Source organism: Arthrobacter sp. ISL-5 (assembly GCF_018613835.1).
In the GTDB taxonomy this organism is placed as follows: Bacteria; Actinomycetota; Actinomycetes; order Actinomycetales; family Micrococcaceae; genus Arthrobacter.
In genome coordinates, this window is the sequence record NZ_JAGGPM010000033.1 from 1 (window position 1) to 56,875 (window position 56,875).

Here is a 56,875-nt window from a genome sequence, read left to right on the forward strand (position 1 = left end):
AGTTTTCGACCGTCACCGACAGTTGACTCGGGGTCTTAGGCCGCTGTGAGCGCGGTCCGGTTGATTGTTTCATATTCGATGGGCGTGAGTTTCCCCAGCCGTCTTTGCCGTCGCCGGCGATGGTAGGTCCTTTCGATCCAGGTTGTGATGGCCAGTCTGAGGTCCTGCCGTGTTGACCACCGCTGGCGGTCGAGGACGTTTTTCTGCAGCAGTGAGAAGAACGATTCCATCGCAGCGTTGTCTGCGCACGCACCGACCCTGCCCATTGATCCGGTGAGGCCGTGGTGACGGAGTGATTCGACGAATCGGCGGGACCGGAACTGGCCGTATTCAACCGGTCGAAGCAACAGCTCCTTGTTGCAGTGATTTTAGCCGGTCTGCGAAGGCCTCCGCTGGAGTACGCCATTTCAGGATGCGGCGCGGCCGGTTGTTGATGGTGTCGGCGACGGCTTGGATTTCGGGCAGGCTCCAGCGTGAGATGTCAGTGCCTTTCGGAAAGTACTGCCGGAGCAGCCCGTTTAGGTGTTCGTTGCTTCCGCGCTGCCAAGGGCTTTTCGCATCGGCAAAGTAAACCGGCAATCCGATTTCCTGCGTTAGAAGCGCGTGCGCTGACATCTCCTTCCCTCGATCCCAGGTCAGCGAGCGGCGTAGGTCCACCGGGAGCGCATCGAAGATCCGGACGAGGGCGTCCTTCATCGTGACCGCCCCATAGCCAGCTAATGCAGGCCCATTCTTTACCGGCTTGATCAGCCCGTATCCCGTCTGCCGAGGCAGATGCACGAGCATGGCGAAACGCGTCGTACGGTCGACCAAAGTCGCGATCGCTGACCGGTTGAGACCAATAATCAGATCCCCCTCCCAATGGCCTGCGATTTTACGGTCGTCGGCCTCCGGTGGTCGCTTCCTTAGGGTTGTAGCGTCGGTGACGTGCGCCCAGGCCTGCTGGCGTGTTCTCGCTCGTGGCGTGCGTTTGGTGTGCCCTCGGCGCAGGTGCCATGCCTGCTGCCGGGTCAGTCCGCCCCTAGCCGGAACATAAAGGGCCTGGTAGATCGCTTCGTGCGAGATCCGCATCGTTGGATCATCCGGGAACTCAATGGGTAAGCGGTGGGCAATCTGCTCAGGGCTCCAAGCCGTCACCCATTCGCGGTCCCCTCGATGAGGCTTGTTTTTCCCGTCCCATACGGGCCCGATCGGGCCCAGCTGATCTCCATCGGCCGATCTGACGTATCCGCTGAGCTTGTCGTGGACATAATCACGCAGGCACTGGTTTGTGATCAGTTTCGCAGTCTTGGGACGGCGGGCGCGTCGTTCGGCGTGCCACTGCGCCGTTGACGCCTTGTAGTCCAACCGATACGTTCTCGTCGACGCGTTTCGGCGCAGCTCCCGCGAGATCGTAGACGGGCTTCGGCCCAGCCGACGAGCTATTTCCCGCACACCGCAGCCCTGCGCCCGCCACAACGCAATGTCCTCCCGGTTGCTCGAGGAAAGGTACCGCCCGGACAGTTTCGGGGTCAGCTGAGGATTCACTCCGCCAGCGTGCAGGAACCAGCGATGTGCGACGGGCTCTGACACGCCCGCCGCAACGCCGGCATCCCGAGTCTTCACACCCGAGGCGATGGCCACCCAGAACCGCATCCGGTCCTCACGCCACGCCACCGAGGGCCGACCCGGCGAAGGTATCTGTCCTCGATATGCCCGGACCTGCTTCTGACGATTTTTCGACCGCATCCAACACCTCCATGATCAGGTGTTGCTTCGACCGGTTGAATACGGCCTGGGACCCTCGATCCGAGTGCACCACTGTCCCCGCCGGGCGGCGTGAGCGCACCGCGTTCTCCAGTGCGGCGACGGCCAGCGAGGACTTCATCCGCGAATCCATCGAGTATCCAACGATCCTTCCGGAGTAGACGTCCTTCACCGCGCAGAGGTAGAGCTTGCCCTCTGCGGTGGGGTGTTCGGTGATGTCGGTCAGCCACAGCTCGTTGGGAGCCGTGGCGGTGAAATCCCGCTCCACCAGATCATCGTGAACCGGAGGCCCCGGCTTCCGGTTCAGGCCACGCTTCTTCGAAAACACCGACCAAATGCCGTGGTCCCTGCATAGGCGCTGGACTCTGTTCTCGCCGGCACTGATGCCTTTCTCGGGGAGTTCGTCGGCGATAAACCGGTACCCGAATGCCGGGTCGTCGGTGTGAATGTCCAAGGCGGCGTTGACCAGGTGCGCATCGATCCAGTCCCGTTCCGTCACTGGGCTGGATCTCCACCGGTAGTAGCCTTGCTTGCTAAATCCCAACACCCTGCAGGTCACCACCACGGGAACACCGTCGGCGGCAAGATCCGTGACCAGCGGGTAGGTCTGTAATGGTCAGTGGCCGGCCAGAGGCTGGCTGGCAGGCTGGTCCCGGAGGACAGTGTGTGACTCAGGGTATATCCGACCCGCTCGTGCGGTGTCTTGAAAATGACTTGTCCGCATCGTTCCCCGGGCACTGGTCTGCCCGCACGGATGACCTGATCAGAAGACTGTCCGCCCTTGGTGTGACCCGTTACAGATGCGTCTCCGAGCGACCCAGACAGGCCGTGCGACCTGTTCAGTTCAATAGAAGGAGAACGCACATGGCGATCATTGCCGAAGAATTCGAGTTCGTCGTCGGCGTGGATACCCACGCCCGCACCCACACCTTCACCGCGGTTCACGCCTCAACCGGTGCCGTGGTCGACGCCGCCGCATTCCCAGCCACCTCCTCGGGGATGGACCGTGCGATCACCTGGATCCGGCGACGTACAGGCGGGGAAAGGGTTTTCGCGGCCGTCGAGGGTACGTCCTCTTACGGTGCCCGGCTCACCCAGGTCTTGCTTACCGCTGGCATAGAGGTGGGCGAGGTCAGACCGCCGACACGCTCGTCGCGGTCACTCACCGGCAAATCTGATCCGATCGATGCCGAAGCCGCTGCCCGGTCCGTCCTCGGACGCCAGCGCGATCAGGTGATGGAGCCGCGCGCTGCAGGAACAAGGGCCGCGATCAGGATTCTGCTTGCCTCTCGGTCCCTGCTGGATCACCAACGCACGGCGAACCGCAACGCCCTCACGGCCCTGCTCCGCGGCACAGATCTCGGGATCGACGCCCGGGCATCCCTGCGGGATGCACAGATCACCGCCATCGCAGCCTGGCGGAGCTCAAACAGCGCCGACCCTGTGGTGCGTATCGCCCGCGCCGAGGCCAAGCGCCTGGCACTGGCCGTCAAAGACTTCACCGGCCAGCTCGCCGAAAACCACAAGGCCTTGGCCCAACTCACCGAAGAACTGGCTCCCGGACTGCAAACCACTCCCGGAGTCGGCCCGGTGACAGCGGCCATCATCATCTGCGCCTACTCCCACCACGGCCGGATCCGGTCAGAGGCAGCCTTCGCCGCCCTCGGTGGCGTTGCACCACGCCCTGCATCTTCCGGCAACACCACCAGACATCGGCTCAACCGAACCGGCGACCGCCAGCTCAACCGCGCCTTCGACGTCATCGTCCGCACCCGCATGAGCTTTGATACCGCGACAAAGGAGTACGTGACGCGCAGCCGGGCAACAGGGAAATCAAACCGCGAGATCCGCCGCAACCTCAAACGCTATGTCTGCCGCGCCATCTTCCGCCAACTCCAGACCATCATGGCTTGACACAACCCATAGAAGAGTCATTTTGGGTTGATGTCCCTGGACAAGTAGGCAGCTGCGCGGCGCAGGATCTCGTTCTCCTGCTCCAGCAGGCGGTTCCGTTTCTTCAACTCCCGGCCTCAGCCGAATCACCGCTTGCCGGGCCGGTTCCGGATTCCTTACGTTCGGCAATGGCGATCCAACGCTTGAGCGTCGTGACCGACAGCCCGAAATCCTTTGCGATCTGTGCCAGCGGCGCTTCGCTCTTGCGGGCCACATCAATAACATCCTGGCGGAACTCCGCCCCATAAGCCGTCGGCATGGTCAACATCCTTCCACGAGCACGAGCTCGCTAGGTCAAGGAGTCAACAAAACCGGGGGCAGTCCCAACATTTAAACAGAGGTGTGTAGTAGAAATGGTTCTGGCCTGCGGAAATGTGCGAAATCTGCCGGTTTCGGACCCATATCAAATTTCAGATCTTCTCGCCGCCGACGGCGGTTAGGTGGGTCCTTCGGGGCCTCCAGGCCGCGTTCAGTGCTTGACACTTCTGGTCGAAAACGGCTTGCCGTTACTCACACCACGACCGGGCCGCACACGATGATCGGCCCCCGGATCTACAATCCAGGAGCCGCTCACCTCTGCCTTTTGACAACCGTGATTCCAAATCACAGCCGTGGAGTAATCGCGTCAGCAGCCAAAGAAGCCGCGCCTTGGTGACGAACGCTGGAGACTAAGAAAAATAGCCAACTAGCCCTCCAGCAAGAACCAAGTAGATCTAGGGTTCCGAGTGGGGGAAACGGGTTGCTTTGCTAATCAACCCGCTTAGGCAATACCCCCGTCCGTCATTGGACGGCCCCGCAACTCTCAGAAATTCATTTCATTCCCCGCCGTGACCCCGAAAGGGGGCACCACCACGGGACTCTTCGAACTGACGTTGTAGGCCGGCGTAGCAGCCTCTGCCGCGACGGGCGCTTCGAGGTCCGCACGCACTTCAGCATCCGGCGCTGCAGCCGCGTGCGACATGCGCTGGTAGACCGCGGTGCCGAACCGAAGATCCGGGCCAATGGTGTCGGCAACGATGCGTCGGGCTTCGCGGCGTTCACCGTCCTTCTCGTACGAGCGGAATTCCAGGTCCCCCGCCACAGTAACCGGGTCACCTTTTCGCAGTGAATTCGCTGAATTCTCGGCCAGAGCACGGAACGCCGAGACGTTGTGGAAGACGGGTTCTCCGTCCTGCCAACTGCCGTCCGCGCCCTGGATTCGCTGGTTGACGGCGACACGTAGCTTGGCGTGAGCCACTCCGCTTTCGCCGATGCTCAGTTCCGGATCGGCAACGAGGTTGCCGGCGATGCTGATCGGGATTTTTGTACCCATGGTTCTTGTCCTTTCCAAAGCCGGCGGGACTCTCCCGCCGGACAAATAGTTGCCAGCCGGGCTTACGGCCCGGCCATTACAGGTCCATCAACGGGCCGCATAGGGTGCTCCAAACCCACGAAGGACGTCGCCGCGTTCACGCGAGGGTCCGCGTCGGCGCTGGCGATCTTGCCGCCGAATCCCGGCGGGTGCGTTATCTCGAGAATGCCCTTGCTGGCAGCAGTTACGCGCCCTAAAACAGACTTCGCAATGTCGGTACGGGACGCGGGAAGCTTGCTGCCGCCGTCGTGCGCCCTAACATCCTTTTCGGCGTCGATGACCGCATCAGCCCATCCGGCCAGGTAGCTCGCGGATTGCGGGCCGCGGTCGATCCCGTGCGCCTTCAGCACCGTGTAGCCCACGGATTCGGCCTCCACCTCAGCCAGGCCGCGATGGTCTGCGCTGCTGCCATACAGCCGGCCAAGCGCATCGTCAGGACCGTGAAGCAGCACATGCCCAAGTTCGTGTGCAAGGACGGCCGCACGCTCTTCTGGACTGAGCCAGGCACCGACCTGGACCCGATGTTGGGTGAAATCCGTAAATCCGCTCGTCAGCCCGTACTGGGCTTCGGTCACGTCGACGCTAAAGCCATGGCTGCCCGCCACGTCCGCAAGAGGTCCCCATAGCTCAGCCGCGTCCACAACAGACCCCGCACCGCCCCGAGGCACCAGCAGCGGAGTCCCCTGCGTCTGTGAGACATCGAAGACTGCCTGGCCGCGCCAGCCCGTGATGACGGTCTTCTTTCCGTCGTCTACGGCGCCAAGCGGCACACGCTCGCCCGCAGGAACGCGCTGCCGCGTACCGTCAGGAAGCGTCACCTGCTGCAGGCGGGCCGTGCGCGGCGCGATCACCCAGAGGGCATGCTCACCCTTCGACACGGTACGTCCGTGGCGGGCCCATTCCTTGTACCCGGCCACCAGAGTGGGTTCGTCGGTACCGCGCTGGGCCATCTGCATCATGAGCAGGGCGACATTGCCGCCCGAGTACCGCCACAACGTTGCCGACGCGTCGAGCAGGACCTGCCAGTGCGACGGGGACTCAACTGCCTCTTCCAGGATCCGATGCAGGCCATCGGTCAGCGCAGCAATACGCTCTTCAGGAGTCATGCGGACATGGCCCGGTTCGCTCCGGCTCGCCGCATCTGCCGCCACAGCACTCGCTACTTCTTCAGTTTCAGGGGCCACGACAGCCGCCCTCCATGCTTCTTGGGGTCCCGCCGGGAGCACCCTGCGGATACTTGTTCATGTCCTGGGAGCGAGGAACAGCATGACTTCAGAATTCATCCCCGACTTGGTGGGAAGCCGCCTGCCATTCGACGAAGTCCGGCGTGTCAGGCCGCAGGGTTCTCACTGCGGCTTCCTTGTGCGCCTGCAGACCGACACAACCGGCTGTCCGGGTATGGATCCGCAGGCGCTCGACGGCGTGCGGCAACCGTTCGTGAAACGCCAGAGGTCCGAAGCCGGAATCGTCGCTGGCGTAGGACGCCAGTTCCGCGCGCTGCAGGGCATAGAGCTCGGCGACAATCTCGGAGTGGCGCCACCAGCAATCCGGAACGACCGACGTGGTCAGCTGGTACGTGGCAACAAGCCAACGGACCCACACGGCCAAGGAACGCCACACAATTCCGGCCTGCTCAGCCGTTAGCTCCCGCCAACGGTAAGTCACACCGGATGAGCGCCCCGGTGGCCGGAACGCAGAGCGGAAGAGCTCCGCCGTCAGCTCGTCGTCGTCCGCTCCGGCGGTCGGAATCTCAAAGCGTTCGACGTCGTCACGGCTCGCCATCGCCGGGCTCCCCCGCTGGCTGTTGTCGCAGACGGTGCCCATCTGCCAACGCCCGTTCGAGCTCCAGCTTTGACCGACCCAGCTCGGCAGCATCCTTCCGTTTGTGCCATTCGCGCAGGTCCAGAAGGATGGGCCTGGTTCGACGTCCCAGCATGAGGGCTGTGCCGGCAGGCAAGCGCCGGATCTCATGGAGCGGGAGGACCGGACTCTCCCTGATCTGTTCGCCGTCCTGCCGGCCTTGTGCAGACCAGGACCGGGTGTTCAGGGTCAGGCTCCGCTCCCCCAGCAGCCCGGCCAGCGAGCGCAGGTCGCGTTCATCGGAGCCGCCGCCGAAGATCACTTTGATGATGGCCGAATCCCAGATCGTGGCCGCCTCCTCGATGGACCAGCCGGTCCGGGCCTGGGACAGGGATTGGAGAACTACCAGGGTTGAGATGCCGATGCCGCCCCCATCAGAGAGGGCGATGGGCAAACCCGGCCACGGTGCCAGATTGGCAATCTCATCCAGGACGAGCGACAACGGCGGATCCAGCCTTCCTCCCGGAGAGACAAACGCCATTTCGCGCGCGGCGTTGTCGATGTCGTCGATCAGCGCCGACAGATACGGCCCAGCTGCAGCCGCACCCGCACGGGTGCCGATCAGATACAGGGTCCCGCAGTCCCGGATAAACCTCTTCGGGTCGAACTCCTCAGATTCGTCCCGGGGATCCAGCGCCGCGAGCACCCTAGGCGACGACAGCGGCGCGACGGCAGCCGAGACACCGATCCAGGAGTTGGACGTGTTCCGGGGGTCATCCTCAAGAATGCCCATCAGATCCGCCTGCCATCCCAGCGCGGCCGCGGGTTGGCTCAGGACCTCCAGCGCCTCACGAGCCAGGACCGGGCTCGAAGACCAGCGACGGAACGCGCGGACGCCCTCTCCGGACAAGGCCGCGGCGTGGAGGAGGCACTGCAGGATGATCAGCGAGCGCTTTTGCCACGCAGCGTTCTCCCCCTTCATCTCCGTATCAGCAGTGATCACGAGAGCACGGCGCGTGGCGATATCCGGATCCTCACAGCCGCGGACAGGAGACCAACGCAGTGTTGATGGCAATCCGGACATGCCCTGCGGATCGAACACCGTGACTGGCCTGCCACGTGTTGCGCGGGCTTTCATGGTGACCACCAGGTTGTCGGCTCGGGTGGACGTCGTGACAACCGCGCCCGGCGCATCGAGGATGGCATTGATGACCACGTAGAGGCCCTTGCCTGACCGCGGAGCGCCCTGGATGACCATCGACTCCTCCGTGGAGACATGAACCGTGACACCGCGGGAGCGGCCCAATGTCCACGCCACGTCCTGGATCCGTGGTTTCGCCAGGCCCGGCCGTGTGAACTTGCCGCGCTTCAGGACGGCCCTCGCTCCGAAATCCTGGAGGATTTCGGTGCGGCGCGCGATGCCCTCGCGGGTCAGGATGTCCTGGCGCAGCCAGGCGCCGGATTGCTTCCACCTCCTCCAGGCAAAGACAGACCCGACGGCGAGCGCAGCCGCCAGAAAGAGGACCGGTCCGACGATCCACCAGATACTGCCGGCGCCGACGGCGCATCCCTCTGGTTTGCGCACGATCCAGTCCATCCGGCCAATCAAAAGTCCGACGGCGGCAGCCGGGTTGAACGGCGACGACGGACCGCCGCCGCAGCGCCAAGTCACCACGACGTTCGCTGCGCCCTGGACCAGGAAGCACAGGCAAACGTAACCGGCGACGGCAATAAGCCCCGCCGTGACCAAAGGGCTGTCGGTGCCTCGCCGCGAACTCATCGGTCCCATTCAGATCATCCGGTCGTCGGTGCCGAAGACTTCAAGTTCATCAGTCGTGACCCGGTTCGCAACGATAAAGGAACGGTTCCCGACTTTCCATAGACCAACGCCTTTGGGGAGATTCTCCACGTGCTCGCATTCGGCCTCCGACAGCCCCAAGGCTTCCTTGGTCAGGCGCATGGCGTCATGCTTCTGCCGGTAGATAATCCTGGTGTCCGCCTCTGTAAGCAGGCCGAGTGCCTTCTGCCGATGCCCGCTGGTGCTGTCTCCGATCTCGTTGAGGTCTGCGACTTTGTGCATGATGAGCAGATTCGCGATGCCGTAGGTGCGGGCCAGCCGCCACTGCTCGCTCATTTTGGCGAGCATGTACGGGTCGGCCAGCATGCGCCAGCCTTCGTCGTAAACCACCAGCCGTTTGCCGCCGTCGGGATTGGTAACGGCCGCCTCCAGCCAGGTCGCACCACACGCGGCCGCCAGGGACAGTGCCTGCTCCGACGCGCCGATCAGTGCTGACGTGTCCATCACCATCATCGGTGCATCGGCGTCGAAGGCCACCGTCGAGGGAGCATCAAACATGCCTTCCAAGTCACCCGAGACCGTCCGACGCAGGGAGTGGCTGACGGCCAGTCCCCCATCCTTGCCCACCAGCCCGATTGTCTCCTTCGACGGATTCAAGAGATGGTCCAGGACCATCGGCAGCGTCGGATTCGAGTTCTCGGCCACTGTCTCCATGAGAGCCATGTCTAAGGCAGTGTGCTCCACAGGACGGAGGGGCATGCCCTGGCGCATCAGCGATACCAGCGCCACCAGAAGGTAGCGACGGCGCTGCCGCACCACAGCCTGCCACTGCGCCTCACTCAGCGCGCTGGACCGCGGCCCGGCATCGAGCGGATTGACCCGGGCAGCACGGCCGGGGCCCACCGAGATGACCTTGCCGCCAACCGCATTCGCCACGGCAACCCACTCGCCCTTGGGGTCGGAGGCAACGGCGGCCTTCCGCCCCAGCGTGATGGACCTGGCCACCAAAGACTTCCCGCACATTGATTTTCCTGTACCCACGGTGCCGATGACAACGATCGAGGGTCCGCTGATGACGCCCTTATCGTAGAGAATCCACGGGTCATAGGAAAACGCTCCCGATCCGAACACGTCCGTGCCGATATACGTTCCCTCGTGGCCGAGCCCTGATTCTGTGAGGAACGGATACGCCGCGGCGAAGGTCAAAGTGGACGCGCGGTGTGGCGCAGGGCGCAAGCGGTGCGGACCGCGCAGCGAGGCAGGATCCTTGCTTCCCCAGTCGCCTCCCAGCTCGGCAGTGTCCAACCGGTTGCCGAGCACCCCGCGGACGCTGCGCAATGCAGCAGACCACGGTTGGCTGCCCGCGGCAGCCGTGCGCCGCCGTCGTTCTTTCCGCTCCTGGCGGCTCCCGCCCGACGCCACGTACTCAACCGACTGCATTGCCCGCGTCATCGCAGACCCCGTCCGAACGGGAGTGCTCCGGCGGCGAACGCAGCCCATTGCTGTCCGGCCAGCAGGCGCAGTTCGACGAAAGCTCCCGCGGCCGCCGATTCCAGTTCCTGCCGGTGCCGGGCCAGGTCCTCCAGCGTCGCCGCAGTAATGGTGACGTAGGCAGCGGGCCTCACGTCTCCGTGTCCTGCGACGATCTCCTCCTCGCGCTGGGCGACCTCTTCTTCCTCAGCCCGTTGCTCGCGGGTCAGCGGCCTGTCGAAGCGGGTGTTGATCCGCCGCCTGGTTTCATGGGCTTCCTGGGCGGAACGGATGTCCCGCAGCGCCTCGGTTGTGGGCACCGCCCGGATCACCTCCGTCACCGTATGACGGAAATCCCCCACGTAGATCAGCGGATGCAGGAAGCCCGGAAAGACCTTCTGCCGCGGCCATTCGGCGATCCAGAACGTCTGATGGAAACCGGAATCAGTTCGTACGTAGGTCCAGTGCTCATCCACGGCCATGGGGCCCGCGGGCAGGCTAGGCGCCGTGGAGTCTTTCGGTTGTGACGGCTCCTTCGTCGGCTTCTCGACCCGGCTGGCGACGGCGGCGGGATCAAAGGCGCCCCGGACGACGTCCAGGATCCCGCCCTCCGGCAACCACTCCTCCACCCTGACACTGTGCGTCCCCAGTGCGGTCGTCATGGCCTCGACCTCCAGACGAAGCACCCGCTCGACGCCGAGCAGTCCCCCGCCGGACTCTTTGATCCGGCGTCGGGCCTTGGCCGTGTCCACGACAACAGCGATCAGGAGATCGTGGCTCATCGTGGAACCTGCCGCAGAAATCAGGTCCTCGTACGCGCGCTGCCCCCAAGTGAGTCCGCTGCCATCGGCAACTGGCCGAGGCGCAGCCTGTTCGTAGAAGTCCCGCAGCGCGGTGGACGGATACGGAACCGTGTAGTCCTGCACGGCAATTCTCGCAAGGCCCGTTCGCTGGGCCATGCCCGCCTGTACGCGGGACCAGGCCTGAACGGCCCACGCTTTGTCGTCACTGTCCAAGAGCGCGAATGACCGGGTGCTGCAACGAAGTACGGCAATCGCCTCCCTGCCGCGTGCGTCCACGATGAAACACTCGCCCCGTGACGTCCGACGTAACTCCAAGTTCCCCAGCCCTCCCGGAAGCGCCAGCCGTCCGGCCAGGACTGCTCGTTCGGGCCTGGTGAGGAACCGTGTTTGCCCGGCTATCGACCGGTAGAAGAACAGGACGGCATGGCTGGCCCATACCGGGTACGGAATCCTTGAGTACTGCAGCAGGCCGAGGAGCATCAGGACCAGCCACAAGGGTCCCGACGCGAACAAACCGATCGGTCCTTGAGCTGCCGATGCCAGGCTTGCCACCACGACACCGGCCGCCAGCATCAACAGCTGGTACCACTTCAGTCCCATGAACAGCCCGCGGCGCTCGTAACGGGGGAATTTGACTGCCTCGAGGGCACGTGAAGTTTCAGACATGGAAATCACCGTCGGTTGGGGGCCGGACGACTGCTGGCCGGTGGATGGGAGGCTGGGCCGTCGGGGCGAGCGGTGGCTCGTCTTTAGGAAGCGGCGACGACGGCGGCCGTGGAGGCTCGCTGGAGGCTTTGCCCCCGCTTCTGCCTGCCGGCGCGTCTGGCGTCGGCCGCGGCTGTGCAGCATTCGCCCAAGGCGAGGCTGGGCTGGAGGGCGAGGTGCCGGCGTCGAGCATCAACGCACTGGCGTTCCCGGCGGGCGCCGATGACGGCGTCGTACCCGTCGGCTTTCCTGGAAGAGGGGCTCCGGCCGGCAGCGCGCGGGTGGGAAATTGGTGACGGCTCGACTGGATCGGGCGGGTCATCGACGAGCGGCCAGCCATCCCGGCCAGGGTGAAACGACCGCCGGTCTGGCGGCTGATCTGCCGGGCCGTAAAGCTGGAGGTTCGGGAGAGGACGTGGCCACCACCGGCCGTTTGTGCGGCTGCAGCCAGCTCACCGCCGGCGAAACTCACCAGCCGCAGGGCCATCAGCGGCGCACCGCAGGCCAGTGACATGCCCACGACGCCGGCGGCCAGCCCGGCGAATGACTTCGACTCGGCAAAGAGCTTGATGGCCACGGCCAGCACTGTTGCGGCAAGCGGTTTGGCGAGAAGCAAGGCAACGACGATCTCGCACCACCGTCTGGCCCAGGTCTTCGTCTTCTCCCACGGCATCAGCATGAGGGCGACTGGAGCGACGGCGGCGAGCACGATGAGCGCGAAGGACCGAAAGATCATCGAACACATCAGGATGAACGCCAAGATCCAGACGACAATCACGGCCATCACCGTCACGACGACCGCCCCCGCCGCGCCGCCGCCCGTGCCTGGGGCCAACGCCACGACGTTCCATTCCCGGCCGGAGTCCGCCGGGGCCCGCTCGAAGCCGAATAGCCGCATGAACACCAGATAGGGATCCGTCCCCATGGAATCGAGCAGTGCGGTAGCTGCCGAGTCGCCCACCTTGGTGAGCTGGCGGACGAGGAAGACAGCGCCGGCCACCAGGGGAATGGCGGCGGCGCCGCCAACCAGGGCCCGCACCAGGCGGCGGGGCTGTTGGCTGATCAGACCGGACAACAACTGGAGGATCATGGCCACCACGAGCGGCGTCATCATGACGACCGCCCACCAACTCGTCAAACCTTCGACGGCCGTCCACTGAGAATCATCGACATCGGAGACACTAAACGCGCCAGTGATGAAGGACCAGATCCAGGACGCGGTGCCCTGCAGGATGTTCGCGAAGAATGACGTGATGGAACCTTGGACGCCGTCGTTCGCTTGAGAGACGAGACCGCAACCGGGCGGCCACCATCCGTTCAGATCGCATTCGACCGGCATATCTGCCTAAAATCCGAGGTTGAACGCCGACTGGGACCAGAGGATGTAGCCATTGATCCCGCCGAGTATTGCGGCCACCGGTCCTGTCCAGAGCAGGATCATGCCGCCGCCCGAGGCGAGCCGCGATGACTGGCTGAGCTTGCCGGCCAGGAGCATCGCGGCTCCGACGATCGCCACTATTGCGATGACAATGAAGGCCCCGACAAGGATCCCTCCACCGATCTGCTTGAGTGATTCGAGAAAGGGAAAGTTTGTGTTCGGGGTGATGCCAGGGTCCACCGCTGCCAGAAACATCGCGCGCTCCATCTGTCGTTTTCCATGGGGAATGAGGGGTTTGGGCTCACGACTTCATGGAGGAGGTGGGGCGGGACGACATGACTTGTTGACTGCTTTGATAATGACACTCGCGCAACGTGTAACCGGATTCGCTTGCTGAAACAGCTAGAGCCGCGCCGAACAGGTCACGCAGTTTCGACTGAGCCGGGAATGAAAATGACAGTCGTAATCCTCCGGTCTCACAAAGTTGTTCTAAAACCGGCGACGCAGTGACCTCGTGCTGAACTGATGGGTTCCGCACGCGACCGGAAGCCTATCCCCCGGCCCCCGAGTATTGTCAGATCATGTCTTAGTCGCTGTCTTCTTCATCATCTTCCGCTTCGCGTGCGTTTATCCGTTCAAACACCTCTCCGAGCTCCTCCTCGACAACGTCGTCGTCGGAAATTCTGGCGATGTGATACTTGAAGAAGTCGGCAGACGTGTGGATGAAGGTTGGAGAGACGACCTGGCCGAGGATTGGGAGATCCTTACCCGTGTAGTAGGTGGCCACATTAAGGATTGTCGACACCCACCGGACCTTCCGGAACATGCTCAGCACCACACCGACGGACGGTTCGTACATCGGAAGCTCCAGGTCTTCCATCACCGTCCGCGCGGTCGATTCAAGCCCGTCGTCGGCCAGCTCCGAACCGATCGCGTGCGCCATCGCACTCTTGAGTGAGATGAGCCGGCGGACTTCCTCGGAGACCGAAGCCCTCGCAGCAAGAGCAGACCACTCCTTATAGGTATTAACCTCCGCGTCGTCATTCCATAAGATGTCCAGGTGCTCGTACCGTCCAGCTCCGCTGGCGAACCGTTCGACTGTACCCATAAGGTCGGGGTCGAGACCTTCCACCGGTCGGACGAGGTACTTCGCCTCACGCTCAGAAGGGCCAGGGCCCGTCGTGGGCGTGGTTAGCGCTTCAACGGCGTCAAGCAGGGCTCCAATCCTGTGCGAGTAGGCACGAAGCTTGGGAAACTCTCCAGTGGTCGCGTACTCATTGCAAGCGATAGCCAGCTTGCATAGGCGTTCCAAGCCCGACGAATAGGAGTACATCCCAACGTAAAGTGCGTAGTTAAGGTCTCGGCTGCCCCATTTGACCAGTTCTGGGTCGGTAGGGACGGCGCACAGCCTCCGAAGCCCGCTCAGTGTCAGCTCGGTGGCAAACTGGGTCTCGACGACAGGCTCTCCCAGATGACTTGGGGCATGTTCCCATTCATGCTGCACCGACCCGGCTGTCGGGGTACATTCCGGTCGCAAAGGAGCCTTTGGCCCAGCCCTGGAGTTCATCCGCGTGTCTCATGAGATGTTTTTGATTCTTACCTGTTGCGCTTTGAAGTGCTGATTTCTGTTCCATTGTTCCGTGATTGCCGTCGCCGGAAGCGAAGGAGTCCGATACAACAGCACGAACGCAACAGCTGAGGGCGAGTCACGCTGCTCCAGCTAGTGCCCTGTGTCGCGTTCCGGTGCAATCGCGAGAACAACGTAGGGTGAACTCATGGCTCCTCGTCCAAAGTGGTGGCACACCTTACAGGCTTCCAAAGGGGAGGTGCGTCTGGCCGTCGACCTCTACAACCGATCCGGTAATGAGCGGCAGCTTGAGGCGTTCATCGTTCATATGAACCTCGGTTGGACGAAACTGCTGCAGGCCCGGACGGAGTCCGATGGCGGCGAGCTGTACGAGCGTGATGCACGGGGGTGGCGCAGGAAGCACCCAGAGGGCGGGTACCTTTATAAACCCCTCCGGACGCTACTCGGCGAGCAGTTCACGGTCACGGACCCGCGCCTCAGTAACATCACTTTCTTCCAAGGACTCCGCAACCAAATTGAGCATCGCCACGAGGCAAAAGTTGCCGCACTCGTCGCCGGTCGAACACAAGCGCTTCTGATCAATTACGAGCAGACCTTGGTTGAGTGGTTTGGGCAGGAAGAGGCTCTCGGCTCCGAGCTGCGCTTCCCGTTGTTTGTATCGACCATCACTGAGGGCGCAGCCGCAGCGGTGAAGGCGCTGCGTGCCCAAATTCCGCGAGGGGTTCTCGACTGGGTACAGGATTTTGATGCTTCCCTTGAGCCTGGGCTCACCGCGGACCAACGCTTCGACTTCCGGATCTACCTTGTACCGCATAAGGGCCCGAAAACGCAAGCAGACGCATCAATGACCTTTGTGCGTGAAGAAGAGCTCACGGCAGATCAGCGTGCCGTGCTCAATCAGGTGCAAACCATCATCCGCGAAAAACATGTGCCCGTCGAAGACCTTAACGGATTGAAAGCCGGCGAAGTGGTCGAGCAAGTCGCCGCGCGACTAGACGCGACATTCAATATGCATATGCACACCCAAGCTTGGAAGTTCTATGGGGTACGGCCACCGTCCGATTCGACGGACCGGACCGCGACGAAGCCGCAGTTCTGCTACTACAACGGGACATTTGAGCAGTACATCTATACGCCAGCATGGGTTGAATACCTGGTGCGGCACTTGGCGAGCGCAGAGGAGTATGCGGCAGTGCGTCGGTGGCGTGCACCAACCGAGACGGCCTCCGCAGCCAGCTCCTGAAAATTTCAGATTCAATGAGCCCGCCGCACACCATCGGGCGGAGGCAACGGCAGGCGCATCGGGCGTCCGACAGTGGTCGACGCCGATAAGCTCGAACACGCCGCCCTGCTCCGGGACAAGGACTTCTCCATACAGTAAATCATCGTCAGGGCCGGACTGAAACGCGCCGCCTTGTACCGGCAGCTGCCGCCCCCGTCCCCCGCGGCCGACGTCAGCTGAGCCCTTTCGCAGACACACGGAGTGTCGCCGCCCGTGCGAGGGCCTGTGCCGTGCCCGCGTGCGCAGCAGGCCAAATAGTCGGTGATGCCCACTGCACCAGCGCCTGATCCTGTCGGCGCTTCCTGTCGCCTTAGGGTGCTGGCAAGGGAAGTATTCGAATATATGTTCTATACTTTTTGGGTGATCAAGCGTGGTACTCCCGACGACTCCGAGCGCATGTTTGCCCGGATTCAAGCCGAAGAGAGCCGACCGATGGATGACCCAGCTCCAATCCGAGACTTCCCGAAGTATGGCAGGCCTCTGGTCTACGTGAGCGGGATCTACGGCAAAGCTGTGGGATGGACGCACACCTATGGCCTGATTGAATGGCTGGACTCTTCAGGTAAGTATCACCTGGGCTGGGCACACTCATCGAGCATCAAGCGGGTGACACCGGAAGAGTGGAAGGGTGAGAGCGGGCTTTAGCAGTCCTTAGGGATCGCTCAGGCCGGTCGGGTGCCGCAAGCGGCGCTTGGACCACTTGTCAGGTGAGTAGATCAAAGTAGGCCGTATCCGAATTCCAAGCGATCGGGTGGAGCAGCGTGCCTACTGAGGGATTGAGCGCGCTGTACATCATGCCCTCGCCAGCGTAGATGCCAACGTGGCCCCAGTTGTTCGGGCCCTGTGCGTTCTGCACCACCAAGTCTCCTGGCTGCGGATTGTCCGTCCGCTTACCAACCCTCCATTGCTCGACCCGCGGGAGGTAGATTCCAACCTGCCGGTAGATCCACTGCACAAAGCCCGAGCAGTCCCACGCTTTGAAGGCCGTCCCGCCCCACACATAGGACCCACCGACGCCGGCTTGGGTAGACCGAAGGATATCCTTTCGGATCTGGCTCAAATCTGCCGACGCGATTGTCGGCAATGAGACGGACGGCGTATCGACGCAAGCGGCAGGTGCCGTCCCGCCGTCGAGCGCTTCCACGATCGCCGCTGCTTCCGACTCCCACCGCGTATACAGCTCGGGAAACGCCGAAACTTGGACTGCCTGCGCTGCCTGCCCCTTGCTCGTGGATTGCCACCCCGGGATGTCCAGCAGACCGCGCGGGCTGCCATGGTTGGGGCCAGCCGGTCCACCGTAAAACGCCCGGACGTTGTAGACGGGATCCATCAGCTCTGAAACACTCCCCCAACCAGCAGCCGGCCGTTGCTGGGCGGTGCCAAGCGAATCGTGATCGCTGCCGACGCCGTCATGCTGATAGCCAAGCGACTCCGGCAAATTCACGTTGGCCAGAACTCTCAGGCTGGATTCCTGCAAAGCCATCATGATTGCGATGATCTGGCCATCTCGCGGCACGCCCAACTGCTTGCCAACTGACACATAGCCCTCGGCAACTGCCATTTGCCGCGCGGTCAGGTTGACTTGCGCCTGGCTGCGAGCGCGAATGTCCACGGGGACAGCCTCGTCGACGTCTGGCCGTCCACTCGAGTGGGCTGGCGAGCAGACGGACGCCGAACTCACCGCGTTGGCGCCGAGCACTGCAACCGCCGCACAGAGCACAAAGGTCCCGGTCAGGACCACCGTTATGGCCGCGGCCACCAAGGCACGCAGGATCGTGCGGCGCCGTGCCAGTGCGGTAAGCGTCGCCGGAGCCGGCATTAGTAGACAACCCTGTTCGGCGCGGCGTAGAAGCCGACCATAACGCAACGATCTGCCGGCGCGGTGGCAGCAGGCGGACAGTTCAACATGATGCTGACCGGGGCCGTGTACGTGTTGCGGGCAGAATTCGACTGATCCAGGACGCGAAGAGAGACAGTACAAACGTGCAGTCCCACCCAGGGCGCCGGCCGCTCTCGCACCTTGGCCAGCTCACCGTCGCACATCATCGATCCCACCGTGGCCGAACGGTACGCCTGCTGCCCGGCCAGATACGGATAAGTTCCGGCGTTGATCCCGGTCGCTTCGAACTCCTGCACAAACACCGCCAGAGGATTGGAACCGTCAGGCAGTACATGCCACCAACTGCGGAGCCCGGAGTAAACCTCGGAGTACGACGCCGTTCGCGTGTCCCATGTGTAAATTTCCGTCGCCGCCGCTGAGGCGAGCCTGCGGAAGTCCGTAGTGCGAGGCGCCCTGTCCCTATCAGGACCCTCAACGGCGGGAGCCGCCGTCGACGCCTGTGTCTGGGGCACGACGGGAGCCTGCGCCGAACTTTGAGGCATCGGCTCAGCTGGCAGCGGCGGACCTGGCTCAGATGCCGGCCCCTGGACAGGGCGTATCAGAGCAAATACCACCATGGCTACGCTCAAGAGCAGGATTACTGCGAACAACCATCGGCGCCGGCTACTCGAGCCAGGCAATTCGATTCTCCGGGTCAACGTCATTTCCAGCCTCCTCATCTGTTCATTGCAAAATGATTGGCTGAGTACATGACTCAGCGGGCGGGTCGCCTTCCAGCTTGGAGAATCCGCCAAGAGGTTTGGTAGAGCCGCCGGGCGAAGCCGATCTGCACGGCCACATAGCGTTCCGTGACGCCGAGCTCAGCGGCGAGCGCCGCGAGAGCTCTGGTACGCTCGGGCCCTTGCACGCCAGGGCGAACGATGGTCGCCGCAGTTCGACGGAGCACCGGCGTCGGCAGGCAATCTGCCGCACGCTGACATACGTCCCCGATATTGCGGATGCCTGTCTGCTCAACGTCCAGTGCGCTCTGAACAGTCTTCGCCGTCTGGCGCACCACCGTCACTGCATGCCATCGGCGGCGGTCCTGCGGCGAAGGCGGACCGTACTGGCGAGGCGCGGTGAGGCTGTCCACGGCAAGTTCCCAAACTCCCTCTGGCACACTTTCCCGGGTCAGTTCGATAATCGTTCGCGCCCATTCCTGGTCGATGATTTTCTCAGCACTTCGATCCACCCCGCCGATCCCCAGCATCGCCAGAGTGTCGAGCGACGCCGATCCGTCCCCATCCCTTGGTTGCATGAATAGCGGGAACGTCTGGTGGCTTAGCTCCCGCCGGATGTGCGCTGCACACACGTTCGCGCAGACACCCTGCACCCACGCGCCGAAAGGGACGCCTGGAAGTTGGCGATAAAGGCCCCGGGTCACTCCATCCCAGACCGCAACCCGGATGTCCTGCATAACGTCGTCCACGTCGCTCGCCCGGCCAATTCGCGAGAGGTGCGAAACGACATATCGGCGCACACTGTCAACGGCGACCATGATCTGATCCACCGGGACCGCCGCCAACGCAGGCTCTGGTGCCCTGCGCAAGGAAACATCAACGGTAACTGCATTTGCTGCGTCATGTTGGGCCTGATTCGCTCTGGATTCGACTCGCATGGTCCTCACCGCTTCGACTAAACGATTCCAATAAGTCCGGTGACGGCTTGTCCGGCACCTCAAGAGTGGCCACTTCAACAAGGGCCGACCACGAATGCACTAAGGTTATGCAAACTATTCTCAAGGATAATTAAAGTATCGTCAAGACGACGAGTCTTACTTTTCTTCGAACGATGAATAAGAATGGATCCATGCCAAGGATTACCCAGCCTCACGACGACGCATGGTCAGCCAACGTCGAAGCCGCCGTCGCGACCTTTGGCAACCGTTCACGGAATGAGATCCTCCGCTATCTTTCGGCGCACGGCCCTGCGACCCGTGGTGACATCGCGGACTCAGTAAGCGCCGGCGAACCTAGCGTGGCCAAACATCTGCTGGCATTGGAGGAGTCCGGCGCCATCGTGGTCGATGTGGAACCAGGCCGGCGGCATGGCCGCTCACCGCGCTATTCAGCCAACCCGGTACGGATCAAGGAACTGCTGGCGGCTCATCTTGAGTATCTTCTGGAGGGGTAGCCGCTGCCTGCTCCCCCGCCGGGTGCCGCCCAATATCCTTGTTGAGATATTCAGAGATGGCCTGCAAAGTCTCCGGTGATACATCCCCCAGGGTTCGGGCCGCGAACGACTTCACTCTGGCCGCGCGGAGGGACTTGACGAATTTAAGCTGCGAATCGATTCGTTCCGGCAAGGTAGCGTCATCGCCAACCAAATAGGAGTGGTCAACCTTGAAGATGTCGCACAGGCCAGCCAGCAACACCGGATCGCTTACAAGGCGGCCAGTCCCCTCTTTCATGTAGAACCAGCGCGCGCGGGACAACTTGATGCCCCTGTCGGCCAGGTCCGCTTGAACTTCCCTGAACGTTACAGGTTTACCGCGCTCGGCCACGACCACGTCGAGCAGCAGGTTCAGGCGACGCGCGAGCTGGGCCTGAGGCGACAACCCTTCGCCATGCCCTGCCTCGTCACCACTCCGCATAACCGCCCCTTGATCAGCCACCTCAACGCCGGCAGCCCAGCAAGATACTTCGGCCGCCCTACCGCCCAGTATTCCGCGAGTCCTACGGCTCGGCAATCGGGGTCCCGATATTAGAAGATTCATTGACAGAAACATACTCTTCCATCATGACCGCAGCAGGCGTAACCTGCTCCTGTAGACCCGTCTACAGCCGATCCATTCATTCCTTAGGTTCCGGTCTCCATGTCGAACATCCTGATGAACCGAACGCGAAGCCAGATCATCCGCTTCTTACTCAAGAACGGGCCGTCAACGTGCGGCCAAATCGGGGTCGAACTACAGACATCGCCGTCGAGTATCCGCCGGCAACTCAACGTTCTCCGCGAAACGGGCCTGGTGCGGCGCACCTCAACTCAGTTTGTGGCTTCCCCCGAGCAAGTTCAGCGCCAGATCGACGCTCTCGCTGCGAGCTTCGACGGCGCGGGTCATGCCGTCGGGTCGCGCGAATCCCATGAGCTAAAGCCGGACTCAGATGTCCTCCGCGCCACCACGCAACGACGAAAGGATCGAAGAAAGGCATGAAACTCGAATTCTTCGAACCGGGCGAGGCTGCCTCGGTACTCAAGTGCTCAGAGGCATGGCTCCGCGAAGGGGCTGCCAAGGGCGATTTTCCGCATTCCGTCTGGGGCAAGGGCAAGATCGTCTTCACGTCAGTGCACCTGAAAGAGATTGCCCAACTGCGCGAAGTCCGGTCCGCGGGCCCGGGACCCACATCCGTCCGCATGATCGGCACACGGGCCCAGGCACGGCAGCAATACTCCTAACGGCGGCCCCGCCGGCTAACCACGCCAGACCACAGCGGAACGCTCAACGGCGTCGGCGGCGTCCTGCAGGGCCTGAGGCATCAAGTGGCCGTACACCTGCTCCGTTGTGCGGGTGGACGCATGCCCCAGGCGCCTCGAGATGGTGAACAACGAGACGCCGTCCTGGATCAGCCAGGACGCGTGGGTATGGCGAAGATCGTGAATTCGGGGTGACTTGGTCATCCCGCGGGCCTGCGCCGCTTTCACTGCGGGAACCCAATAGTGATGCCAGTACAGCTTGTGAATGATCCGTTCACCCTTGGGCGTCGTAAACAAGAGGTCCGAGCCGGGACGGCTGGCCACCAGTGGAATGAGAACCTCCACCAGGTGCGGGTTCAGGGAAACGGTCCTCTTGCCGGCACCCGTTTTGGTTGCCCCGATGTAGTACTCGGAATCCTCGCCGCGCTTCCACGCCTTGTTGATCCGCATGGTTGCCGGCTTGGACATCAGGTCCACGTCCGCCACGGTCACGGCGGTCGCCTCACCAAAGCGCGTGCCGGTCATGACAAGGAACTCGGTGAAAGTTTTGTACCGCTCCCCCATGCCCTGAAGGATCAGCCCAAACTCGGCATGCGTCAGGAAGCGGGCCTCGTCCTCTGCCTTTTCCCCAGACGGGAGCTGAACGTGCCGGCAGGGATTGTCACTCCGGTAGCGCAGCATAACGGCGGTCTCCATGGCCGCGAAGATCAGGCCATGGTTGTTCTTGATGGTCTTCGGTGACCTGCCCTTCTTCTGCATCGTCTTGATCCAGTAAGTCAGGTGCCGGTAGTCGAGCTTGTCGACGGGAATGTGGCCGATGACATCCGCAATGTGTAGCTTCAGCATCGTCTGGTACGTGTGGAGCGTGCCGACGGAAGGGCGGACCAGAAGGTCGATGTGTTCCTGAATCACTGCCGCAACGGTGGGTGCCTTGGTCTGGTTCTTGAGCATCACGTGCTGGGCGATTTCGAAGGACTGCTTGTTGGCATCAAGGAGTCGCTTGAGGGTGACGGCCTCTGCCTCGGTGGCGAAGGTAATGCCCTGTTCCCTGCCGACGGCCGGGTCCCGCCAGCAGACCATAAAGGAGGCCGTGCCGTCCTTTTTTGTGCGCTTTCTAACGCTGGCCATAGGAAAATGCTACGCCGCTGTCCACACATTTGGGGATTTTGTCCACAGTCAGAACCCCAAATGGGCTCTGACCTGCGGAAACACTGTGCCCGAGGTGGGACTCGAACCCACACACCTTTCGATACCGCATTTTGAGTGCGGCGCGTCTGCCAATTCCGCCACTCGGGCGCGGAGTACACGGAGTAACAATCGTAGGCCCACAACGTGATTGTGAGCAACGCAGCCACTTCCAGTGCGCGGATTTACTCTACATGCAGATAGGCTAAATTCCAGAATCGCGCCAGTGACGCCGCAACAAGCCATGCAGATCCAAGTACAGCCGCGGGCGCACCTAAGATAGTGATGTTCCCGCCGTACCTTTTCAAGGAGATCCCGTGTCAGAACCGACGGAGTCAAACACCACGTCCCAGCCGGCGCGCCGCGTCATTGTGGCCGAAGACGAAACCCTCATCCGCCTCGACATCATCGAAATCCTGCGCGGCGAGGGCTATGACGTCATCGGCGAGGCGGACAACGGCGAGAAGGCCGTGCAGCTGGCCGAGGAGCTCAAGCCGGACCTCGTCCTCATGGACGTCAAGATGCCCGTCATGGACGGCATCACGGCCGCCGAGAAGATCGTCAAGGCCCGCATCGCCCCCGTGGTGCTGCTGACCGCCTTCAGCCAGAAGGAACTCGTGGAGCGCGCCCGCGACGCTGGCGCCATGGCGTACGTTGTCAAGCCCTTCACCCCCGCGGACCTGATCCCCGCTTTGGAGATCGCCCTGTCCCGCCACGAGGAGATCAAGGCCCTCGAAAACGAGGTTACGGACCTCCAGGAGCAGTTCGCCACCCGCAAGCTCGTTGAGCGCGCCAAGAGCCTCCTCACCACCAAGATGGGCCTGACGGAGCCGGAAGCCTTCCGCTGGATCCAGAAGACCTCGATGGACCGCCGCCTGAGCATGCGCGAAGTGGCCGAGACCATCATCAACCAGGTCAACTAGCGCCAAAACGACAAAGGAGGATCCCCGCCGCGCGGCGGGGATCCTCCTCTTTGTTCCTGCCAAAAAGTTCTCAGCAAAAAGCGAGGATCCCCGCCAATACGGCGGGGATCCTCCCTTCGTGACTCAGCTACTCAGCACAAGGCTGAAGCCTAGTTCTTCTTCTTCTTTTCCGGCCACGGGCCAAGCTTTTCCCTGGTCGTACCCTCACCCAGGCGTGAGGTGTCGGCGAGGTCGCCCACCTTGTGCACCTTCAGCGAGTTGGTGGAGCCGGCCTTTCCGGGAGGGGAACCGGCAGCGATGACCACCAGGTCACCGTCTTCCACGAGCCCCATGTCCAGCAGGCTGCGGTCAACCTGCGCGGTCATTTCGTCCGTGTGGCCCACCATGGGCACGAGCACCGGCTGGATGCCCCAGGTCAACGCCAGCTGGTTCCACACGTGCTCCACCGGAGTGAACGCGAAGACCGGCTTGATCGGGCGGAGGCGGGACAGGCGGCGTGCCGAGTCACCGGACTGCGTGAACGTACAGATGTACTTGGCCTCCAGCTGGTCCGCGATCTCGACGGCGGCACGGGTGATGGCGCCACCGCGGGTCTTGGGCTTGGTGCCCAGCGGAGGGACGCGCTCCAGGCCGTGCTCCTCGGTGGACTCGATGATCCGGGCCATGACCTTGACCGTCTCGATCGGGTACTTGCCCACGCTGGTCTCGCCGGACAGCATGACTGCATCGGCGCCGTCGAGCACTGCGTTGGCGCAGTCGGAGGCTTCGGCGCGGGTGGGGCGCGGGTTGTCGATCATGGACTCGAGGACCTGCGTGGCCACGATGACCGGCTTGGCCCAGCGGCGTGCCAGTTCAATGGCGCGCTTCTGCACGATCGGCACTTCCTCCAGCGGAAGCTCAACGCCGAGGTCGCCACGGGCCACCATGATCGCGTCGAACGCGTCGATGATCTCGTGGAGCTGCTCCACGGCCTGCGGCTTCTCGATCTTGGCGATCACCGGAACGCGGCGGCCTTCTTCGTCCATGATCTCGTGGACGCGCTTGATGTCGCTGGCGTCGCGGACGAAGGACAGCGCAACGAGGTCCACGCCGCGGCGGATCGCCCAGCGGAGGTCGTCCTCATCCTTCTCGCTCAGGGCCGGCACGTTCACTGCCACGCCCGGGAGGTTGATGCCCTTGTTGTTGGACACCATGCCGCCCACGGTCACCTGGGCGACGACCTTGACGTCGTCCACCTCGATGGCGCGCAGGGCGACCTTGCCGTCGTCGATCAGCAGGGCGTCGCCCACGTTGACGTCGTCGGTGAGGCTCTTGAGCGTCGTGGAGCAGATCTCCTTGGTGCCGGGCACGTCCTCGGTGGTGATCGTGAAGATGTCACCGACCGCCAGCTCGTGCGGGCCGTCCACGAAGCGGCCGAGACGGATCTTCGGTCCCTGCAGGTCGGCCATGATCGCGACGGCCTTGCCGAGATCCGTGGCGGCCTTGCGGACGTTCTCATAGGTGTTGTCGTGCACGGAGTAATCGCCGTGGCTCATGTTCATCCGGGCAACGTCAACGCCTGCTTCCAACACCGCGAGGGTGTTTTCATAGCTGGCAATCGCCGGTCCGAAGGTGGCCACAATTTTTGCGCGTCTCATATACCTACCCTATTGGTCTCTTGCATTGGTTAAGTTGTCGCGGAGGTGAACTTCACCCCCAGGCTGCGCTACAGGACGGCGATGGCCCGGTCGGTCGGGGCCACAGGAGCGGGAAGAATCGTGCTTCCCATCAGGAACTTGTCCACCGCGGCTGCGGCGGCCCGCCCTTCGGCAATGGCCCACACAATGAGCGACTGGCCGCGTCCGGCGTCACCGGCCACGAACACGCCTTCAGTGTTGGTCATGTAGTAGCCGTCGCGGGCCACGTTTCCGCGCCCGTCGAACTCCGCGCTGACCTGCTCGACGATTCCCGCCGGTTCGGCTCCGGTGAAGCCCAGGGACAGGAACACCAGGTCGGCGGGAATGATCCGCTCGGTGCCGGCCTTCGGGAGGCGCTTGCCGTCAACGAATTCGGTCTCGGCAACCTTGACGCCAGTGAGCTTGCCGTTTTCGCCGACAAACTCAACGGTTGAGGCGAGGTAGGTGCGTTCACCGCCCTCTTCGTGGGCGCTGGCCATTTCAAAGAGCGTCGGGAACGTCGGCCACGGCTGGTGGCCCGCGCGCTCCACGGGAGGCTGCTTACCGATGGCCAGGGTGGTCACGGATGCCGCACCGTGGCGGTGCGCGGTGCCGAGGCAGTCGGCGCCGGTGTCGCCGCCGCCGAGGATCACCACGTGCTTGCCTTTGGCATGGATCTGGTTCTCGACCGTCTCCCCCGCCACGACGCGGTTCGCCGGTACGAGGTAGTCCATCGCGAAGTGCACGCCCTCGAGCTCGCGGCCCGGGATCGGCAGATCACGCGGAACGGTGGCGCCGGTGGCGATCACGACGGCGTCGTAACGCCGGCGCAGCTGCTCCCATGTCACGTCCGTGCCGACGGCGACGCCCGTGCGGAAGCGGGTGCCTTCAGCCTTCATCTGCTCGAGCCGGCGGTCCACCTGCTCTTTTTCCATCTTGAAGTCGGGGATGCCGTAGCGCAGCAGGCCGCCGATCTTGTCGTCGCGCTCGTACACGGCCACGGTGTGACCCACGCGGGTCAGCTGCTGTGCGACAGCCAAGCCTGCGGGGCCGGAACCCACGACGGCGACCGTCTTGCCGGTCAGGCGAGCCGGCGGCAGCGGGTTGACCCAGCCGTTGTCGAAGGCCTCATCGATGATGGACACCTCAACCTGCTTGATGGTCACAGCGGGCTGGTTGATGCCCAGCACGCAGGACGCCTCGCAGGGTGCCGGGCACAGGCGGCCGGTCCATTCGGGGAAGTTGTTGGTGGCATGCAGCCGCTCAATCGCTTCCTCGCCCTTGTCCCGCCACATGAGGTCGTTCCACTCGGGGATCAGGTTCCCCAGCGGGCAGCCCTGGTGGCAGAACGGCACGCCGCAGTCCATGCAGCGGCCGGCCTGGCTCTTGAGGACACCCTTTTCCTGGGCCTCGTAGACTTCCTTCCAGTCCATGATGCGGACGGGAACGGGGCGGCGTGGCTGGGTTTCACGCTGACGTACTTTCAGAAATCCGCGTGGATCAGCCACCGGTCACCTCCAGGATTCGAGACCAAACTTCTTCGCCGTCGGGGTCCAGGCCCTCTTCGATGGCGCTCAGACGGGTTTGCAGGACGGCCGCGTAATCGCGCGGCAGCACCTTGGTTATGCGGGCAGCGGTGTCATCGAAGTTCTCGAGCAGCCGCTCGGCCAGCTGGGATTCAGTTTCCTCGACATGCTTGACCAGCAGGCCGTGGACGATGTCGCGGTCCTCAGCATCCAGCTCCTGGAGCTGGAGTTCACCGGATTCCAGCGCCTGCTTGTTCACGCGGGTGATCCGCAGGTCGAGCACGTAGGCCGTTCCGCCGGACATGCCCGCACCGAAGTTCCGTCCGGTCCGGCCGATGATGAGGGTCTGGCCGCCGGTCATGTACTCGCAGCCGTGGTCGCCGATGCCCTCGACAACCGCCGTGGCGCCGGAGTTGCGCACCAGGAAGCGTTCGCCCACCTGGCCGCGCAGGAACATCTCGCCGCTGGTGGCACCGTAACCGATCACGTTGCCGGCGATCACGTTGCTCTCGGCCTGGAACACGTTGGTGCGGTCCGGGCGGACGATGATGCGGCCGCCGGACAATCCCTTGCCCACATAATCGTTGGAGTCGCCGTACATGCGCAGGGTGATGCCGGCGGGCAGGAAGGCGCCCAGCGACTGGCCTGCGGTGCCGGTCAGCGTGATGTCGATCGTGTCCGTCGCCAGCACGTCGGTGCTGAACGTCTTGGTCACGACGTGGCCCAGCATGGTGCCGACGGAGCGGTCCGTGTTGATGACGTCGACGGCGATCTTCACCGGGCTGCGGTCGGTCAGCGCCTCGGCGGCCATGGTGATGAGCCGCTGGTCGAAGTGCTTGTCCAGCTCGTGGTTCTGGCCGGTGAGGTTGCGCAGCGGCGCGTCGTCGTCGAACTCCAGCCCGTGCAGGATGGGGTCGAGGTCCAGGCCTTCGGCCTTCCAGTGGTTGATCGCTTCGCGGGTGTCCAGCATTTCCGCGTGGCCGATCGCTTCCTCGATGCTCCGGAAGCCAAGTTCTGCGAGGATTTCGCGGACTTCCTCGGCCAGGAATTCGAAGAAGTTGACCACGAACTCGGGCTTGCCCGTGAAGCGGGCCCGCAGTTCGGGGTTCTGCGTGGCGACGCCGACGGGGCAGGTGTCCAGGTGGCAGACGCGCATCATGATGCAGCCCTCCACCACCAGCGGTGCCGTGGCAAACCCGAATTCCTCGCCGCCGAGCAGCGCGGCAATGACAACGTCGCGGCCGGTCTTGAGCTGGCCGTCCACCTGCACCACCACACGGTCGCGCAGGCCGTTGAGCATCAGGGTCTGCTGGGTCTCTGCGAGCCCCAGCTCCCACGGGACACCGGCGTGCTTGAGCGAGTTCAGCGGCGAGGCGCCGGTTCCGCCGTCGTGCCCGGAAACGAGCACGACGTCGGCCTTCGCCTTGGTCACACCGGCGGCAACGGTGCCGATGCCCACCTCGGAAACGAGCTTGACGTGCACCCGGGCCGAAGGATTGGCGCGCTTGGCATCGTAGATGAGCTGCGCGAGGTCCTCGATGGAGTAGATGTCGTGGTGCGGGGGCGGGGAGATCAGTCCGACGCCGGGCGTTGAGTGGCGAGTGCGGGCAACCCAGGGGTAGACCTTCTGGGCCATCAGCTGGCCGCCCTCGCCGGGCTTGGCGCCCTGGGCCATCTTGATCTGGATGTCGTCAGCGTTGGTCAGGTAGAGGCTGGTGACACCGAACCGGCCGGAGGCGATCTGCTTGACGGCAGAGCGGCGCTCCGGATCCAGGAGGCGGTCCACGTCCTCGCCGCCCTCACCGGTGTTGGACTTGCCGCCCAGCCGGTTCATGGCGATCGCGAGCGTCTCGTGGGCTTCCTTGGAGATGGAGCCGTAGCTCATGGCGCCCGTGGAGAACCGCTTGACGATGCTGGAGACCGGCTCCACTTCCTCGAGCGGCACGGCGGGACGCTGGCCGTCCTTGAACTTGAGGAGCCCGCGCAGGGTCATCAGGTTCTCGGACTGGTCGTCCACGCCCTTGGTGTAGGCCTTGAAAATGTCGTAACGGCGCTCACGCGTGGCATGCTGCAGACGGAAGACAGTCTCCGGGTTGAAGAGGTGCGGCTCGCCGTCACGGCGCCACTGGTACTCGCCGCCGCCCAGGAGCGGGCGGTGCGGCTGTTCGATGCCGCCCTCGGGGTAGGCCATCTGGTGCCGGGCAGAAACCTCGGCCGCGATGACGTCCAGCCCCACGCCGCCCAGCTGGGAGTGCGTGCCGGCGAAGAATTCATCCACGAGCTCCTGGCCGAGGCCGAGCGCTTCGAAGGTCTGCGCTCCGGTGTACGACGCCACGGTGGAGATGCCCATCTTGGACATGATCTTCAGGACGCCCTTGCCGAGGCCCTTGATGAGGTTGTAGACGCCGTCCTGCGGGGTGACGCCGACGACGTCGCCGGCGGCGATGAGCTGCTCCACGGATTCCATGGCCAGGTACGGGTTGACGGCGGAAGCGCCGTAGCCGATCAGGACGGCCACGTGGTGCGTCTCGCGGACGTCGCCGGCCTCGACCACGAGGGCGGTCTTGGTGCGGTTGGCGCTGCGCAGCAGGTGGTGGTGCACGGCGCTGACCAGCAGGAGCGACGGGATCGGCGCCCACTGGGCGTTCGAGTCGCGGTCGGACAGCACCACGTACTGCACACCGCGGTTGATGGCGCCGGAGACCTGCTCGCAGATTTCGGTCAGCCGGGCGCGGAGGGCGTTCTCGCCGCCTTCGGGGCGGTACAGGCCACGGACCTTCATGGCGATCCTGTCGCCGTCCGGGCTTTCGATGTTGGCGATCTTGGCGAGCTGGTCGTTGTTGATCACCGGGAACGGCAGCGAAACCTGCGGCTGCCGGACCTGCTTGGTGTCCAGCAGGTTGCCGTTCGGGCCGATGGCACACATCAGGGACGTGACCAGCTCTTCGCGGATGGCGTCCAGCGGCGGGTTGGTGACCTGCGCGAAGGACTGCACGAAGTAGTCAAAGAGCAACCGGGGGCGCTTGGACAGCACGGCCACAGGCGTGTCGGAGCCCATGGCGCCGAGGGGCTCGGCACCGGTGCGGGCCATGGGGCCCAGCAGGATCTTGAGCTCTTCGGTGGTGTAGCCGAAGGTCCGCTGGCGGATGTTCACGGACGCGGCCGTGTGAACGACGTGCTCGCGCTCCGGGAGTTCGTTGAGGTCGATCAGGTTGTCCTTGAGCCACTCTGCCCACGGGTTCGCCGCGGCGACCTCTGCCTTGACCTCTTCGTCGTCGATGATCCGGCCGGCCTCGGTGTCCACGAGGAACATCTTGCCGGGCGAAACGCGGCCCTTCTTGACCACCTTGGAGGGTTCGACGTCGATGACGCCCACCTCGGAGGCGAAGACGACGAGGCCGTCTTCGGTGATCCAGTAGCGGCCCGGGCGCAGGCCGTTGCGGTCCAGGGTGGCTCCGACCAGGTTGCCGTCGGTGAACGACACGGCGGCCGGTCCGTCCCACGGTTCCATCAGCAGGGAGTGGTATTCGTAGAACGCGCGGCGTGCCGGATCCATGGTGGCGTGGTTTTCCCACGCCTCGGGGATCATCATCATGATCGAGTGCGTGATGGGGCGCCCGGAGAGCCAGAGCAGCTCGGCCACTTCGTCGAAGGACGCCGAGTCCGATGCACCGGGGGTGCAGATCGGGAACAGCTCTTCCGGGGATCCGCCCAGCAGCGGGTTCGCGAGCTGGGACTGGCGTGCGCGCATCCAGTTCCGGTTGCCCTTGACCGTGTTGATTTCACCGTTGTGGGCAATGGTGCGGAACGGCTGCGCCAGGGGCCAGGACGGGAAGGTATTGGTGGAGAACCGCGAGTGGACGATCGCCAGCTTGGTCTTGAAGCGCTTGTCCGAGAGGTCCGGGTAGAACGGCTCCAGCTGGGCCGTGGTCAGCATGCCCTTGTAGACGATGGTCCGTGAGGACAGCGACGGGAAGTAGACGCCGAACTTGTTCTGCGCGCGCTTCCGGATCCGCCAGGCCCGGGAGTCGAGCTCGTTGCGCTCCAGCTCCTCTCCGGTGGACGAGGCGAAGAACGGCTGCGAGAAGTAGGGCATGCAGGCGCGGGCCATGGCGCCGACGAGGTCGGCCACGATGGGGACCTCGCGCCAGCCGAGGACGGTGAGGCCCTCATCGGCGGCCAGGCCTTCGATCCCTGCCTTCGCGGCGTCGGCTTCACGCTGCTCGGCGGGGAGGAAGGCGGTGCCCACAACGTACTGCCCGGGTGCCGGGAGTTCGAATTCGGTCACGGCACGGAAGAACTCGTCCGGCACCTGCATCAGCAGGCCGGCGCCGTCGCCCGTTCCCTCGTCGGCGCCCACGGCACCGCGGTGCTCAAGGTTGCGCAGGGCGGTGAGGGCGGCGTCGACAATGTCGTAGCCGGGCTCACCGCGCAGGGTGGCGATGATCGCAAGACCGCAGGCGTCCTTCTCCTGCTCCGGGTTGTAGAGCCCGGCTGCCTCGGGGAGCGCCGCGAACCGCTTGAACGGTGACATGGCGGCGTCCGGCTGGTTCGATTCGGACCAGCTGGGGCTGTGAAGAGTTTGGGTCATGGGAGACGTCCTTCCTCCTGATCGTGCGTATGGAAGGGACAACGTTGGCCCCACTCAGAGCGCCGCTGTGATGGGCACAACAAAGTGTTACTTAGTGGAAATTGTAGGGCAGGGAGGGCTGCTGAACTAACAGTTACGCAGGCTCCCGGCCCGGGCTTGACCGGACAGCAGCTCTATGCTGCCCGGTGTTGGCCCTGATGCCACGACGCTGTGGTGTTGGGCGCTCCGAGCGGTGGCTCTTGCTGCCCTGGTTGCCGGTGCTGAGCTAGCGTGAGCCGTCAGCTTCCGACGCGGTTCCGGTGGCTTTGGTACCGGATTTTCCGGTGTCCGTTTCCATGGCGGACGCGGTGCCGCCGGTGGATGCCGGTACTGCTTCCGTTGGGGCAGAAGAGCGCCTGGAACCGCTTTGGTTATCAGGCAGATTATCACGCGATTCACTATCTGAGACAACAGGGTCCGCATCACGGACGGGCTGGCCGGCAGGAGCGGCGGCCGGGTCACTAGCGGCCCGGGCCGCACGCCGTCCGGCCGGCACGTGCCCCTCGCCGTCGTCAGCGACGGCGGCGGGTGCCTTGTCGCCGTCGTCGGCCGTTTTGTCCTTGTCGACGGCGGGAGCGGCGGTTTTGTCGTCGTCGACGGCGGGAGCGGCGGTTTTGTCGTCGCCGACGGCGGCAGTCTTTGAGTCACTTTCGACGGCGGCAGCGGGCTCCGCCTCGGCGGCAGGCGCGCGGCCCGGGAGGTAGGGGTCCTCCGGGTCGCCGCCCTTGCGGCGGGCCAGCACGATGAACACCGCCAGAGCCGCGATGAACACGAAGATGCTGGTCCAGACGTTCAGGCGAGTGGTGATGCCGAAGAGGCTGATCTGCTCAGCGTCGTCGATGCGCATGGCCTCGATCCACACCCGGCCCAGCGTGTAGTACATGGCATAGATGCAGAAGAGCATGCCGCGGCGGAAATGGAACCTGCGGTCCAGGGCCAGCAGGATGAGAACGCCCACGAGGTTCCACAGGGATTCGTACAGGAACGTGGGGTGGAACAGCGTCTCGGCCGGGAAGCCTTGGGGGAAGTTCGCGTTATCGGCGTCCACCTGAAGCCCCCAGGGCAGGGTGGTGGGGCCGCCGAACAGCTCCTGGTTGAAGTAGTTCCCCCAGCGGCCCACTGCCTGCGCGAGCAGCAGTCCGGGCGCCGCGGCGTCCAGGAACGCCGTGAGTTTGACGCCCGCGCGCCGGCAGCCGATCCAGGCGCCGAAGGCACCGAGCACCACGGCACCCCAGATTCCAAGGCCGCCGCGCTGGATCTGCGGAATCAGGGACAGGTCGCCGGTGCCGTCGAATCCCGGACCAAAGTACGCATCCGGGGAGGAAAACACATGGTAGAGCCGGCCGCCGATGATTCCGAACGGAATGGCCCAGATGACGATGTCCCAGACGCTGCCCTCGGGCGTTCCGCGCTTGGCCCAGCGGGCCAACGTCAGCCACAGGCCGACGACGATCCCGGCAAGAATGCACAGGGCATACGCGTGGATGCGCAGCGAACCCCACGGCAGCGGAATGTCGAAGCCGGACCAGTCCGGGCTCGGAATGCTCGCGGGGACCATGGCGGCCGCGGTGAGGAACGTCTGCATGTTGGAGGTTACTTCCTGGTCAGTCCGGCGCTGAGGTCTTTGGTGAGGCTGGCCACGGCGTCCACTCCGCCGTCCCGTATGGCGGACACGAGGGCTGTTCCCACGATCACGCCGTCGGCGTAGGCGGCGATTTCAGCCACCTGGTCGGCATTCGAGACTCCAAGGCCCACACACACACGCTCCGCGCCGGCCTCCTTGGCGGCAGCCACCACGCCCTTGGCGGCCGCGCTCACCGAGGACCGGGCGCCGGTGACGCCCATGATGGAGACGGCGTACACAAAGCCGCGGCTGGCCTCGACGGTCCGCCGCATGCGCTCGGGCGATGATGACGGCGCCACGAGGAACACCCGGTCCAGCCCGTACTTGTCGGAGGCTTCCATCCACTCGGCGGCCTCATCGGGAATCAGGTCGGGAGTGATCAGGCCCGCTCCCCCGGCTTCGGCCAGGCGCCGTGAGAACTCGTCGACGCCCATCCGGAGGACGGGGTTCCAGTAGGTCATGACCAGGACGGCGGCATCGGTCTCAGCCGTAATGCCGGCGACAACATCGAACACCTGGCGGACGGAGAAGCCCTTTGCCAGCGCCTCGGTGGTGGCGGCCTGGATGACCGGGCCGTCCATGACCGGGTCAGAGTAGGGAATGCCGACTTCGATCAGGTCCGCACCGTTGCGCGCGAGGGCGATGCCGGCGGCGATGGTGTCCTCAACGCTGGGGTACCCGGCGGGCAGGTAGCCGATCAGGGCCGCCCGCCCCTCTGACCGGGCCTTGTCAATGGCAATCGCCGATTTGCTGGTCATCTGCGCCGTGCTCACAGCTGTTCCCCTTCCTTGCCGATGGCTGCCTCTGCGGAATCCTTGTCCAGGAGGTCGAACCACTCGGCGGCTGTTGCCACGTCCTTGTCGCCCCGGCCGGACAGGTTGACGATCACGATCTTGTCGGATGCCTTGCCCTCGGCGCCCGCTTCGGCCGCCAGCCGGTGTCCCACCTTGATGGCTCCGGCGAGGGCGTGGGAGGACTCGATGGCGGGAATGATACCCTCGGTGCGGCACAGGAGCCGGAAGGCGTCCATGGCTTCGCTGTCCGTGATGGGCTCGTAGGTCACCCGTCCGATGTCGGCGAGGTACGAGTGCTCCGGCCCGACGCCGGGGTAGTCCAGCCCTGCCGAGATCGAGTGCGATTCGATGGTCTGGCCGTCGTCGTCCTGCATGAGGTACGAGCGGGCGCCGTGCAGCACGCCGGGCTTGCCGAGCGTGATGGTGGCCGCGTGGCGGCCGGTGTCCACGCCGTCGCCGCCGGCCTCGAAGCCGTAGATCCTGACCGAGGGGTCATCAAGGAAGCCGTGGAAGATGCCGATAGCGTTGGAGCCGCCGCCGATGCACGCGCAGACGGCGTCCGGCAGGCGGCCGGTCTGCTCGAGAATCTGTTCGCGGGCTTCCTCGCCGATGACCTCGTGGAAGTAGCGGACCATGGCCGGGAAGGGGTGCGCGCCGGCGGCCGTGCCCAGCAGGTAGTGGGTGTGTCCGACATTCGCCACCCAGTCGCGGAGCGCCTCGTTGATGGCATCCTTGAGGGTCTGGGAGCCGTTGGTCACCGGGATCACGGTGGCGCCCAGCAGCTCCATCCGGGCCACGTTCAGGGCCTGGCGGCGGCAGTCCTCGGCGCCCATGTAGACGACGCATTCGAGTCCGAGCAGCGCGGCGGCGGTGGCGCTGGCCACGCCGTGCTGGCCGGCTCCGGTTTCGGCGATAACGCGGGTCTTGCCCATGCGCTTGGCCAGTAGGGCCTGGCCCAGCACGTTGTTGATCTTGTGCGAGCCGGTGTGGTTGAGGTCTTCGCGCTTGAGGAAGACCCGGACACCGCCGGCGTACTCGGCGAACCGCTTCGCCTCGGTCAGGAGCGAGGGCCGGCCGGAGTAGTTCTTGTTGAGATCGGCGATCTGCGCGGTGAACTCGGGATCGGCCTTGGCCTTTTCAAAGGTGTCTTCGAGTTCGTCCAGGGCCGCGATCAGTGATTCAGGCATCCATCGGCCCCCGTAGGAGCCGAAGTAGGGTCCCGGAGCGTGGCGCAGCGACGTGCCTCCCTGCAGGAATGCATCCACCGAGCCATCGTCAGAGCCGGCTGTTGGCGCTTCGGCCATCAGTCTCACCATCCTGTTCACTTTTCACTAATTGAGGTCATGCACCATCCGCCCGCACGGCATGCGGAGGGGATGGTGCCACGGTTGGGCGGAGCTCAGACCCGGGCGGCGATCGCTGCCGCCCCGGCCGCGGTGAATTCCGCGATGCGTTCCCGCGGCGTGGCGTCGCTGACGAGCGCCTCCCCCACGAGGATGGCGTTGGCGCCGTGCGCCGCGTAGTGCGCGACGTCGTCGGCGCCCCTAACGCCGGACTCCGCCACCACGACGGCACCGGCCGGAATGCTTCCGGCGAGTGAGTCGAAAACGGAGCGGTCGACGTCGAGCGTCTTGAGGTTGCGCACGTTGACGCCGATGATCCGGGCTTCGGCAGCCACGGCGCGCTCGACTTCCTCAGGCGTGTGCGTTTCCACGAGCACGTTCATGCCGAGTTCACGGCTGAGGGCGCTGAATTCGCGCAGCTGCTGATCGGACAGGGACGCCACGATCAGCAGGATAAGGTCCGCGCCGTGGGCGCGGGCCTCCCAGATCTGGTAGTCATCGAGCGTGAAATCCTTGCGGAGCAGCGGGACGTCCACCCGGGCCCGGACCGCGTCCAGGTCCGCGAGCGAACCGTTGAAGCGGCGCTGCTCCGTCAGCACGCTGATGACGGCGGCGCCGCCGTCGGCGTACTGCTGGGCCAGCGAGGCCGGGTCAACGATGTTCGCGAGGTCGCCCTTGGACGGGCTGCGACGCTTGATCTCGGCGATGACCTTAAGGTGCTCTCGGGTGGTGGACGGGCCGTCGAGGGCGGCCCAGGCGTCCCGTGCCGGAGCCGCTGCCAGTGCGCGGTCCTTCAGTTCCGCGAGGGACACGAGACGCTTGCGGGCCTCCATGTCCTCCCTGACACCGGCATTGATGTCATCGAGCACCGTCACGGTTAGTGGCCGACGTTCTTCAGCTTGCTGCCGCCCACGCCGTAGCCTGCCTTGCGCATGATGTAGCCGGCCAGCAGGCCGAGGACCATGACCGCCGCGCCTGCCACGAAGATGGGGGTGTTGGCGATGACGAAGGCGATGGAGGCGATGAGGGCGCCCACCAGCATGACGATCACGCAGGTCCAGGCCGCCGGGCTGTTGCCGTGGCCGAGGTCGATGCTGTGGTCGATGCCGTGGTGTGTCTTGGGGGCCGCCGCGGGCTTGGTACCGGAAACAGTGGCTTTGCTCATGTGAATCTCCTCAGGATCAATACTGCTTACATTCTGCCATTTTTTGGCGCGGCCTTCGGCATCGCGGGCAGGCGCGCGCCTCCGTGACCCTCCTGCTCAGGTGGGGTCGCTCCTCAGGTGGGTTGCTCCTCAGGTAGGGTCGTCGCCGCGGGAGAGCCGGTCCCAGCTGTCGATCTCGTCCACCGGGCCGGACTGCGCCGCGGAACCCTGCGCGGCGGCGTCGTACTTGGTCCGGGTCTTCCAGTACCGTCCGGCCGGAATCACCAGCAGTCCGCAAAGGGCCAGGAGGATCCCGGCGACGACGGCGAGGACCGGAAACGCCGTGACACTCACGTCAGCGCTGCTCCCGGTGACGCCGGTGGCCGCGGCGATGGATCCCTGCGCGGCCGCCAGCGGATCCGCGAGAACAGTCGCGGCAGCGGCGATGATGCCCGCTGCCGCCAGGACGATGATGGCCGTGATGATCCAGCGCGCAATCCTGCCGGCGATGGACGCGGCGAGGCCTCCCGCCAGGGCGACGAGGGCCAGGGCAGTGACCGTCGTGGCGGCCTTGCTGCCCTGGACCTGAAGTCCGCCCTGCCCCGTGGCCTGGCCCAGCTGCTGGGGGTCCAGGTTGACGGTCATCCAGGTCTGGGTGGTGGTGCCGAAGACCGCCAGCGCGATCACCGCGATGAGCAGGACCAGCGTGGACTTGCGTGCCCACGCCGGCGCGCCGCTGCGGGCCTTGGCCTGCGCCCCGGAACTTGCGGGAACCGCCATCAGGACTCTGTCCCGGCGGATCCGGCCTCGGTGACCGACTCCGGCGTGATGTTGTGCAGCGAGCCCGCGGTGTGGACGGCCCGCAGCGGTGCGGCCGCCTTGTTGACCGTTTCCTGGGCTTCGGCAGATTTGACGGAGTCCGCCACGATGCCGCCGCCGGCCTGGACATAGGCCCGCCCTTCCCGCAGCAGCGCGGAGCGGATGGCGATGGCCATGTCCATGTCACCGGCAAAGTCCAGGTAGCCCACCACGCCGCCGTAGATGCCCCGGCGGTGCGGCTCAAGTTCGTCGAGAAGGCGCAGCGCGCGGGGTTTCGGCGCGCCGGACAGCGTTCCGGCCGGGAACGTGGCCTTCAGGACGTCGTAGGCCTTCGCCGAGGGGGCCAGCCGGCCCACCACCGTGGACACGAGGTGCATGATGTGGCTGAACCGCTCGACCTCCATGAACTGCGTGACGTCAACCGAGCCCGCTACGCAGACCTTGGAAAGATCGTTCCGCGACAGGTCCACCAGCATCAGGTGCTCGGCGCGTTCCTTCTGGTCCGCGAGGAGTTCCTCGGCGAGGGCCTTGTCCGCATCCACGGTCTTGCCGCGGGGCCGGGAGCCGGCAATGGGGTGGGTGATGACGTCCTCGCCCGTGACGGTCACGAGCGCCTCGGGTGACGAACCGACGATCGAATATTCGCGCCCGGCCGCGTCTTCCAGGCTGAAGATGTACATGTACGGGCTCGGGTTGGTGTTGCGGAGCACCCGGTAGACGTCCAGCGGGGAGGCGCCGCACTCCATCTCGAAGCGGCGGGAAATGACCACCTGGAAGACTTCCCCGTCCACGATCGCTTCCTTGCCCCGGTCGAGGGCGGCCAGGTAGTCGGTTTCGTCCCACCGTTCCTGGACGCTGGCGGCGAAATCCAGGGCCGCAGGTTCCAGCACGGACACCGGCTGGGCCACGGGCGTGCTGATGCGCGCGAGGAGTTCCTTGACGCGGCGGACCGCGTCGTGCCAGGCGTCATCCACCCGTTCGGAGCTGTTGTCGAAGTTGATGGCGTTGGCGATGAGCAGGACAGTGCCGTCCATGTTGTCGTGGACCGCCATGTCCGTGACGAGGTTCAATGCCATTTCGGGAAGCTGCAGGTCGTCCTCGGGCGGGCTGGTGAGTTTCTCCCAGTGGCGGACTGTTTCCCAGCCGAGGAAGCCCACCAGGCCGGACGTGAAGGGCGGCAGGTCGTCGAACCGGTCGGTGCGCAGGGCCTCGATCGTGTCACGGATGGCATCCACCGGGTTGCCGTCAACCGGAACGCCGGCAGGCGGTTCGCCGAGCCAGTGGGCCTGCCCGTCCTTGGTGGTGAGCGTGGCCCGGGAACGGGAGCCAATGAAGGAATACCGGGACCAGGCGCCGCCGACAGCCGCGGACTCCATCAGGAACGTGCCCGGCTGGCCCTGGGCCAGTTTCCGGTACAGGCCGATCGGTGTTTCGGCGTCCGCCAGGACTTTGAGCCGGACGGGGATGACGCGGCTGTGCTCGGCGAGTTCACGGAATTCTTCGAGGCCTGGGCTGATGATTCCTAGGTCCTGCATGGCTATTGGTTCTCCGTCTGTTCTGGGATGGTTCCTGAGTTCGCAGGCGGGGTGCCTGATCATTGGGGACAGCGGCCGCCTTGGTGCTCCCCGTCCGCCTTCGTGGCTTCAGCCACGCGGGCTATTCTGCAGGTCCGGCCACGACGTCCAGGGCCCGGCCGTCGAAGCACGTTCGCGTTCCGGTGTGGCAGGCCGCGCCGACCTGGTCGACCCGCACCAGGAGGGCGTCGCCGTCGCAGTCAAGCGCCACGGACTTCACCCACTGCACGTGGCCGGAGGTGTCCCCCTTGCGCCAATACTCCTGGCGGGAGCGGGAGTAGAAGGTGACCCGTCCGCTGCTCATTGTGCGCTTAAGGGCTTCGTCGTCCATCCAGCCCAGCATGAGCACCTCATGGGTGTCGAACTGCTGCACGATGGCGGCGACCAGTCCGGCGCTGTCCCTCTTGAGGGCCGAGGCTATCTCGGCAGGAAGAGGTGAACCGGAAGTGGGGCTGGGGGCGGGCTGCTCAGACATCAGATCAAGTCTAGTGCCCATCGCCGGGCCCGGGCACAAACGCCCGGATGGCCACGGATCCGCTCTGCGGGGAATTCCTGTGTTCGGTGCCGCTTCTTTGGTTCTATGTCGCTATGAAACTTCTCGTTCTCGGAGGCAGTGCCTGGCTTGGTCACGAGGTTGCCCGTCAGGCGGTCGGACGCGGCCACGCTGTGACGTGCGTGACCAGGGGACTGTCAGGATCCATTCCTGACGGTGCGTCGCATGTCCAGTCGGACCGGGATGACGACCACGGTCTTGAGGCCGTGGCTGCCGTGCACTGGGACGCGGTTTTGGACGTGTCCCGCCAACCTGGTCAGGTGAAGCGTGCGGTGCGGGACCTGCGGTCGGCAGACTACTACCTGTTCGTGTCCTCGGTGAGTGTCTATGCGGACCACGGCCCGCTGGGACAGGACGAGGATGCCCCGCTGTTGCCTCCGCTCGAGTCCGAGGTCATGGAGACCATGGAGACGTACGGTGAGGCGAAGGCCGCCTGCGAGAAAGCCGTCCTCGAGGGACTGGGTGCTGATCGCTGCATGATCGCCCGGGTGGGACTCATCGGGGGCCCGGGAGACATCTTCGGCCGCACAGGGTACTGGCCGATGCGGTTTGCCAACCCCTCGGTTGAAGACGGAACGGTGCTGGTGCCTAATGCACCGTCGCTTCCCGTGGAGGTCATTGATGTCCGGGACCTCGCCGCCTGGCTTGTTCAGAACTGCGAAAGGCAGCTCAGCGGCGTCTACAACGCCACCGGAGATACACACTCGTTCGCCGAGCACATCGCTGTGGCCCGGGAAGTAGCCGGCCACCAGGGACGGCTCGCCACAGCCGACGCCGAGTGGCTTCATCGGCATGGTGTGGAGGAATGGGCCGGCCCGAAGTCCCTGCCCCTGTGGCTGAGTGACCCGGAGTGGCTGGGCATGAACGCACGCTCGAACGTGCGGGCGAAGGACGCAGGGCTGGTGCTTCGACCGCTCGCGCAAACGCTTCGTGACACGCTGGAGTGGGAAGAGAGCACGGGCATCGACAAGCCGCGCCGCGCCGGTCTCACCCAGGACGAGGAAGCGGAACTTATCACCGAGCTTGGCTAATGGCCTCTGTTCTCCGCGACGAGCTCACCGAAGATGTCAGCGAAAGACGTCAGTCAGTGAAGTCTCTGAGGGTGATTTCCCTGCCGAGGTCGAGATCGTCACGAAGGTCACGGTCACCGATCTCGCTGTCGAGTTCGATGCCCGCGGCCATCATCCGGCGGAGTCGCAGGCTTTTGAAGTCTTCCGCGCTGCGCCCTTGCAGCCGGAGGGCACGGACGGCGCAGATGAGCTCAATTGAGAGGATTGTCGGGAGCGCCTGCACGGTGGACTCAAGCTGGGCGGCAGCTTCGCTGGCGAAGCTGGCGTCCTCCTCGGCGCCCAGGGAAAGAACGACGGTCTGCAAACTGGCCGGATGTGAATTTGCCCGGATGCGGCCGGCGGCCGCTGCGGCGACGTATTCGAGTATCATGACGCCCGATTGTCCGGCATCGTCGGCGGCAAGGAACCTATTGAGTCCCGTATAGGCCGGGTCGCAGAGGAGATCTATCCGGCGGAGATTGGTTGCGCAGGCCGAACCGACGGCCAGCTGGAGTGCATCCAGCCGCCGCGCCAGATTAGTCATCTGAAACAGGCCGTGATGCGACACGTCGCTCGTGCCGTCCGCCTGGGATCGGTGGACCATCGGGTTCTCGTGCCCGGAAACGACGACCCGGGCAAGGAGCTTCCCCAGGGATGACAGCTCCTCGGACTGGGAACCGAGCACCTGGGGCAGTGTCCGCAGGCAGTAGGGGTCCTGGATTCGTGCCGGGGTGCCGTGTCCCTCCACGAGGGACCGCAGGGTGTCCGCTGCTTCGGAGACTGCCTCAGTGTCGGCCGCGGCGGCCACGGCCGGGCTGAAAGCCTCAGGGTTTCCGGACATTGCACTGAAGGACATCGCGCTGATCGTTGTGGCGTTATACAGCAGCCGGTCGAGCACCTGATGGGACAATGCGGCACGCGCGATGGTCAGGGCATTGGAACTGATGAAGGGCAGGGCGTCCGCCGTGTCCCAGTCGCTGAGTCTTGCACGGAGCTGCTTGCCCCCCATGGGGAGGCGCTCCCCCAGCAGAGTCAGGGCAGTTCCGGCCAGCGCCGGGAGGTCGGCCGTGCCGATGCCGCCGAACTCCCGGACCTCGGGAATAGTGTCGTCGTTGAGCACATGCACGAGTGCTTCAGCTATGGCCGGATCGATGCCGGCGGCCCCGGCCGCCAGCTGTGAGAGCCGGACCACCAGCATGGCCCGAACAACTTCCCGCCCGAGTGTTGCTCCGGCATCCGCGGCATGGCTGCGGAGCAGGTTGAGTCCGTGTGGACTCGCCTGCCCGCCGGTGCGGTTCTGTGGAAGCACGATTGAGCGGTTGGCGCCCACGCCGGTCGACCGCCCGTATACCGGCCGCCGACGCGCAGTCTCCCGGGCAGCTTGCCGGGAGGCTTCCATTCTGCTCTGCGCCTCGGGAGTGAGCCGGACTTCGGCCCCCGAGGCGACAGTGGCGACGTCGACCAGGCTGAGCTTGATGCCATCAATTTCAATCAATTGTGCTTCCTTCGAAATGCCCAGCGAACCGGTTCTAGTGACGGTTGGGTCTGTCGAACCCGCCCTCCCCAACTAGCTCGCAGTAGATGTCGTTTTCGCGTCCCAAAACGACACCTACTGCGACCTAGTTGGGTACGAGATCTGGTCGGGCTCGGTCGCGGTGCTGGTTAGTTAGTTTGTCTCCTGCATCGGGATGCGGACGCCGCGGTCCTGGGCTACCTCGAGGGCGCGGTCGTAGCCGGCGTCGGCGTGGCGGATGACGCCCATGCCCGGATCGTTGGTCAGGAGCCGTTCGAGTTTCTGCGCGGCGAGGTCGGTGCCGTCGGCGACGGAGACCTGGCCGGCGTGGATGGAGCGGCCGATGCCGACGCCGCCGCCGTGGTGGATCGAGACCCAGGTGGCGCCGGAGGCGGTGTTGAGCAGGGCGTTCAGCAGCGGCCAGTCGGCGATCGCGTCCGACCCGTCCTGCATTGCTTCGGTTTCGCGGTACGGGGACGCGACGGAGCCGGAGTCCAGGTGGTCCCGGCCGATCACGATGGGCGCCTTGACCTTGCCTTCCTTCACGAGCTGGTTGAACAGCAGCCCGGCCTTGGCGCGTTCGCCGTAGCCCAGCCAGCAGATCCGCGCGGGCAGGCCCTCGAACTCCACGCGCTCCCCGGCGGCGTCGATCCAGCGGTGCAGGTGCTTGTTCTCCGGGAAGAGCTCCTTGATCGCCTTATCGGTGACGGCGATGTCCTCCGGGTCCCCGGAGAGCGCGACCCAGCGGAACGGGCCCAGGCCCTCGCAGAACAGCGGGCGGATGTAGGCCGGGACGAACCCCGGGAATTCGAACGCACGGGTGTAGCCGCCCTTGCGGGCCTCGTCGCGGATGGAGTTGCCGTAGTCGAACACCTCGGCGCCGGCGTCCTGGAACTCCACCATGGCCTGGACATGCCTGGCCATCGAGGCCTGGGCCTTCTTGGTGAACCCTTCCGGGTCGGCCGCGGCCTCGGCCTGCCACTCCGTAACGGTGATGCCCTCGGGCAGATAGGACAGCGGGTCGTGCGCGGAGGTCTGGTCCGTGACGATGTCCACGGTCAGCTCCCCGGCGTTGTGGCGGCGCAGGATCTCCGGGAACACCTCGGCGGCGTTGCCGACGTAGCCGACGGACCAGCCGCGGCGCTCCTCCTTGGCCGCCAGGACCTTGGCGATCGCGGCGTCAAGGTCGGTCTCGACCTCGTCGAGGTAGCGCTTGCCGGCGCGGCGGCGCAGCCGGGTCTCGTCGACGTCGACAATCAGGCACGCGCCGTCGTTCAGCGTCACGGCCAGCGGCTGCGCCCCGCCCATGCCGCCGCAGCCGCCGGTGAGCGTCAGGGTCCCGGCGAGGGTGCCGTTCTCGTCCCCGGTGAGCTTCCGCGCGATCGCGGCGAACGTCTCGAAGGTGCCCTGCAGGATGCCCTGGGTGCCGATGTAGATCCAGGACCCGGCCGTCATCTGGCCGTACATCATCAGGCCCTCGGCCTCGAGCCGGCGGAACTCGGGCCAGTTCGCCCAGTCCCCCACCAGGTTCGAGTTCGCCAGCAGCACCCGCGGGGCCCACTCGTTGGTCCGGAACACACCCACCGGCTTGCCGGACTGGACCAGCAGCGTCTCGTCCTTCTCCATCGTCTCCAGGGTGCGGGTGATCGCATCGAACGCGGCCCAGGACCGGACAGCCCGGCCGGTGCCGCCGTAGACCACCAGGTCATCGGGGCGCTCTGCCACCTCCGGGTCCAGGTTGTTCATCAGCATCCGCAGCGGGGCCTCCGTCTGCCAGGACTTGGCGCTGAGCTCGGTACCGCGGGCCGCTTTGACCGGGCGGGCACCGGTGGTGAAATCGGCAGTCATCTTGTCTCCTTGGTCCGGTTGCGGCTTAGGCCAGGTTCTTGGACTTGAGCCAGTCCTTGGCGATGTCGCCCATATCTTCAAACTTCGCGGCACGGCCGTTCATCTGGATGAGGTCCTCAGTGGTGAGGGCCGCTGAGACCTTGTTCAGGACCTCCTTGACGGTGTCAGTCGCTTTCTTCTCGTTGACCACGGGGACGATGTTCTCGGAAAGGAAGAGGTTCTTGTCGTCCTCCAACGCCACCAGATTGTTGGCGGTAAGCGCCGGATCGGTGCTGAAGAGGTCGGCAACCTGGATCTGGCCCGAAATCAGGGCGTTCAGCGTCAGCGGACCGCCGGCGTCGAGCGCTGAGAACTCCTTGAACTCAAGGCCGTAAACGGACTTCAGGCCGGCAACGCCGTTGATGCGGGTCTTCCACTCCGGCGGGCCGCCCAGCACCAGCTCCTTGGCGACCGGCTTCAGGTCACCGATCGTCTTCAGGGAGTACTTGTCCGCAATGTCCTTCTTGACAGTCAGGACGTCCTTGTCCTGGGCATCGGAGGCTTCCAGCAGCGCCAGCCCCGCGGGGAGCTTGGTTGTCAGTTCCTTGGCAACGTCCTCCGGGGAGGACGCCTTCGTCTTGGCATCGAGGTACTGCAGTAGGGCGCCGCCGTATTCGGGCATCAGATCGATCGAGCCGTCCTTCAGCGCCGGGATGGTGACTTCACGGCTGCCGATGCTCGGCTTCTCCTGGACTTCCACGTTCTTGGCCTTCAGCGCCTCGGCGTAGATCTTGGCGATCAGCTGGCTTTCCGGGAAGTCTGCGGAACCGACGATGATGCCGGACCCCGCATTTCCTCCGGTCTGGGTGTTGGAGCTGCTCAGCGGATCCCCGCCGCCGCAGGCGGTCAGGGTCAGGGCGGCGACGGCGGCCGCCGTCAGTCCAGTCAGGTACTTTTTCATTTCAAATCTCCTAATTAAGGGCAAGCGGTGGCCAGGTCCTGCACGAATGCTGTGCCGGTACCGATAGGGGCCGGAAGAGTCAGGCGGCGGCCGGGATGAGCGGGGCGTCGGACGGGGAGGTTACGGACTTGAAGGTGCGGCGGGTCAGTCCGGGTGAAACAACCCGCCGTGTGATGAAGGCCAGCAGCTGATCGAAGAACAGTGCAAGCAGGGCGACAAGAACGGCACCGGCGACCATCTGGCTGAAGTCGTTCTGCGCTTTGCCGTCGATCAGCAGCCGGCCCAGGCCGCCCAGGGAAATGTAGGCGGCAATGGTGGCCGTGGAGATGATCTGGAGGAGCGCGCTGCGCACCCCGGACAACATCAACGGCAGCGAACATGGAAGCTGGACATCGGTCAGGATCTTCATGGTGCGGAAACCCATACCCCTGGCGGCGTCGACGGCCGCGGCATCAACGGCCCTGACGCCGGCGTATGTGTTGGTCAGGATGGGCGGAACGGCCAGGAGGACCAACACGATCAGGCTGGGCAGAATGTAGCCCATCTTGGACGGAAATGCGGGCGAGATCAGCAGGACCAGGAGGATCAGCAGGCCCACGCTGGGAAGGGCTCGGAGGGCATTGGCCAGGCCGGCGATCATGAAGACGCCCTTGCCGGTCACGCCGATGTAGATGCCGAGTGGAATGGCAAGGATTGCGGCTATGCCCAGGGCGATCATCGAGTAGAGCAAGTGTTCGCCAAGGAGCGTGGGAATGCCGTCGGCGCCGGTCCAGTGTGCGGGGTCAAACAGGTAGTTCATTACGATGCCACCACCTTGGGGGTCCACGGTGTCAGCCACCGGTTGAGCAGGATAATGATTCCGTCAAGAACCATTGCGAGGATGACGCAGAGGATGATTCCGGCGATGATCGGCGTGAAGAACCGCAGCTGGAAGCCCTGGGTAAAGAGCGAGCCGAGCTGGGGAATGCCCAGAAGTGCAGCCACGGATACCAGGCTGACGTTGGAGACTGCCGCCACCCGGAGTCCGGCGCTGATGACAGGAACGCTCACCGGCAGTTCCACTTTGAGGAAGCTCTGGTAGGCGCGGTAGCCCATGGCTTTCGCCGCCTGGACTGTGTCTTCCGGGACCGAGTCGAGGGCATCTGCCACCACCCTGACCAGCAGCGCCACGGTGTAGATGGTCAGCGCGGCAATAATGTTGACCGGGTCCAGGATCTTGCTGCCCAGCACGAGCGGCAGCAGAACGAACAGCGCCAGCGACGGCACCGTGTACAGGAGCCCCGCCACGCCGACCAGGAAGGGGTAGACGGACCGCTGCCGGCGTGCCCACCAGCCCAGCGGCAAGGCAATCAGGAGCCCCAGGATCAGCGGCGTGACGGATAGGAAGACGTGCCATCCGAGCAGAACCACGATGTTGTCGAACTGGCGTCCGAGCCATTCAAAGTTCATCGCGCCGTCTCCAGATGGGGTTCCGCCTCGATCGCCTTGATGACGTCCGTGGCGGTTACGGTTCCGAGCAACTCCCCGGAGGAATTGACGACGACGCCGCGGCGGCTGGGAGAGGATAGCGCCGCATCCAGCAGCTGGCGCATGGTTCCCGCCGATGACGCGGACGTCCCGCTGAGGTTGAGGTCCTCGCGGCGGACTTCGACGGCGATCCGCTCGGGCTGTGCCCAGCCCAGCGGTTTCCGGTTGCCGTCAACCACCAGCACCCAGGAACCGGAGGTCTTGCTCCTTGCCTCCTCGGCGGGGGCGCCGAGCTGCACGAAGGCTTCCTCGCGGATGTCCACGGCACCGGACGAATCGGTGAACCCGAGGGAGCGGTAGCCCCGGTCGCGGCCGACGAAGTCTGCGACGAAGTCGTCGGCGGGCGCGGTCAGCAGTTCGGACGGCGTGGCCATCTGGGCCAGGTGCCCGCCGACGCGCATCACGGCAACCTGGTCGCCGAGCTTGAGTGCTTCGTCGATGTCGTGGGTCACCATGATGATGGTCTTGCCGATCTCCCGCTGCAGCCGAAGGAATTCGTCCTGGAGCTGGGCCCGGACCACGGGGTCAACAGCACTGAACGGTTCGTCCATGAGCATAAATGCGGGGTCGGCGGCGAGTGCGCGGGCAACGCCGACGCGCTGCTGCTGGCCGCCGGAGAGCTGCCACGGGTAGCGCTTTTCGAAACTGGCTGGCAGCCCGACCCGTTCCATCAGTTCAAGCGCCCGCATCTTGGCTTTCTTGGGGCTTTCCCCGAGCAGCAGCGGCATGGTGGCGATGTTGTCCACGATGGTGCGGTGCGGGAAGAGTCCCGCGTGCTGGATGACGTAGCCGATCCGGCGGCGCAGCAGGGCGGCGTCCATGCCGGACGTGGGCTGGTCATCGAGGTAGATGGTGCCGCTGGTCGGTTCAATGAGGCGGTTGATCATCCGCAGTGAGGTGGTCTTGCCGCAGCCCGAGGGTCCGACCAGAATGGTCAGCTTCCCGGTGGGCGCTTCAAGGTTCAGCCCGTCGACGGCAATCGTACCGTCCGGATAGGCCTTGGTGACATTTTCAAACTTGATCATTTCTCTTCCATGCTTTCCTGGGGCAGTTCATGGCCTCCGGAGGGCTCGGTGAGGATGTTGTCGGCCACCCTCACGAGCTCCTCGCCAATCTTCTTGGCCTTCGCCTCGTCCAGCCGGTAGCTGGGTACCACGATGCTCAGGGCGGCCACAGTGCGGCCACCAATCACGATCGGTGCGGCGACGGCTGTGATGTCGTCTTCAACGCCGCTTCGCACTATCGCGAAGCCGCGGTCAGGATGGCCGCCCGTCAGGACCTGCCCGGCGGCAGACCCTTCCAGCGGGATGCTTCTGCCGACCCAGCTGGCGTGCCGGACCGAGCGGGTACCTTCGACAATTGCTATGTAGATTCCGGTATCCCCAGGACCGGGAATGCTGAGATAGCAGGACTCGCCCGTCTGGGCCACCAGCCGCTTCATGTGCGGAGTGCAGAGCGAAACCAGTGACTCCTGGCCCAATGCCAGGGCTCCGAGCTGGATGACACTTGCACCGGGGCGGAAGTTCCCGCCCGGGTCCCGTGAAACGAAGCCGCTGCCCTCCAGAGTGCGCAGGAGGCGAAGGGCCGTGCTCGCTGACAGGTCGACGACGCGGGCGGCGTCGCTCAGGGTCAGGGACCCGTCAGTGCACACCGCACTGAGCAGCGCCAATGCCCGCTCCACGGTCCGTGTAGAAGAATCTGCAGCCACGATATGACCCGCCTTTCAAGTGGTCCGAATCACGTTTGTCTTGCCACTAAGTAAAAACCAACTTTCACCCGATGGCAATAGGCGCCCTCCATATTTCACAGGTTCTTCATCAAAGCGGGGTTGATCGTCGCCCTGTGCGACGGTCCCGTTTCGGCCATGTTGCAGGCGTGTTAACTGTCCCGGGCCTCCGCCTCAAGGCCTTGTCATGGAGTGGAATGTGGTTTTTACTTGGTGGCAGTCGCACCAATCGGAGGTTCATGTGGAAACCGTCAATCAGCTCCTTGATTCGATCAAGGATGTGGGCCGCGATGCGGTTCGCGGAGGCTATTCCCGCGCTGTCTACTCGACCGCTGAGCTCGACCTGAGGGCTTGGTTCATCGAACAGGCAATCCAGCGGGGCCTGGCAGTCGAGACCGACCGCAACGGCATCATTTGGGCATGGTGGGGCAAACCCCAGGACGGCGCCTTGGTCACGGGTAGCCATCTCGACTCGGTACCCGGCGGAGGTGCCTTTGACGGCCCCCTTGGCGTCGCCTCCGCACTGGCCGCCGTCGACATCCTTAAGGCCCGGGGAACAGTACCGGAACGTTCCCTGGCCATCACGGTGTTCCCGGAAGAGGAAGGCTCCCGCTTCGGGGTGGCGTGCCTCGGTTCCCGCCTTCTCACCGGGGCCATCGACGTCGACAAAGCGCGGAACCTGCGCGATGGTGACGGCAACACGTTTGCCGACGTCGCAAGGTTGAACGGCCTCGACCCCAGGCATGTCGGACCGGATCCCCAGGCCCTCGCCCGGATCGGCGACTTTGTTGAACTGCATGTGGAGCAGGGCAAGGGCCTGGGAACAGGCGGCCCGGCCATCGCCGTCGGGAGTTCCATCCTGGGTCATGGCCGCTGGAAGCTGAGCATCAGCGGCCAGGGCAACCACGCCGGGACCACTCTGATGGCGGATCGTGCTGATCCCATGGTCGCGGCGGCACAGGTCATCGTCGCCGTCCGCGACACCGCTGCGGCGCAGCCGGATGCGCGTGCCACTGTGGGACGCCTGCTGCCCGTGCCCGGCGGAACCAATGTCATTGCGTCCCGCGTGGACATGTGGCTGGACGCCCGCCATCCCGACGACGCCGTGACTGCTCGGATGATCGAAGCGATCTACGGCGCCGCCCGGCAGATAGCGGCACGCGAAGGATGCTCGGTTACCCTCACGGAGGAGTCCTACAGCGGCACCGTCCATTTCGATCCCGGCCTGACCCAAAGAATCAGCCGGATCCTTCCCGGCGCTCCGGTGCTGGCAACCGGAGCCGGCCACGACGCCGGGGTGCTCTCCGCGTATGTGCCGTCCGCGATGCTGTTCGTCCGCAACCCCAGCGGCATCTCGCACTCGCCTGAAGAGTATGTTGCCGATGAGGACGCCAACGCCGGCGCCGGTGCCCTGGCGGATGTCTTGGCGGGCCTGCTGTGAGCGGCTTCTGGTGCGAGTCGGCGGTTGTGGCGGGCGACGGCGGAACGGTCGACGGCGGTCCTGCCGTCCTCGCCGGGGTGCGGCTGGAAGTACGGGACGGCCGCATCGCGGCGATCAGTTCCGGTGCGGAGCCGCAACCTGGCGACCAGGTGCTGAAGGGCGTCGTTTTTCCGGCCGCGGCCAACGCCCATTCCCACGCCTTCCACAGGATTCTGCGCGGACGGACACATGACGGACGCGGCGATTTCTGGGTGTGGCGCGAGCAGATGTACAAGAGTGCCGGGGAGCTGACGCCGAAAACATACGAACAACTGGCCAGTGCTGTGTTCGCGGAAATGGTGGTCGCTGGCTTTAGCAGCGTGGCCGAGTTCCACTATGTCCACCATCAGCCGAGCGGGACTCCGTACGTGGAACCGCATGCGATGGAACTGGCCCTGGCCCGGGCGGCAGTGGCGGCCGGAATCCGCCTGACCCTGCTGGACACCTTGTATCTGGCGGGAGGGATCGGTACGCCGCTCAGTCCCGAACAGTCGCGGTTCGGCGATGCCGGCGTCCAGGCCTGGCTGGACAGGCTCGCCTCGCTGCGGGCGGAAATAGCGCAGAACTTTGCCCCGGACATGGTGAGTGTGGGGGCTGCCCTGCATTCCGTCCGCGGTGTGCCGGAGCCGGACCTGAAAATCGTCGCCGAGCAGTTGCCGGCCGACATGCCGCTTCATATCCATCTGAGCGAGCAACCGGCTGAGAACCAGGCCTGCATTGAGGCGTATGGCGTGACCCCGACCGGTCTGCTGGCCAGGCACGGATTGTTGTCCCGCCGGCTCTCCGCTGTCCACGCCACGCACATGACGCAGAAAGACATCGAACTGCTGGGCGCGGCAGGCGCCACCGTTGTGATGTGTCCGACCACCGAGGCCGATCTGGCCGACGGGATCGGCCCGGCCCGCGCCCTGTCCGATGCCGGGGCAACAATCGCGCTGGGCACGGACCAACACGCCCTCATCGATCCATGGGTTGAAATGCGCGCCCTGGAACACGGCCAACGCCTGGGCTCGGGTGAGCGGGGGCGGTTCTCCCCCCGGGACCTCGTGCATGCCGCCACGTCCGGGGCCGCAAGCTCCATGGCCACTCCCGTCGCGCCGGAGGCTCTGCACATCGGTGCCGTCTGCGACCTGATGGCCGTGGCTTCTGATTCGGCCCGCACCGCGGGGTCCGTAGCGCAGCAGCTCCCGTTCAGCGCCACGGCCAGCGACGTCACCGCCGTCGTCATCGGCGGGGCGTTGGTGGCATCCAACGGCACCCACCTCCGGCTCGGCGACCCAGGCCGGCTGCTCACTGCCTCCTTGCAGGACTTCTCTTGAACCGGCTCCGGGTGTTCGCCATGCCGGCGTATGAGCACCTGTTCCTTACCGGGCGGCCGTGGATGCCCTGACAACCAGTTCAGGCTCCACCAGCAGGGTTCCAACCGGCGCCGCAGAGTCCTCCATGCGATTCAGCAAGGCCTTCGCCGCCCTGGCTCCGACCTCGGCGTTGCGGCCATCAATCGTGGTGAGCCGCAACAGGTTGGCGGACGCCAACGGCGAATTGTCGTAGCCGATGAGGGACAGATCCTCCGGGATGCGCCGCCCCCTGTCCCGGGCCGCGCCAGCCGCCCCGAGTGCCATGGCGTCATTGGCAGCAAAAAGCGCGGTGAGCGCGGGGTTTTCATCCAGCAGCCTCAGTGACGCCTGGTATCCGTCAGCTTCCGTTGTGAGCCCTTGGCCTTGGGCGATGTGTGGCCGCAGCCCGTGTTCACGCATGACGGCTTCGAACCCCTGGGTGCGCAGTCGAGCGGCGCCGCCGCCACCCGTAACGTGCCCGATTTCCCGGTGGCCCAGGCCAATCAGGTGCTCGGTGGCGAGACGGCCGCCCGCCATGTCGTCGTTCGCCACGATGTCGGCGCCCGGAACCACAAGGTCACGGTTTCCGGCGACAACCGCGGGAACGTCCAAGGCCGCGAACATCTCCTCGGTTGGCTCGGTTGCGATGACGATGCCGTCGAGAGCGCTCCATTTTGTCCAAACCTGCTGCGGCCAAGCCGCGCAACCTCGGCTGAGTTTCGAAGGAGAAAACCAAATGCCAAAAGATATCGGCGTCGCCGTCATAGGGGCGGGCATGGCCGGCAAGGCCCATGCCGCCGCCTTCCGCACCGCGTCCGCACTGTACAACCCCGTTCTTCCGCCCATCCGGCTGGTTTCCATCGGAGACGTGAATCCGAAATTCGGCTCCCTCGCTGCCCAACGGTTCGGTTACGAACGCAACGACACCTCATGGCAGGCAATCGCCGAAGCCGATGACATCGACGTCGTTAGCGTCGTCATCGCCAACTCGCTGCACCGCGAAGTGGTCGAGGGCCTCCTCGCCGCCGGCAAGCACGTGCTCTGCGAAAAGCCCCTGAGCGATACCCTCGAAGACGCCCGGGCCATGGCCGAAGCCGCCCGGAACGCATCCTCGATCGCCCGGATCGGGTTCACCTTCCGCCGCACCCCCGGCATCGCCTACATCCGCGACCTCATCCGTTCCGGAGTCCTGGGCAACGTCCTGCACTTCAGCGGCCGCTACTGGACCGACTACGGCTTCAGCCCGTCGGCACCAATGAGCTGGCGCTACAAGGGCGGGCCCGGTTCGGGCGCTCTGGCCGACGTCGGAAGTCACCTCACGTACGTTGCCGAATTCCTCTGCGGCGACATCAAGTCCATCAGCGGCGGACGCCTGAGCACTGTGATCGGCAAGCGCCCGCTCCCGCTCGGCGCCGTCATGGGCCATGACCATGCCGCGGTCAGCGACACTTTCGAGTCGGTCGAAAACGACGACTATGCGGTGTTCTCGGCCGAATTCGAGAACGGCGCCGGCGGCTTCGAGGTCTCCCGTGTCGCCGCAGGCCACGCGAACAGCCTCATCTTCGAAGTCTTCTGCGAGAACGGCGCCGCCAGGTTCGACCAGCGCCGCCCCGCCGAAATCGAACTGTTCCTTAATGACGGCCCGGCCAACGAAAACGGCTACCGCCAGGTCATCCTCGGACCCGGGCACCCCTACATCGCAGGCGGCCTGGCCATGGACGCACCCAGTGTCGGTTTCGGCCAGAACGACGCATTCGCCTACCAGTCCCGGGCATTCCTCGAGGAAGTCGCCGGCATCAGCGAAGCGGAGTCGCTTCCCCGCTGCGCCACGTTCGACGAGGGCGTGCGCAACATGGAACTGCTCGGCGCCGTCACGGAATCCGCGCTCAACAACGGAAAGAAAATCACGCTATGAAACTCGGCGTCTACAACGCAATCCTGCACGATCGGCCTCTTCCCGAGGCCCTCAAGGTCATCGCGGACCTCGGGCTGACCGGCATCGAAATCAACACCGGCGGATTCCTGCCGGCCGTCCACGTCCCCAACATGGACCAGATTCTCGAAAGCGACGCGGCCCGCGACGACTACCTGGCGATCTTCGAGGGGACCGGCGTTTCGATTGCGGGCCTGAACTGCAACGGCAACCCGCTGCACCCGAAGCGTGAGATCGGCGAGAAACATGCCGAGGACATCCGCGGCTCCATCCGGCTGGCGCACCGGCTTGGACAGGACCGGGTGGTGACCATGTCCGGCCTGCCCGGCGGTGAGCCGGGAGCGAGCACGGTCAACTGGGTCGTCAACGCCTGGAACTCCGCCGCCCTGGACGTGCTCGACTACCAGTGGGGCATCGCCGCAGAGTTCTGGAAGGAAACCGACAGGCTCGCCGCCGATCACGGCGTTAAGGTGGCCCTTGAGCTGCACCCGCAGAACATCGTGTTCAATACGGCCGATGTCCACAAGCTCATCGAGCTCACCGGGGCGACCCATGTGGGTGTCGAGCTGGACGCCTCGCACCTGTTCTGGCAGCAGATGGATCCGGTCGCCGTGGTCCGTGAACTCGGTCCGCTGGTCTTCCATGCCGCCGCCAAGGACGTCCGCGTCAACACCGGGAACGCCGCGCTCTACGGTGTCCTCGACAACAGCTTCCGCCGGCACTCGCCGGAGGAGAACCGCACCAACCTCGGCGGCGACGAGTGGGCCAACGAGTGGCCCAAGAACTCCGCCTGGGACTTCGTTGCCCTCGGCAAGGGCCATGACGTCGCGTACTGGACCGAGTTCCTCCGCGCCCTCCACGAAGTCGATCCGAACATGCTCGTCAACATCGAACACGAAGACGTTGAACTGCGCCGCGTCGAAGGCCTCGAGGTTGCCGCCAAGGTTCTCAAAGACGCCGACGCCGCCCTGAGCGTCTCGGCCTGACAGGCGTTGGGCCGCCGCCACGGCGGCCCAACGTCGACGCCGGAAGCGGCGTCTCGAGCTTCACGGAGCCCCATGAACAACGGAAGAAATTCACGCACGGACACACTGCGCAAGTCCAGCGGGGACGTGCTAGTTTCACAAGTGATGCATTTCGTCGATCCGTCCCGAGAAGTCCTGGCCGAAACCCTGTTGGCGGCCGGTCCTGACTCCCCCACGCTCTGCAGGGGTTGGAAGACCAAGGACCTGGCAGCGCACCTGTACCTTCGCGAGCGTAAAGCGGCCGTCGGGCTGGGCCTGATCATCAAGAGCCTGTCGAAGGCATCCGACAAGGCCACCGCCAAGCTCGCCGCGAAAATCAAGACCGCCGATGACTACACGGAGCTGGTGAACACCTTCCGCTCCGGCCCGCCCGTCCTGTCGCCGATGAAGATCAAGGCGCTGGATGAGAGCTCCAATCTCATTGAATACTTCGTCCATACGGAGGACGTCCGCCGCGCCGTCGACCGCTGGGCACCGCGCGCCCTCGACGAAGGATATTCGGATGCCCTGTGGGATGAGCTGATCAAGCGCGCAGCCATCCTGTACCGGGGCGTTGACCTCGGCATCGTCCTGGTCTGCCCCTCAGGCCCGCGTCACGTCGCGAAACGCGCACCCGTGTCGGTTGCCATCGTGGGCGAGCCCGGCGAGCTGCTCATGCACGCCCACGGCCGCACCCGCCATGCCCTGGTCACGTTCGAAGGCCAGCCGGACGCCGTCGCGCTTCTTCAGTCAGCCGAAGTCGGCCTCTAATCCGCCTCTAAGCCCAACTGGCTCGCAATTGTTGTCGTTTTGAGCGCTCAAAACGACCACAAGTGCGAGTCAGTTGGGCTGGAATGAGTTAGCGGACTTCGAACCCGGCGTCGCGGATTGCGGCCTTGACCTGGGACATCATGTCGTCCGGGCCCCAGTGGAAGATGGACGCGGCCAGCACGGCATCGGCCCCGGCCTGCACTGCGGGCGGGAAGTGCGCAGGCTCGCCGGCACCGCCGGAGGCGATGATCGGGACCTTGACGGCGGCGCGGACCAGCCGGATGAGCTCGAGGTCGAAACCGTCCTTGGTGCCGTCGGCGTCGATCGAGTTGAGCAGGATTTCCCCGACACCCCGGTCGGCGGCTTCCTTCGCCCAGGCGACGGCGTCGATCCCGGTGCCCTGGCGGCCGCCGTGTGTGGTGACCTCAAAGCCCGACGGCGTGGGCTGGGAACCGGGGCGCGTGCGGCGGGCGTCCACGGACAGCACCAGCACCTGGGATCCGAAATGGCGGGTGATTTCGTCGATGACATCCGGCCGGGCCACGGCTGCCGTGTTGATGGAGGCCTTGTCCGCGCCAAAGCGGAGCAGTTTGTCCACCTCGGCCACGCCGCGGACGCCGCCGCCGACAGTCAGCGGAATGAACACTTCCTCGGCGGTGCGCCGGACGACATCGAACGTGGTTTCCCGGTTGCCCGACGATGCGGTCACGTCGAGGAAGGTCAGTTCGTCCGCGCCGGCGTTGTCGTAACGGTGCGCGAGCTCCACGGGATCTCCGGCATCGCGGAGCCCTTCGAAGTTGATGCCCTTGACCACGCGGCCGGCATCAACGTCCAGGCACGGAATAACGCGGACGGCTACAGCCATGACTTCTCCTGTTGTACTGCAGAGGTGTGCTTTTGGGCCACCGGCGGGGCGGCGTGGACGGAAGGGGTCAGATGCGGCAGGCGTGGATGCTGCTGACCAGGATGGCGCGGGCGCCAAGGTCGTACAGCTCATCCATGATCCGGTTGGTTTCCTTCTTCGGCACCATGGACCGGACGGCAACCCAGTCCGAATCGCGCAGCGGCGAGACGGTGGGCGACTCAAGCCCGGGAGTGAGCGCGGCGGCCTGTTCGACGAGTTCCTTGCGGATGTCGTAGTCCATCAGCACGTACTGGCGCGCCACGAGAACGCCCTGGAGACGGCGGATCAGGACTTCGATTTCCTTGGCAGTGCCGTTCGCGGCCCCGCCCTCGCCGGTGCGGCGGATGAGGACGGCCTCGGACTTCAGGATCGGCTCGCCGAAGATCTCCATGCCGGCCGCCTTAAGCGTGTTGCCGGTTTCGACGACGTCGGCAATCGCGTCAGCGACGCCGAGCCGCACGGAGGACTCCACGGCGCCGTCCAGGCGGACCACCCTGGCCTTGATGCCGCGGCCCGCCAGGTAGTCGCGCAGGAGGCCGTCGTAGCTGGTGGCGAGGCGCTTGCCTTCGAGTTCCTCCACAGTGGAGAAATCGCCGATCGGGCCGGCGAAGCGGAACGTGGAGGCGGCAAAACCGAGCGGAAGCAGTTCCTCCGCCTCAACCTGCGCGTCCAGGAGGAGGTCGCGGCCGGTGATGCCGACGTCGAGCGTTCCCTGCCCGACGTACACGGCGATGTCGCGGGGGCGGAGGAAGAAGAATTCAATTTCGTTGTCCGGGTCCACCATGACCAGCTCGCGGCTGTCACGGCGCTGGCGGTAACCCGCCTCGGAGAGCATGGCGGAGGCGGCTTCGGACAGGGATCCCTTATTGGGTACGGCTACACGCAGCATTGGAGGTCTTTCTGGGGTTGGAAGTCTTGGATCAGCAAACGGGCCACGCGGACGCGGCTACAGATGCTTGTAGACGTCTTCCAGGCTGAGTCCTTTTGCAAGCATCAGGACCTGCAGGTGGTACAGGAGCTGCGAGATCTCTTCGGCGGCGGCCTCGTCGGATTCGTACTCCGCAGCCATCCAGACTTCGGCTGCTTCCTCCACGACTTTCTTGCCGATGCCGTGGATTCCGGACTCCAACTCGGCAACGGTGCGGGAGCCCTCCGGACGGGTGGCTGCCTTCTCACTGAGCTCTGCGAACAGCGTCTCGAAATTCTTCACGCCCTCCAGCCTACTTGCTCGGGACCGGACACCGCCTGTCGGGCCGTTGCATGACGGCGGGGATGTGAGTGAAACCACACGGCGTGCGGTCCGCCCCCATCCCCGCCCGCGTATCAGTACTGCTTGAGCAGCAGTGCGGTGGCCAGTGCGGCAGTGACGGCCTCGTGCCCCTTGTCTTCGGACGAGCCCGGCAGGCCGGCCCGGTCCAGGCCCTGCTGTTCGGTGTCGCACGTCAGCACGCCGAACCCGACCGGGACGCCGGTGTTGACGCTGACGTCGGTGAGTCCCGACGTCGCGGCCTGGCAGACGTAGTCAAAGTGCGGCGTTCCGCCGCGGATGACGACGCCGAGGGCAACGACGGCGTCGAAGTGCGGTGCCAGCCGCGCGGCGGCCACGGGAAGCTCGAAGCTGCCGGGCACGCGGATGACCGTGGGTTCGCTGATGCCGGCGTCCTTGGCGGCCCGGAGGGCTCCGTCCAGGAGTCCGTCCATGATCTGGGTGTGCCAGCTGGCGGCAACGATGGCCAGCTTCAGCTGCGAGGTTTCCGCAGGGTTGAGGGTGGTGAGGTCGATCTGGGGTGCGCCGTGTCCGCTCATAAAGTGATCCTGATCCGTTCAGTCTTGTTCGTGTTCAAAAGTGTTCGTGCCGCCGCCGGGCACTCCTGCGGCCTGGGCGTCCAGGGTCAGCAGGTGGTCC

Annotated in this window: 52 protein-coding genes, 1 tRNA gene and 3 pseudogenes (1 of these 56 cut by a window edge); 13 read left to right on the plus strand and 43 right to left on the minus strand. The window is 64.8% G+C overall.

Features of this window, described 5'->3' with window-relative positions; genetic code table 11:
- Positions 1–35 precede the first annotated feature (35 nt).
- From J7I89_RS18315 to J7I89_RS18325, 3 genes and pseudogenes are all read right to left on the minus strand, one after another.
- Positions 36–323 (minus strand): annotated as a pseudogene (locus tag J7I89_RS18315) (integrase core domain-containing protein); the annotation flags it as partial.
- Between the two features lie 7 nt (positions 324–330).
- Positions 331–1,728, minus strand: a complete 1,398-nt coding sequence (locus J7I89_RS18320; RefSeq protein WP_214973257.1) for an IS30 family transposase — start codon at positions 1,726–1,728, stop codon at positions 331–333.
- A pseudogene (locus J7I89_RS18325) lies at positions 1,643–2,362 on the minus strand (IS3 family transposase); the annotation flags it as partial. The gene J7I89_RS18320 and the pseudogene J7I89_RS18325, both read right to left, overlap by 86 nt.
- Before the next feature lie 248 nt (positions 2,363–2,610).
- Here J7I89_RS18325 and J7I89_RS18330 point away from each other — a divergent pair.
- Entirely contained in the window at positions 2,611–3,660 is a 1,050-nt protein-coding gene (locus tag J7I89_RS18330; RefSeq protein ID WP_214973259.1) for an IS110 family transposase, read from the plus strand.
- A 20-nt stretch (positions 3,661–3,680) separates the two neighbouring features.
- Here J7I89_RS18330 and J7I89_RS18335 read toward each other — a convergent pair.
- From J7I89_RS18335 to J7I89_RS18380, 10 genes and pseudogenes are all read right to left on the minus strand, one after another.
- Positions 3,681–3,958, minus strand: a pseudogene (locus tag J7I89_RS18335) (transposase); the annotation flags it as partial.
- A 543-nt stretch (positions 3,959–4,501) separates the two neighbouring features.
- Positions 4,502–5,011, minus strand: coding sequence for a single-stranded DNA-binding protein (locus tag J7I89_RS18340; protein ID WP_214973261.1), 510 nt, complete (start codon positions 5,009–5,011; stop codon positions 4,502–4,504).
- A gap of 62 nt (positions 5,012–5,073) precedes the next feature.
- Positions 5,074–6,234 (minus strand): ArdC-like ssDNA-binding domain-containing protein, encoded by a 1,161-nt coding sequence (locus J7I89_RS18345; protein ID WP_214973262.1) that lies wholly within the window; start codon positions 6,232–6,234, stop codon positions 5,074–5,076.
- Between the two features lie 88 nt (positions 6,235–6,322).
- Entirely contained in the window at positions 6,323–6,832 is a 510-nt protein-coding gene (locus tag J7I89_RS18350; protein WP_214973263.1) for a hypothetical protein, read from the minus strand.
- Positions 6,819–8,630, minus strand: a complete 1,812-nt coding sequence (locus tag J7I89_RS18355; protein ID WP_214973264.1) for a type IV secretory system conjugative DNA transfer family protein — start codon at positions 8,628–8,630, stop codon at positions 6,819–6,821. The genes J7I89_RS18350 and J7I89_RS18355 overlap by 14 nt, the downstream gene beginning before the upstream one ends.
- A gap of 9 nt (positions 8,631–8,639) precedes the next feature.
- The gene (locus tag J7I89_RS18360; protein WP_214973265.1) at positions 8,640–10,100 is read right to left on the minus strand and encodes an ATP-binding protein; all 1,461 of its coding nucleotides are present in this window, start codon (positions 10,098–10,100) and stop codon (positions 8,640–8,642) included.
- Positions 10,097–11,587, minus strand: a complete 1,491-nt coding sequence (locus tag J7I89_RS18365) for an SCO6880 family protein (protein ID WP_214973270.1) — start codon at positions 11,585–11,587, stop codon at positions 10,097–10,099. The genes J7I89_RS18360 and J7I89_RS18365 overlap by 4 nt, the downstream gene beginning before the upstream one ends.
- The gene (locus J7I89_RS18370) at positions 11,580–12,740 is read right to left on the minus strand and encodes a type IV secretion system protein (protein WP_214973274.1); all 1,161 of its coding nucleotides are present in this window, start codon (positions 12,738–12,740) and stop codon (positions 11,580–11,582) included. The genes J7I89_RS18365 and J7I89_RS18370 overlap by 8 nt, the downstream gene beginning before the upstream one ends.
- Positions 12,741–12,971: 231 nt before the next feature.
- Positions 12,972–13,259, minus strand: a complete 288-nt coding sequence (locus tag J7I89_RS18375) for a hypothetical protein (RefSeq protein ID WP_043480665.1) — start codon at positions 13,257–13,259, stop codon at positions 12,972–12,974.
- A gap of 331 nt (positions 13,260–13,590) precedes the next feature.
- On the minus strand, positions 13,591–14,508 hold the full coding sequence (locus tag J7I89_RS18380) for a hypothetical protein (protein WP_214973275.1): 918 nt from the start codon (positions 14,506–14,508) through the stop codon (positions 13,591–13,593).
- A gap of 271 nt (positions 14,509–14,779) precedes the next feature.
- On the opposite strand from J7I89_RS18380, the gene J7I89_RS18385 reads away from it, so the two are divergent.
- The gene (locus J7I89_RS18385) at positions 14,780–15,835 is read left to right on the plus strand and encodes a DUF3644 domain-containing protein (protein WP_214973276.1); all 1,056 of its coding nucleotides are present in this window, start codon (positions 14,780–14,782) and stop codon (positions 15,833–15,835) included.
- 303 nt (positions 15,836–16,138) lie between these two features.
- Positions 16,139–16,519, plus strand: a complete 381-nt coding sequence (locus J7I89_RS18390) for a hypothetical protein (RefSeq protein ID WP_214973281.1) — start codon at positions 16,139–16,141, stop codon at positions 16,517–16,519.
- 58 nt (positions 16,520–16,577) lie between these two features.
- Here the strand turns inward: J7I89_RS18390 and J7I89_RS18395 are convergent, their stop codons facing one another.
- The 3 genes from J7I89_RS18395 to J7I89_RS18405 form a co-directional block, all read right to left on the minus strand.
- On the minus strand, positions 16,578–17,486 hold the full coding sequence (locus J7I89_RS18395; protein ID WP_214973282.1) for a C40 family peptidase: 909 nt from the start codon (positions 17,484–17,486) through the stop codon (positions 16,578–16,580).
- Between the two features lie 206 nt (positions 17,487–17,692).
- Positions 17,693–18,016 (minus strand): hypothetical protein, encoded by a 324-nt coding sequence (locus J7I89_RS18400; RefSeq protein ID WP_214973283.1) that lies wholly within the window; start codon positions 18,014–18,016, stop codon positions 17,693–17,695.
- Between the two features lie 452 nt (positions 18,017–18,468).
- A complete protein-coding gene (locus tag J7I89_RS18405) occupies positions 18,469–19,251 on the minus strand; it encodes a sigma factor (RefSeq protein ID WP_214973284.1) in 783 nt (260 codons plus the stop codon).
- A gap of 311 nt (positions 19,252–19,562) precedes the next feature.
- On the opposite strand from J7I89_RS18405, the gene J7I89_RS18410 reads away from it, so the two are divergent.
- The gene (locus tag J7I89_RS18410; protein ID WP_214973285.1) at positions 19,563–19,886 is read left to right on the plus strand and encodes a helix-turn-helix transcriptional regulator; all 324 of its coding nucleotides are present in this window, start codon (positions 19,563–19,565) and stop codon (positions 19,884–19,886) included.
- Here J7I89_RS18410 and J7I89_RS18415 read toward each other — a convergent pair.
- Positions 19,840–20,346 carry a hypothetical protein gene (locus J7I89_RS18415; RefSeq protein WP_214973286.1) on the minus strand — a complete coding sequence of 169 codons (507 nt, stop codon included), beginning with the start codon at positions 20,344–20,346 and terminating at the stop codon, positions 19,840–19,842. The genes J7I89_RS18410 and J7I89_RS18415 overlap by 47 nt on opposite strands.
- A 222-nt stretch (positions 20,347–20,568) precedes the next feature.
- Between J7I89_RS18415 and J7I89_RS18420 the strand changes: the two genes are divergently transcribed.
- Together J7I89_RS18420 and J7I89_RS18425 are read left to right on the plus strand one after the other, a co-directional pair.
- Positions 20,569–20,907, plus strand: a complete 339-nt coding sequence (locus J7I89_RS18420) for a helix-turn-helix domain-containing protein (protein WP_214973288.1) — start codon at positions 20,569–20,571, stop codon at positions 20,905–20,907.
- On the plus strand, positions 20,904–21,149 hold the full coding sequence (locus J7I89_RS18425; RefSeq protein WP_214973290.1) for a hypothetical protein: 246 nt from the start codon (positions 20,904–20,906) through the stop codon (positions 21,147–21,149). The genes J7I89_RS18420 and J7I89_RS18425 overlap by 4 nt, the downstream gene beginning before the upstream one ends.
- A 15-nt stretch (positions 21,150–21,164) precedes the next feature.
- Here J7I89_RS18425 and J7I89_RS18430 read toward each other — a convergent pair whose 3' ends face one another.
- Together J7I89_RS18430 and J7I89_RS18435 are read right to left on the minus strand one after the other, a co-directional pair.
- The gene (locus tag J7I89_RS18430) at positions 21,165–22,295 is read right to left on the minus strand and encodes a site-specific integrase (protein ID WP_214973292.1); all 1,131 of its coding nucleotides are present in this window, start codon (positions 22,293–22,295) and stop codon (positions 21,165–21,167) included.
- Positions 22,296–22,381: 86 nt separating this feature from the next.
- Positions 22,382–22,463 (minus strand) — tRNA-Leu (locus tag J7I89_RS18435).
- Between the two features lie 206 nt (positions 22,464–22,669).
- Here J7I89_RS18435 and J7I89_RS18440 point away from each other — a divergent pair.
- Entirely contained in the window at positions 22,670–23,275 is a 606-nt protein-coding gene (locus J7I89_RS18440; RefSeq protein WP_056625858.1) for an ANTAR domain-containing response regulator, read from the plus strand.
- Between the two features lie 149 nt (positions 23,276–23,424).
- Here the strand turns inward: J7I89_RS18440 and pyk are convergent, their stop codons facing one another.
- The 11 genes from pyk to hisI form a co-directional block, all read right to left on the minus strand.
- Positions 23,425–24,912 (minus strand): pyruvate kinase, encoded by a 1,488-nt coding sequence (gene pyk / locus J7I89_RS18445; protein ID WP_214973293.1) that lies wholly within the window; start codon positions 24,910–24,912, stop codon positions 23,425–23,427.
- A gap of 68 nt (positions 24,913–24,980) precedes the next feature.
- Positions 24,981–26,438, minus strand: a complete 1,458-nt coding sequence (locus tag J7I89_RS18450) for a glutamate synthase subunit beta (protein ID WP_214973294.1) — start codon at positions 26,436–26,438, stop codon at positions 24,981–24,983.
- On the minus strand, positions 26,431–31,047 hold the full coding sequence (gene gltB / locus J7I89_RS18455; protein WP_214973296.1) for a glutamate synthase large subunit: 4,617 nt from the start codon (positions 31,045–31,047) through the stop codon (positions 26,431–26,433). The genes J7I89_RS18450 and gltB overlap by 8 nt, the downstream gene beginning before the upstream one ends.
- Before the next feature lie 265 nt (positions 31,048–31,312).
- Positions 31,313–32,671, minus strand: a complete 1,359-nt coding sequence (lgt, locus tag J7I89_RS18460) for a prolipoprotein diacylglyceryl transferase (RefSeq protein WP_214973299.1) — start codon at positions 32,669–32,671, stop codon at positions 31,313–31,315.
- A gap of 8 nt (positions 32,672–32,679) precedes the next feature.
- Complete coding sequence (trpA, locus tag J7I89_RS18465) at positions 32,680–33,468, minus strand: tryptophan synthase subunit alpha (RefSeq protein ID WP_214973373.1); 789 nt, start codon at positions 33,466–33,468, stop codon at positions 32,680–32,682.
- A gap of 11 nt (positions 33,469–33,479) precedes the next feature.
- Complete coding sequence (trpB, locus tag J7I89_RS18470; protein WP_214973301.1) at positions 33,480–34,808, minus strand: tryptophan synthase subunit beta; 1,329 nt, start codon at positions 34,806–34,808, stop codon at positions 33,480–33,482.
- 95 nt (positions 34,809–34,903) lie between these two features.
- On the minus strand, positions 34,904–35,722 hold the full coding sequence (gene trpC / locus J7I89_RS18475) for an indole-3-glycerol phosphate synthase TrpC (protein ID WP_214973303.1): 819 nt from the start codon (positions 35,720–35,722) through the stop codon (positions 34,904–34,906).
- Between the two features lie 2 nt (positions 35,723–35,724).
- Positions 35,725–36,012, minus strand: a complete 288-nt coding sequence (locus J7I89_RS18480; RefSeq protein WP_214973305.1) for an HGxxPAAW family protein — start codon at positions 36,010–36,012, stop codon at positions 35,725–35,727.
- Positions 36,013–36,141: 129 nt separating this feature from the next.
- Positions 36,142–36,771 carry a Trp biosynthesis-associated membrane protein gene (locus J7I89_RS18485; RefSeq protein WP_214973307.1) on the minus strand — a complete coding sequence of 210 codons (630 nt, stop codon included), beginning with the start codon at positions 36,769–36,771 and terminating at the stop codon, positions 36,142–36,144.
- A complete protein-coding gene (locus J7I89_RS18490; RefSeq protein ID WP_214973309.1) occupies positions 36,771–38,345 on the minus strand; it encodes an anthranilate synthase component I in 1,575 nt (524 codons plus the stop codon). The genes J7I89_RS18485 and J7I89_RS18490 overlap by 1 nt, the downstream gene beginning before the upstream one ends.
- Before the next feature lie 121 nt (positions 38,346–38,466).
- Positions 38,467–38,859, minus strand: coding sequence for a phosphoribosyl-AMP cyclohydrolase (gene hisI, locus J7I89_RS18495; RefSeq protein WP_214973312.1), 393 nt, complete (start codon positions 38,857–38,859; stop codon positions 38,467–38,469).
- Between the two features lie 113 nt (positions 38,860–38,972).
- Between hisI and J7I89_RS18500 the strand changes: the two genes are divergently transcribed.
- On the plus strand, positions 38,973–39,968 hold the full coding sequence (locus tag J7I89_RS18500) for an oxidoreductase (RefSeq protein WP_214973314.1): 996 nt from the start codon (positions 38,973–38,975) through the stop codon (positions 39,966–39,968).
- A gap of 49 nt (positions 39,969–40,017) precedes the next feature.
- Here J7I89_RS18500 and J7I89_RS18505 read toward each other — a convergent pair whose 3' ends face one another.
- From J7I89_RS18505 to J7I89_RS18535, 7 genes are all read right to left on the minus strand, one after another.
- Positions 40,018–41,481: an aromatic amino acid lyase gene (locus J7I89_RS18505; protein ID WP_214973315.1), complete on the minus strand. Its 1,464-nt coding sequence runs from the start codon at positions 41,479–41,481 to the stop codon at positions 40,018–40,020.
- Between the two features lie 171 nt (positions 41,482–41,652).
- The gene (locus J7I89_RS18510; protein ID WP_214973316.1) at positions 41,653–43,347 is read right to left on the minus strand and encodes a urocanate hydratase; all 1,695 of its coding nucleotides are present in this window, start codon (positions 43,345–43,347) and stop codon (positions 41,653–41,655) included.
- 25 nt (positions 43,348–43,372) lie between these two features.
- Positions 43,373–44,287, minus strand: a complete 915-nt coding sequence (locus J7I89_RS18515) for an ABC transporter substrate-binding protein (protein ID WP_214973317.1) — start codon at positions 44,285–44,287, stop codon at positions 43,373–43,375.
- 79 nt (positions 44,288–44,366) lie between these two features.
- The gene (locus tag J7I89_RS18520; protein WP_214973318.1) at positions 44,367–45,086 is read right to left on the minus strand and encodes an ABC transporter permease; all 720 of its coding nucleotides are present in this window, start codon (positions 45,084–45,086) and stop codon (positions 44,367–44,369) included.
- Positions 45,086–45,736 carry an ABC transporter permease gene (locus tag J7I89_RS18525; protein WP_214973319.1) on the minus strand — a complete coding sequence of 217 codons (651 nt, stop codon included), beginning with the start codon at positions 45,734–45,736 and terminating at the stop codon, positions 45,086–45,088. The genes J7I89_RS18520 and J7I89_RS18525 overlap by 1 nt, the downstream gene beginning before the upstream one ends.
- Positions 45,733–46,839, minus strand: a complete 1,107-nt coding sequence (locus J7I89_RS18530; RefSeq protein ID WP_214973320.1) for an ABC transporter ATP-binding protein — start codon at positions 46,837–46,839, stop codon at positions 45,733–45,735. Before J7I89_RS18530 ends, J7I89_RS18525 begins: the two co-directional genes overlap by 4 nt.
- Entirely contained in the window at positions 46,836–47,522 is a 687-nt protein-coding gene (locus J7I89_RS18535) for an IclR family transcriptional regulator (protein WP_308159963.1), read from the minus strand. Before J7I89_RS18535 ends, J7I89_RS18530 begins: the two co-directional genes overlap by 4 nt.
- Positions 47,523–47,781: 259 nt before the next feature.
- Between J7I89_RS18535 and J7I89_RS18540 the strand changes: the two genes are divergently transcribed.
- Together J7I89_RS18540 and J7I89_RS18545 are read left to right on the plus strand one after the other, a co-directional pair.
- Positions 47,782–48,981 carry an allantoate amidohydrolase gene (locus J7I89_RS18540; protein WP_214973322.1) on the plus strand — a complete coding sequence of 400 codons (1,200 nt, stop codon included), beginning with the start codon at positions 47,782–47,784 and terminating at the stop codon, positions 48,979–48,981.
- Positions 48,978–50,339, plus strand: coding sequence for a formimidoylglutamate deiminase (locus tag J7I89_RS18545; RefSeq protein ID WP_214973324.1), 1,362 nt, complete (start codon positions 48,978–48,980; stop codon positions 50,337–50,339). Before J7I89_RS18540 ends, J7I89_RS18545 begins: the two co-directional genes overlap by 4 nt.
- A 45-nt stretch (positions 50,340–50,384) precedes the next feature.
- Here the strand turns inward: J7I89_RS18545 and J7I89_RS18550 are convergent, their stop codons facing one another.
- Entirely contained in the window at positions 50,385–50,981 is a 597-nt protein-coding gene (locus tag J7I89_RS18550; protein ID WP_251045543.1) for a LacI family DNA-binding transcriptional regulator, read from the minus strand.
- Between the two features lie 112 nt (positions 50,982–51,093).
- Between J7I89_RS18550 and J7I89_RS18555 the strand changes: the two genes are divergently transcribed.
- From J7I89_RS18555 to J7I89_RS18565, 3 genes are all read left to right on the plus strand, one after another.
- Complete coding sequence (locus tag J7I89_RS18555; RefSeq protein WP_214973326.1) at positions 51,094–52,272, plus strand: Gfo/Idh/MocA family protein; 1,179 nt, start codon at positions 51,094–51,096, stop codon at positions 52,270–52,272.
- A complete protein-coding gene (locus J7I89_RS18560) occupies positions 52,269–53,276 on the plus strand; it encodes a sugar phosphate isomerase/epimerase (protein ID WP_214973327.1) in 1,008 nt (335 codons plus the stop codon). The genes J7I89_RS18555 and J7I89_RS18560 overlap by 4 nt, the downstream gene beginning before the upstream one ends.
- 144 nt (positions 53,277–53,420) lie before the next feature.
- Complete coding sequence (locus J7I89_RS18565) at positions 53,421–54,065, plus strand: TIGR03085 family metal-binding protein (RefSeq protein ID WP_214973375.1); 645 nt, start codon at positions 53,421–53,423, stop codon at positions 54,063–54,065.
- 88 nt (positions 54,066–54,153) lie between these two features.
- On the opposite strand, the gene hisF is transcribed toward J7I89_RS18565, so the two are convergent.
- The 5 genes from hisF to ribA form a co-directional block, all read right to left on the minus strand.
- Positions 54,154–54,930 (minus strand): imidazole glycerol phosphate synthase subunit HisF, encoded by a 777-nt coding sequence (gene hisF, locus J7I89_RS18570; RefSeq protein WP_104140099.1) that lies wholly within the window; start codon positions 54,928–54,930, stop codon positions 54,154–54,156.
- A 67-nt stretch (positions 54,931–54,997) separates the two neighbouring features.
- Entirely contained in the window at positions 54,998–55,858 is an 861-nt protein-coding gene (hisG, locus tag J7I89_RS18575) for an ATP phosphoribosyltransferase (protein WP_214973328.1), read from the minus strand.
- 57 nt (positions 55,859–55,915) lie between these two features.
- Positions 55,916–56,179, minus strand: coding sequence for a phosphoribosyl-ATP diphosphatase (locus tag J7I89_RS18580; RefSeq protein WP_003801526.1), 264 nt, complete (start codon positions 56,177–56,179; stop codon positions 55,916–55,918).
- 113 nt (positions 56,180–56,292) lie between these two features.
- Positions 56,293–56,775, minus strand: a complete 483-nt coding sequence (gene ribH, locus J7I89_RS18585) for a 6,7-dimethyl-8-ribityllumazine synthase (RefSeq protein WP_214973329.1) — start codon at positions 56,773–56,775, stop codon at positions 56,293–56,295.
- Between the two features lie 18 nt (positions 56,776–56,793).
- Positions 56,794–56,875, minus strand: the 3' end of a protein-coding gene (gene ribA / locus J7I89_RS18590; protein WP_214973330.1) for a GTP cyclohydrolase II. The gene runs 620 nt beyond the window's last position; only the last 82 of its 702 coding nucleotides appear in the window; its start codon lies beyond the right edge, outside the window — the gene reads right to left on this strand; its stop codon occupies positions 56,794–56,796.

Coding starts and splice junctions, on each gene's coding strand:
- J7I89_RS18525 (WP_214973319.1), bottom strand. CDS start 45,736: ATGAACTTTGAATGGCTCGGACGCCAGTTCGACAACATCGTGGTTCTG.
- J7I89_RS18415 (WP_214973286.1), bottom strand. CDS start 20,346: ATGCGGAGTGGTGACGAGGCAGGGCATGGCGAAGGGTTGTCGCCTCAG.
- J7I89_RS18390 (WP_214973281.1), top strand. CDS start 16,139: ATGCCCACTGCACCAGCGCCTGATCCTGTCGGCGCTTCCTGTCGCCTT.
- pyk (WP_214973293.1), bottom strand. CDS start 24,912: ATGAGACGCGCAAAAATTGTGGCCACCTTCGGACCGGCGATTGCCAGC.
- hisI (WP_214973312.1), bottom strand. CDS start 38,859: ATGTCTGAGCAGCCCGCCCCCAGCCCCACTTCCGGTTCACCTCTTCCT.
- J7I89_RS18490 (WP_214973309.1), bottom strand. CDS start 38,345: ATGCAGGACCTAGGAATCATCAGCCCAGGCCTCGAAGAATTCCGTGAA.
- J7I89_RS18530 (WP_214973320.1), bottom strand. CDS start 46,839: ATGATCAAGTTTGAAAATGTCACCAAGGCCTATCCGGACGGTACGATT.
- J7I89_RS18515 (WP_214973317.1), bottom strand. CDS start 44,287: ATGAAAAAGTACCTGACTGGACTGACGGCGGCCGCCGTCGCCGCCCTG.
- J7I89_RS18385 (WP_214973276.1), top strand. CDS start 14,780: ATGGCTCCTCGTCCAAAGTGGTGGCACACCTTACAGGCTTCCAAAGGG.
- J7I89_RS18375 (WP_043480665.1), bottom strand. CDS start 13,259: ATGTTTCTGGCAGCGGTGGACCCTGGCATCACCCCGAACACAAACTTT.
- hisF (WP_104140099.1), bottom strand. CDS start 54,930: ATGGCTGTAGCCGTCCGCGTTATTCCGTGCCTGGACGTTGATGCCGGC.
- J7I89_RS18555 (WP_214973326.1), top strand. CDS start 51,094: ATGCCAAAAGATATCGGCGTCGCCGTCATAGGGGCGGGCATGGCCGGC.
- trpB (WP_214973301.1), bottom strand. CDS start 34,808: ATGGCCGAAGCGCCAACAGCCGGCTCTGACGATGGCTCGGTGGATGCA.
- J7I89_RS18370 (WP_214973274.1), bottom strand. CDS start 12,740: ATGATGACGCCGCTCGTGGTGGCCATGATCCTCCAGTTGTTGTCCGGT.
- J7I89_RS18410 (WP_214973285.1), top strand. CDS start 19,563: ATGCCAAGGATTACCCAGCCTCACGACGACGCATGGTCAGCCAACGTC.
- J7I89_RS18430 (WP_214973292.1), bottom strand. CDS start 22,295: ATGGCCAGCGTTAGAAAGCGCACAAAAAAGGACGGCACGGCCTCCTTT.
- J7I89_RS18320 (WP_214973257.1), bottom strand. CDS start 1,728: ATGCGGTCGAAAAATCGTCAGAAGCAGGTCCGGGCATATCGAGGACAG.
- J7I89_RS18340 (WP_214973261.1), bottom strand. CDS start 5,011: ATGGGTACAAAAATCCCGATCAGCATCGCCGGCAACCTCGTTGCCGAT.
- trpA (WP_214973373.1), bottom strand. CDS start 33,468: ATGACCAGCAAATCGGCGATTGCCATTGACAAGGCCCGGTCAGAGGGG.
- gltB (WP_214973296.1), bottom strand. CDS start 31,047: ATGACCCAAACTCTTCACAGCCCCAGCTGGTCCGAATCGAACCAGCCG.
- J7I89_RS18510 (WP_214973316.1), bottom strand. CDS start 43,347: ATGACTGCCGATTTCACCACCGGTGCCCGCCCGGTCAAAGCGGCCCGC.
- J7I89_RS18500 (WP_214973314.1), top strand. CDS start 38,973: ATGAAACTTCTCGTTCTCGGAGGCAGTGCCTGGCTTGGTCACGAGGTT.
- J7I89_RS18365 (WP_214973270.1), bottom strand. CDS start 11,587: ATGTCTGAAACTTCACGTGCCCTCGAGGCAGTCAAATTCCCCCGTTAC.
- J7I89_RS18560 (WP_214973327.1), top strand. CDS start 52,269: ATGAAACTCGGCGTCTACAACGCAATCCTGCACGATCGGCCTCTTCCC.
- J7I89_RS18520 (WP_214973318.1), bottom strand. CDS start 45,086: ATGAACTACCTGTTTGACCCCGCACACTGGACCGGCGCCGACGGCATT.
- J7I89_RS18350 (WP_214973263.1), bottom strand. CDS start 6,832: ATGGCGAGCCGTGACGACGTCGAACGCTTTGAGATTCCGACCGCCGGA.
- J7I89_RS18360 (WP_214973265.1), bottom strand. CDS start 10,100: ATGACGCGGGCAATGCAGTCGGTTGAGTACGTGGCGTCGGGCGGGAGC.
- lgt (WP_214973299.1), bottom strand. CDS start 32,671: ATGCAGACGTTCCTCACCGCGGCCGCCATGGTCCCCGCGAGCATTCCG.
- J7I89_RS18425 (WP_214973290.1), top strand. CDS start 20,904: ATGAAACTCGAATTCTTCGAACCGGGCGAGGCTGCCTCGGTACTCAAG.
- J7I89_RS18420 (WP_214973288.1), top strand. CDS start 20,569: ATGTCGAACATCCTGATGAACCGAACGCGAAGCCAGATCATCCGCTTC.
- J7I89_RS18565 (WP_214973375.1), top strand. CDS start 53,421: ATGCATTTCGTCGATCCGTCCCGAGAAGTCCTGGCCGAAACCCTGTTG.
- J7I89_RS18480 (WP_214973305.1), bottom strand. CDS start 36,012: ATGAGCAAAGCCACTGTTTCCGGTACCAAGCCCGCGGCGGCCCCCAAG.
- J7I89_RS18405 (WP_214973284.1), bottom strand. CDS start 19,251: ATGGTCGCCGTTGACAGTGTGCGCCGATATGTCGTTTCGCACCTCTCG.
- J7I89_RS18485 (WP_214973307.1), bottom strand. CDS start 36,771: ATGGCGGTTCCCGCAAGTTCCGGGGCGCAGGCCAAGGCCCGCAGCGGC.
- hisG (WP_214973328.1), bottom strand. CDS start 55,858: ATGCTGCGTGTAGCCGTACCCAATAAGGGATCCCTGTCCGAAGCCGCC.
- J7I89_RS18330 (WP_214973259.1), top strand. CDS start 2,611: ATGGCGATCATTGCCGAAGAATTCGAGTTCGTCGTCGGCGTGGATACC.
- J7I89_RS18550 (WP_251045543.1), bottom strand. CDS start 50,981: ATGTTCGCGGCCTTGGACGTTCCCGCGGTTGTCGCCGGAAACCGTGAC.
- J7I89_RS18355 (WP_214973264.1), bottom strand. CDS start 8,630: ATGAGTTCGCGGCGAGGCACCGACAGCCCTTTGGTCACGGCGGGGCTT.
- ribH (WP_214973329.1), bottom strand. CDS start 56,775: ATGAGCGGACACGGCGCACCCCAGATCGACCTCACCACCCTCAACCCT.